General features: G+C 70.1%; 38 protein-coding genes, 1 pseudogene and 1 riboswitch (2 of these 40 cut by a window edge). Of the genes and pseudogenes, 19 read left to right on the top strand and 20 right to left on the bottom strand.

The features are described 5' to 3' along the window. The 3 genes from btuB to Q0863_RS08785 all read right to left on the bottom strand — a co-directional run. Positions 1-352, bottom strand: partial view of a TonB-dependent vitamin B12 receptor gene (gene btuB, locus Q0863_RS08795; RefSeq protein WP_298577319.1) — the beginning only. It extends 1,526 nt beyond the left edge of the window; 352 of the gene's 1,878 nt are visible here — the first part of the coding sequence; its start codon is at positions 350-352; the stop codon falls past the left edge of the window. A gap of 115 nt (positions 353-467) precedes the next feature. Then, a riboswitch (cobalamin riboswitch) is annotated at positions 468-699 on the bottom strand. A gap of 113 nt (positions 700-812) precedes the next feature. Further along, on the bottom strand, positions 813-1,190 hold the full coding sequence (locus Q0863_RS08790; RefSeq protein ID WP_298577317.1) for a TfoX/Sxy family protein: 378 nt from the start codon (positions 1,188-1,190) through the stop codon (positions 813-815). Next, positions 1,187-1,669, bottom strand: coding sequence for a GAF domain-containing protein (locus Q0863_RS08785; RefSeq protein WP_298577315.1), 483 nt, complete (start codon positions 1,667-1,669; stop codon positions 1,187-1,189). Before Q0863_RS08785 ends, Q0863_RS08790 begins: the two co-directional genes overlap by 4 nt. Before the next feature lie 131 nt (positions 1,670-1,800). Between Q0863_RS08785 and bioD the strand changes: the two genes are divergently transcribed. Further along, a complete protein-coding gene (gene bioD / locus Q0863_RS08780; protein ID WP_298577314.1) occupies positions 1,801-2,484 on the top strand; it encodes a dethiobiotin synthase in 684 nt (227 codons plus the stop codon). A gap of 125 nt (positions 2,485-2,609) precedes the next feature. Here bioD and Q0863_RS08775 read toward each other — a convergent pair whose 3' ends face one another. The 3 genes from Q0863_RS08775 to Q0863_RS08765 all read right to left on the bottom strand — a co-directional run bounded on the left by Q0863_RS08775 (position 2,610) and on the right by Q0863_RS08765 (position 7,900). Next, positions 2,610-5,786, bottom strand: a complete 3,177-nt coding sequence (locus tag Q0863_RS08775) for an efflux RND transporter permease subunit (protein WP_298577312.1) — start codon at positions 5,784-5,786, stop codon at positions 2,610-2,612. 153 nt (positions 5,787-5,939) lie between these two features. Then, positions 5,940-7,130, bottom strand: coding sequence for an efflux RND transporter periplasmic adaptor subunit (locus Q0863_RS08770; protein ID WP_298577311.1), 1,191 nt, complete (start codon positions 7,128-7,130; stop codon positions 5,940-5,942). 35 nt (positions 7,131-7,165) lie between these two features. Beyond that, on the bottom strand, positions 7,166-7,900 hold the full coding sequence (locus Q0863_RS08765; protein WP_298577308.1) for a TetR/AcrR family transcriptional regulator: 735 nt from the start codon (positions 7,898-7,900) through the stop codon (positions 7,166-7,168). Between the two features lie 227 nt (positions 7,901-8,127). On the opposite strand from Q0863_RS08765, the gene Q0863_RS08760 reads away from it, so the two are divergent. Both Q0863_RS08760 and Q0863_RS08755 read left to right on the top strand, forming a co-directional pair. Next, a complete protein-coding gene (locus Q0863_RS08760) occupies positions 8,128-9,369 on the top strand; it encodes an efflux RND transporter periplasmic adaptor subunit (RefSeq protein WP_298577306.1) in 1,242 nt (413 codons plus the stop codon). A 6-nt stretch (positions 9,370-9,375) separates the two neighbouring features. Next, the gene (locus tag Q0863_RS08755) at positions 9,376-12,531 is read left to right on the top strand and encodes a multidrug efflux RND transporter permease subunit (RefSeq protein WP_298577304.1); all 3,156 of its coding nucleotides are present in this window, start codon (positions 9,376-9,378) and stop codon (positions 12,529-12,531) included. 286 nt (positions 12,532-12,817) lie between these two features. Here Q0863_RS08755 and Q0863_RS08750 read toward each other — a convergent pair whose 3' ends face one another. Then, positions 12,818-13,222, bottom strand: coding sequence for a phasin family protein (locus Q0863_RS08750; protein WP_298577302.1), 405 nt, complete (start codon positions 13,220-13,222; stop codon positions 12,818-12,820). Positions 13,223-13,413: 191 nt separating this feature from the next. Continuing rightward, on the bottom strand, positions 13,414-13,767 hold the full coding sequence (queD, locus tag Q0863_RS08745) for a 6-carboxytetrahydropterin synthase QueD (protein ID WP_298577300.1): 354 nt from the start codon (positions 13,765-13,767) through the stop codon (positions 13,414-13,416). A 170-nt stretch (positions 13,768-13,937) separates the two neighbouring features. Between queD and Q0863_RS08740 the strand changes: the two genes are divergently transcribed. Beyond that, on the top strand, positions 13,938-15,620 hold the full coding sequence (locus tag Q0863_RS08740) for an electron transfer flavoprotein-ubiquinone oxidoreductase (RefSeq protein WP_298577298.1): 1,683 nt from the start codon (positions 13,938-13,940) through the stop codon (positions 15,618-15,620). 115 nt (positions 15,621-15,735) lie between these two features. Here Q0863_RS08740 and Q0863_RS08735 read toward each other — a convergent pair whose 3' ends face one another. From Q0863_RS08735 to Q0863_RS08710, 6 genes are all read right to left on the bottom strand, one after another. Then, positions 15,736-16,191 carry a DUF305 domain-containing protein gene (locus Q0863_RS08735; RefSeq protein ID WP_298577296.1) on the bottom strand — a complete coding sequence of 152 codons (456 nt, stop codon included), beginning with the start codon at positions 16,189-16,191 and terminating at the stop codon, positions 15,736-15,738. A 366-nt stretch (positions 16,192-16,557) separates the two neighbouring features. After that, complete coding sequence (locus tag Q0863_RS08730) at positions 16,558-18,249, bottom strand: glycoside hydrolase family 43 protein (protein ID WP_298577294.1); 1,692 nt, start codon at positions 18,247-18,249, stop codon at positions 16,558-16,560. A gap of 20 nt (positions 18,250-18,269) precedes the next feature. Further along, positions 18,270-19,178: a 2-dehydro-3-deoxygalactonokinase gene (locus Q0863_RS08725; RefSeq protein WP_298577292.1), complete on the bottom strand. Its 909-nt coding sequence runs from the start codon at positions 19,176-19,178 to the stop codon at positions 18,270-18,272. Beyond that, a complete protein-coding gene (locus Q0863_RS08720) occupies positions 19,175-20,089 on the bottom strand; it encodes an SMP-30/gluconolactonase/LRE family protein (RefSeq protein WP_298577290.1) in 915 nt (304 codons plus the stop codon). The genes Q0863_RS08725 and Q0863_RS08720 overlap by 4 nt, the downstream gene beginning before the upstream one ends. Positions 20,090-20,093: 4 nt before the next feature. Continuing rightward, positions 20,094-21,245, bottom strand: a complete 1,152-nt coding sequence (gene dgoD, locus Q0863_RS08715; RefSeq protein WP_298577289.1) for a galactonate dehydratase — start codon at positions 21,243-21,245, stop codon at positions 20,094-20,096. Next, entirely contained in the window at positions 21,242-21,865 is a 624-nt protein-coding gene (locus tag Q0863_RS08710) for a 2-dehydro-3-deoxy-6-phosphogalactonate aldolase (RefSeq protein WP_298577287.1), read from the bottom strand. Before Q0863_RS08710 ends, dgoD begins: the two co-directional genes overlap by 4 nt. 138 nt (positions 21,866-22,003) lie before the next feature. Here Q0863_RS08710 and Q0863_RS08705 point away from each other — a divergent pair, with 138 nt between their 5' ends. The 13 genes and pseudogenes from Q0863_RS08705 to Q0863_RS08645 all read left to right on the top strand — a co-directional run bounded on the left by Q0863_RS08705 (position 22,004) and on the right by Q0863_RS08645 (position 47,788). Continuing rightward, positions 22,004-22,975, top strand: coding sequence for a LysR substrate-binding domain-containing protein (locus tag Q0863_RS08705; protein ID WP_298577286.1), 972 nt, complete (start codon positions 22,004-22,006; stop codon positions 22,973-22,975). Positions 22,976-23,254: 279 nt separating this feature from the next. Next, a complete protein-coding gene (locus Q0863_RS08700) occupies positions 23,255-26,203 on the top strand; it encodes a TonB-dependent receptor (RefSeq protein ID WP_298577284.1) in 2,949 nt (982 codons plus the stop codon). Between the two features lie 453 nt (positions 26,204-26,656). Continuing rightward, on the top strand, positions 26,657-29,782 hold the full coding sequence (locus Q0863_RS08695; RefSeq protein WP_298577796.1) for a TonB-dependent receptor: 3,126 nt from the start codon (positions 26,657-26,659) through the stop codon (positions 29,780-29,782). Between the two features lie 156 nt (positions 29,783-29,938). After that, complete coding sequence (locus Q0863_RS08690) at positions 29,939-30,475, top strand: hypothetical protein (protein WP_298577283.1); 537 nt, start codon at positions 29,939-29,941, stop codon at positions 30,473-30,475. A gap of 741 nt (positions 30,476-31,216) precedes the next feature. Next, positions 31,217-33,046, top strand: a complete 1,830-nt coding sequence (locus tag Q0863_RS08685; RefSeq protein ID WP_298577795.1) for a sialate O-acetylesterase — start codon at positions 31,217-31,219, stop codon at positions 33,044-33,046. 74 nt (positions 33,047-33,120) lie between these two features. Continuing rightward, positions 33,121-34,797: a DUF5597 domain-containing protein gene (locus tag Q0863_RS08680; protein WP_298577281.1), complete on the top strand. Its 1,677-nt coding sequence runs from the start codon at positions 33,121-33,123 to the stop codon at positions 34,795-34,797. A 4-nt stretch (positions 34,798-34,801) separates the two neighbouring features. Continuing rightward, positions 34,802-37,660 (top strand): TIM-barrel domain-containing protein, encoded by a 2,859-nt coding sequence (locus Q0863_RS08675; protein ID WP_298577279.1) that lies wholly within the window; start codon positions 34,802-34,804, stop codon positions 37,658-37,660. A gap of 214 nt (positions 37,661-37,874) precedes the next feature. After that, positions 37,875-40,307, top strand: a complete 2,433-nt coding sequence (locus tag Q0863_RS08670; RefSeq protein WP_298577278.1) for a glycoside hydrolase family 95 protein — start codon at positions 37,875-37,877, stop codon at positions 40,305-40,307. Between the two features lie 354 nt (positions 40,308-40,661). Further along, positions 40,662-42,074: a sugar porter family MFS transporter gene (locus Q0863_RS08665; protein WP_298577276.1), complete on the top strand. Its 1,413-nt coding sequence runs from the start codon at positions 40,662-40,664 to the stop codon at positions 42,072-42,074. 206 nt (positions 42,075-42,280) lie between these two features. Further along, the gene (locus Q0863_RS08660) at positions 42,281-43,840 is read left to right on the top strand and encodes a sodium/solute symporter (RefSeq protein WP_298577275.1); all 1,560 of its coding nucleotides are present in this window, start codon (positions 42,281-42,283) and stop codon (positions 43,838-43,840) included. A 504-nt stretch (positions 43,841-44,344) separates the two neighbouring features. After that, positions 44,345-45,802: pseudogene (locus tag Q0863_RS08655) on the top strand (UbiD family decarboxylase); the annotation flags it as partial. 86 nt (positions 45,803-45,888) lie between these two features. Continuing rightward, positions 45,889-46,887, top strand: coding sequence for a peptidase U32 family protein (locus Q0863_RS08650; RefSeq protein ID WP_298577273.1), 999 nt, complete (start codon positions 45,889-45,891; stop codon positions 46,885-46,887). Between the two features lie 22 nt (positions 46,888-46,909). Continuing rightward, the gene (locus Q0863_RS08645; protein ID WP_298577271.1) at positions 46,910-47,788 is read left to right on the top strand and encodes a U32 family peptidase; all 879 of its coding nucleotides are present in this window, start codon (positions 46,910-46,912) and stop codon (positions 47,786-47,788) included. A 23-nt stretch (positions 47,789-47,811) separates the two neighbouring features. Here the strand turns inward: Q0863_RS08645 and Q0863_RS08640 are convergent, their stop codons facing one another. From Q0863_RS08640 to Q0863_RS08620, 5 genes are all read right to left on the bottom strand, one after another. Next, positions 47,812-49,281: an FAD-binding protein gene (locus Q0863_RS08640; RefSeq protein WP_298577270.1), complete on the bottom strand. Its 1,470-nt coding sequence runs from the start codon at positions 49,279-49,281 to the stop codon at positions 47,812-47,814. Beyond that, entirely contained in the window at positions 49,278-50,303 is a 1,026-nt protein-coding gene (gene nadA, locus Q0863_RS08635; protein ID WP_298577268.1) for a quinolinate synthase NadA, read from the bottom strand. Before nadA ends, Q0863_RS08640 begins: the two co-directional genes overlap by 4 nt. Next, on the bottom strand, positions 50,296-51,162 hold the full coding sequence (locus tag Q0863_RS08630; RefSeq protein WP_298577267.1) for an SCP2 sterol-binding domain-containing protein: 867 nt from the start codon (positions 51,160-51,162) through the stop codon (positions 50,296-50,298). The genes nadA and Q0863_RS08630 overlap by 8 nt, the downstream gene beginning before the upstream one ends. 102 nt (positions 51,163-51,264) lie before the next feature. Beyond that, positions 51,265-51,681, bottom strand: a complete 417-nt coding sequence (locus Q0863_RS08625) for a putative zinc-binding protein (RefSeq protein ID WP_298577266.1) — start codon at positions 51,679-51,681, stop codon at positions 51,265-51,267. A 103-nt stretch (positions 51,682-51,784) separates the two neighbouring features. Beyond that, positions 51,785-53,746, bottom strand: coding sequence for a pyridoxal-dependent decarboxylase (locus tag Q0863_RS08620; RefSeq protein WP_298577265.1), 1,962 nt, complete (start codon positions 53,744-53,746; stop codon positions 51,785-51,787). 340 nt (positions 53,747-54,086) lie between these two features. Between Q0863_RS08620 and Q0863_RS08615 the strand changes: the two genes are divergently transcribed. After that, positions 54,087-55,364, top strand: coding sequence for a beta-ketoacyl-[acyl-carrier-protein] synthase family protein (locus Q0863_RS08615; RefSeq protein WP_298577263.1), 1,278 nt, complete (start codon positions 54,087-54,089; stop codon positions 55,362-55,364). Then, the gene (locus Q0863_RS08610; protein ID WP_298577261.1) at positions 55,349-56,257 is read left to right on the top strand and encodes a crotonase/enoyl-CoA hydratase family protein; all 909 of its coding nucleotides are present in this window, start codon (positions 55,349-55,351) and stop codon (positions 56,255-56,257) included. The genes Q0863_RS08615 and Q0863_RS08610 overlap by 16 nt, the downstream gene beginning before the upstream one ends. Positions 56,258-56,419: 162 nt before the next feature. Here Q0863_RS08610 and Q0863_RS08605 read toward each other — a convergent pair whose 3' ends face one another. Further along, positions 56,420-57,671, bottom strand: the 3' portion of a protein-coding gene (locus tag Q0863_RS08605; RefSeq protein WP_298577260.1) for an ATP-binding protein. The gene runs 854 nt beyond the window's last position; 1,252 of the gene's 2,106 nt are visible here — the last part of the coding sequence; the start codon falls outside the window, past its right edge; it ends in the stop codon at positions 56,420-56,422.

Genomic DNA, 57,671 nt, shown 5'->3' with positions numbered 1-57,671 from the left:
TGGCCGAGTTCATCTTGATGCCGTCGACCAGCACCAGCACGTGGTCGGATTCGGCGCCGCGCAGGAACAGGCTGCTGAGCTTGCCGCGGCCGCCGGTGTTGCCGACGTCGATGCCGGCGCGGCCGCGCAGCAGGCCGATCAGGTCGCGCGCCTGGCTGCGCTCGATCTGCTCGCGGTCGAGCACCTGCGCCGGTACCAGGCTCTCGGCCAGCAACACCTCGGTGCGGGTGCCGGTGACCACGACCTCGTCGAGGTCGACGGGGCCCGATTCGGCGGTCGCCACGAGGGGCAGGGCCGCGGCGACCGCGGCGGCGAGCAGGGAAACGGAAAAGGTCAGGGAATTGCGGTTCAACTTCACATCGGCTCCATCGCGCGCCCCGCGCGCCTTGCATGGCGTTGGAGTTGCGCGGGAGGAGACGGCGGACGGCACGCGACGGCGCACGGCACGCCGCGACGCCCTCCGCATCGCAACCAGTGGACTCCATGGCCGGTCTCCGGACTCGCGAGTGGGGCATGGCGCCCCGGCCGACGCGCCTTCCCATGCATGTGCACAGTGGCGGATGCGGCGGCCGTACTCGCTTACCGTTGCGGGGGCAGTGCCGGAATGGCTGCGTCGCGCGCTGCGACGCCGGCGTCACCGGCTTCCCGTTTCAGCCCTTGGACGACAGTCCGCGGGCCACCCTGGAGCTGGCGGCATTGTACGGGATGGGGAAACCGGGGTCAGAGTCGACTTTCCCGCACATCCCACTCTGGCCTGTATCACGCCGGAAAGTCGACTCTGACCCCGGTTTCACCGTGGCGACCGCTGGCGCTCAGTCGCGCTCGTCGCCCGCCGGTTCGTCGAGGAACCCGAACGAAGTGCCGGCGCCTTCCTCCTGGTGATGCGTCGTGGTCACCGGCGCGGCGGCCGGGCGCCCGCGCGGCGGCGGCAGTTCGGCGGTCGCCGCTTCCACCGCGGCCACCAGCTCGGCGCGGCGGGCTTCCGGCACTTCCTGCCAGTGGCAGTCCTGCATCGCGCCTTCCAGCGCGTAGAGCATGTTCAGGCTCGGCTTGAATCCGGCGCGCCGGACGCGCATGAACGCGTCCACCGGGCCGGCGGCGACCAGGTCCTCGTTCGTGCGCAGGCCCACCTGGCGCAGCCAGGCGGCGGATTTCGGACCGATGTTGCGCATCTTCAGCGGTGCATTCATGACAGGGATTCGACCCAGATGCGGGCGATGGCTTCCAGCCCCTCCTGGTCTTCAACGTCGAAACGGCCGGGTTCAGGACTGTCGAGGTCGAACACGCCGACCAGTTCGCCGCGATGGACCAGCGGCACCACCAGTTCCGAGCGCGAAGCCGCGTCGCAGGCGATGTGGCCGGGGAAGGCGTGCACGTCCTCGATGCGCTGGGTCTGCCGGCTGCTGGCCGCCTTGCCGCAGACGCCGCGGTCGAGCGGGATGCGCACGCAGGCCGGCAGGCCCTGGAACGGCCCGACCACCAGCTCGGTGCCGTCGAAGAAGTAGAAGCCGACCCAGTTCAGCTGCGGCAGCGCGTGGTAGACCAGCGCCGAGAGGTTGGCGGCGTTGGCGATTCGGTCGCGCTCGCCGTGCAGCAGCGCGCGTGCCTGGTCCGCGAGCTGGGCGTATTGCTGCGGCTTGTCGCCGCTTAGACTGGCAGCAGTGAACATGCCGGCAGTGTAGCAGCGCGTGGCTGGCGTCCCGGAGGATGGATGAAGCAGGTTCCAGATCGTGTCGCCGCCTTGGCGTGCAGGCGCGAGACGCGGAGGTCGATGTCCATGCAGCGGGACGGAGGCACGGCATGAGCCGTGCCTGGTTCGTCACCGGCACCGACACCGGCGTGGGCAAGACCTTCGCCTCGGTGGCGTTGCTGCACGCGCTGCGCGCGCGCGGCCTGCGCGTGGCGGGCATGAAGCCGGTGGCCAGCGGCTGCGAACGCGGCGACGACGGCTGGCGCAACGACGATGCGCTGGCGCTGCAGTCGGCGAGCGATCCACTGCCCGCCTACGCGGACGTCAATCCGTTCGCGCTGCCGGCCGCGACCGCGCCGCAACTGGCCGCACGCGATGCCGGCATCACGGTGGCGTTGACGCCGCTGCAGGCCGCGTTCGCACGGCTGTCGGCGCGCGCCGATGCTGTCGTGGTGGAGGGTGCCGGCGGCTGGCTCGCGCCGATGGGCGATGGCCTGGAACAGTCGGCGATGGCGCGCGCGGTGGGCGGCGAGGTGCTGCTGGTCGTGGGACTGCGCCTGGGCTGCCTGAGCCACGCGCGGCTGACCGCAGGCGCGATCGCGGCCGATGGCTGTCGACTGGCCGGCTGGATCGGCAACCGGGTCGATCCGGGGTTCGACCGCGTCGACGATTACCTGGCCCTGCTGCGCGAAGCGCTGCCGGCGCCGTGCCTGGGCGTGCTGGCGCATGGCGCCGATCCGGCCGGCGCATTGCCGGGCCTGCCCGAGGCAATGTTCGCGCCACGACCGCGGTAGCGGCGCGCACGTGGTGCGACGCCGCCTGTCGCGCCCTCATTCCGCGGCAGGAAGCCATCGCGCGTCCGGTCGCATCGCAAGGCGCCCCACGCAGCAGCTGCCGTGGGGCGCCAGGTCCGTGTTCCTCAGCCGTGCTGCGGCCGCGGTGCCGCGTCCGGCGCATCGTCGACGCCGGTCCGGGCATGGGCCGGCTCGTGCGCATGGTCGCGCGCCAGGTACAGGTAGAACGCCGGCAGCACGAACAGGGTGAACATCGTGCCGATGGTCATGCCCGAGGCGATCACCGTGCCCATCGAGAACCGCGAGGCCGCGCCCGGGCCCTTGGCGATCAGCAGCGGGATCATCGCGAACACCAGCGCGGCGGTGGTCATCAGCACCGGGCGCAGGCGGATCGCGGTGGCTTCCTCGATCGCCTCGCGCTTGGACAGGCCCTGCTCGATCTGCAGCTTGTTGGCGAACTCCACGATCAGGATGCCGTGCTTGGAGATCACCCCCACCAGGGTCACCAGGCCCACCTGGGTGTAGATGTTGATGCTCATCCCCGGGAAGGCCTCGATCCCGGAGAAGCCGAGGATGCCGCTCACGATCGCCAGCACGTTGAGCGTGAGCAGCGCGCCGCAGATCGCCATCGGCACGGTGAGCAGCATGATCGTGGCATCGCGGAAGCTCTCGAACTGCGCCGACAGCACCAGGAAGATCACGATCAGCGCCAGCGCGAGGGTCATCAGCATCGCAGAACCCTCCTGCTTGAACTGGCGCGACTCGCCGGCGTAGTCGACGCTGTAGCCCTGCGGCAGCACCTCGCGCGCGGCCTCGTCCAGGATCGCCAGCGCCTCGCCCTTGCTCACGCCGGGGCGCGGGGCGAAGGTGATCGACACCGCGTTGAGCTGCTGGAAGCGCTTGAGCGACTGCGGCTGCGCGCTCTCCTTGAGCGTCACCAGGGTCGACAGCGGGATCAGCTCGCCGTCGCGGGTGCGGGTGTAGTAGTTCTGCAGGTCCGAGGCGTTGAGCCGGTCGCTGCGCTGCACCTGCGGGATCACCAGGTAGGAGCGGTTCTGCATCGCGAAGCGGTTGGTGTAACCGCCCGAGAGCATCGCCGCCATGTCGGCCGCGAGCGTGCGCATGTCGATGCCGAGCGTCGCGGCCTTGTCGCGGTCGATCTGCACCTCGATGCGCGGCTTGTCGATCTTCAGGTCCTTGTCCAGGAAGATGAAGCGCTTGCTCGCCATCGCCCGGCCGAGGATCTCGTCGGCGAGCTCGCTGAGCTGGGCCAGGTCGCCCACGCCGCCGATGATGAACTCGCCGCCGCCATCGCCGCCGGCGCTGGGCAGCGAGGGCGGCACCAGGGCGAAGGTGTTCAGGCCGGTGACCGCGCTGATCTTCGGCTGGAGTTCCTGCTCGAGCACGGCCTTGGTCGAACGGTCGCGCTCGCTCCAGGGCTTGAGCACGAAGCCGGCCATCGCCATCGGGCTGGCGCCACCGCCGCTGCCGCCGAAGCCGCCGTTGAACAGGAAGTAGTCCTGCACCTCGGGGATGCCCTGCGCGATCGCGGACATTTCCTCGGTGTAGCTCTCGACGTAGTCGAGCGTCGCGGTCGGATCGGCCTGCGAGATCGCGAACACGAAGCCCTCGTCCTCCAGCGGCGCGGGTTCCTTCGGCGCGGTCATGTAGAGGAACACGCACGAGACGAGCACGATGACGCCGAACAGGGCGATGACCGACTTCGTCTCCAGCGCACCGTGCAGGCGGCGCTGGTAGCCGCGCTGGATCCTGTCGAAGCGCGCGTCCAGCCAGGCTTCCAGCCGGCCCTTGCTGCCCTCGCCGTGGGCCTTGAGGATCTTCGAGCTCATCATCGGCGTGAGCGTCAGCGCGATCACGCCCGACAGCAGCACGCTGCCGGCCAGGGTGAAGGCGAACTCGGTGAACAGGATGCCGGTCAGCCCGCCCTGGAAGCCGATCGGCAGGTACACCGCCACCAGGGTGGTGGTCATCGCCACCACCGGCCAGGCCAGTTCGCGCGCGCCCTTGATGGCGGCGGCGTGCGGCGACATGCCTTCCTCGATGTGGCGGTGGATGTTCTCCAGCACGATGATCGCGTCGTCCACCACGATGCCGATCGCCAGCACCATCGCCAGCAAGGTCAGCAGGTTGATGGTGAAGCCCATCAGCAGCATCAGGAACAGCGCGCCGACCAGCGACAGCGGCACGGTGACCGCCGGGATCAGCACGCTGCGCAGGGAGCCCAGGAACAGGTAGATCACCACGATCACGATGATCACCGCTTCGACGATGGTGCTGACCACCTCGTTGATCGCGTCCTGGATCGCCTCGGTGCTGTCGTAGGGGATCGTGGCGACGATGCCCTCGGGCAGCTGCGGCACGATCTCGCCGTCCCACAGCTCGCGTACCTCGCCGATCACGTCCAGCGAGTTGGCGTCCGGCGAGACGAAGATGCCCATGAACGTCGCCGCCTCGCCGTTGATGCGCACCGAGGTGCCGTAGTTCTCCGAGCCCAGGGCCACGTCGGCCACGTCGCCCAGGCGCACGATCGCGCCGCCTTCCTCGCGGATGATCAGCTGGCGGAACTCGTCGGCGTTGCGCAGGTCGGTGCGCGCGGTCATGTCGATCGCGACCATCTGGCCCTTGGTCGAGCCCACCGCCGAGAGCACGTTGTTGGACTGCAGCGCGTTGGACACGTCGCTGGCGGTGACCTTGAGCGCGGCCATGCGGTCGGGCTTGAGCCATACGCGCATGGCGAAGGTGCCCGCGCCAAGGATGTCGGCGCGCTGCACGCCGTCCACCGTCACCAGCTTGGGCTGCACCACGCGGGTGAGGTAGTCGGTGATCTGGTTGTTGTCGAGCGTCTGGCTGGCGAAGGACACGTACATCGCCGCGATCTGCTGGCCCTGCTGCAGGTCGATCACCGGGTCCTCGGACTCGGGCGGCAGCTGGCCGCGCATCTTGTTGACCTTGGCCGCGATCTGGGTGAGCGCTTCGTTCGGATCGTGGTCCAGGCGGATGTAGGCCTGGATCGTGCTCACGCCGGCCGAGCTGGTCGAGGACAGGTAGTCGATGCCCTCGGCGCTGGCGATCTCGCGCTCCAGCGGGGTGGTGATGAAGCCCTGGATCAGGTCGGCGTCGGCGCCGTAGTACACGGTGCTGACGTTGACAACCGCGTTGCGCAGCTCCGGGTACTGGCGCACGTTGAGCTCGGTGAACGCGCGCAGCCCGAAGATCAGGATGAACAGGCTGACGACCATCGCCAGCACCGGCTTGTTGATGAAGATGTCGGTGAATTTCATGGCTGGACTCCCCCTTCCCCGCGTGCGGGAAAGGGCCGGTGTGGGGGCATCGGGGCCGCGTCCCGCGTTGCCGTCGCGGGACACGCTCCCCATCCTTGCCTTCCCCGTGGCGGGGAAGAAGCCGGCAGGCCCCGTCGCGCGGGGCCGCCGTTCCTATCGGTTCTGCGCCTCCGGCGCCGCCTCGGCGGTCGGCTGGATCGCGTTGTTGATGGTCACCTCGGCCGCGTTGCGCAGCTTGAGCAGGCCGCTGGTGGCGACCCGTTCGCCCGGCTCGAGGCCGTCGGTGACCGTCACCAGGTCGCCGCGGGTCGCGCCGGTCTTGATGAAGCGCTGGGTGACGACGAGCTTGTTGCCGGTGAGCGCGTTGCCCTGCATGTCGGTCTCGCCTTCCTGGCGCGGCACTTCGCTGATCACGAACACCGCGTTGCCGTAGGGATTGAAGCTCACCGCGGTCTGCGGGATCACCACCACGTCGCGCTCGCCGCCGAGCGAGAACGACACGCGCGCGAAGGCACCGGGGCGCAGCGCGCCGTCGGGATTGGCGATCGTGGCCTGGGCGGTGAAGTTGCGGGTGTCCGGATCGACCCGCGGCTCGATCGCGGTGACTTCGCCCTCGAACACCTTGCCCGGCAGCGCGTCGACCGCGGCGCGGATCCGCGTGCCCGGCTCGAGGGCGACCATGCGCTGTTCGGGCAGGCTGAAGTCCAGGTAGATCGGATCGAGCTGCTGCAGGCTGACGATCGGGTCGCCCGGCGAGACGAACTGGCCGAGGTTGACCCGGCGGATGCCCAGTTCGCCGCTGAACGGCGCGCGGATGGTCTTCTGCGCGATCAGCGCGCGCTGCGCTTCGACCTGCGCGCGTGCGCTCGCCGCCGCCGCGGTGCGCTGCTGCACCTCGTCCAGCGACACCAGCCGGTCGCGGCCCAGCTGCTGCCAGCGCTCGGCCTGCACGTCGGCCAGTCGCGCCGAGGTCTCCAGCGCCTTGAGCGTGGCCAGCTCGTTGTCGGTATTCAGCCGCACCAGCACCTCGCCCGCCCTGACCGGTTGCCCGGCCTCGAACTCGATCGCGCGCACCACGCCGCCGGCCTCCGTGGTGACGTCGGTGCCGTTGACCGCGACCAGGGTGCCGACCGCCTCGCCATCGTCGCTCCAGCGTTCGGTGGTGGCCGTGGCCGCGCTCACCGCCGCCGCCGGCTGCGGCATGTTGTCGAAGAACTTGTTGGTCTGCGCGCCGATCATGGCCTTGACGGCGAATACGCCGCCGAATACCAGCAGCGTCAGCAACAGCATCAGGATCAGGCGCATCGCGAACCGCGGCTTGCGCTTCGTGGGGGCGGTGGACATGGCGGAGTCTTCCGTGGGGAACGTTGGGGGCGGGCTTAGCGGGGTGGATAGGGGCAGGGCGCGTCGAACACGTCGCGGCACAGGCGCTCGACCGAGCGATCGAGCGCGTCGTCGTCGCCGGGGTCGAACAGGGGTTGCCAGCCGTAGCCGTTGAGCAGGTAGTGCAGGTGCTTGAACAGCAGCCGGTAGGGGTCGCCGATGGCCGGATCGAGCAGGCCCTGCTGCTGGGCCAGAGTATGCATGCCGAGGGACAGGATCCATGGGCCGATGGTCAGCCCCTCGTCCGTCATGGACAGGGCCGAAGGAAGGTCGCCCCGGGCGCGCGCTTCGGCGCTGATCGCCTCGACCAGGGTCGCCAGCGGCTCGCACGCGGCAAGCGCGCGCTGGCGGCTCGGCTCCGATGCCGCACCCCACACCACCTCGGTCCAGACGAACTGGGCGAGGCGGAAATGCTCGGGCTGTTCGCGCAGCACGATCAGGTCGGCCAGGGCCAGGGCGACGATGCGGTCGCGGGTCGGCCCCGACCAGCGCGCGGCGCGCTCGAACAGTTCCACCCGGTCCAGGCTGTTGCGCGTGGCCAGGGCCACCAGCAGGTCTTCCTTGCTGGCGAAATGCCGGTACAGGGTGCCGATCGCGTACTCGCATTCCTCGGCGATCCGCGCCATCTGCAGGTTGAGCAGCCCCTCGCGCTGGATCAGGGCCTGCGCGGTATCCAGGAACAGCGCCTCGCGCTGCGCGAACTCGCGCTGGCGGCGGTCGTGGGTGGCCATGGCGGCGGCAGCCAGAGGATCGGGGGAGGCGTAGTGTGAACCGGATTCAGTTCCTGATCCAGCGGTCATTCTTCCCGCGAATGGCGTGACCGGGTCGTGCCGAACACCGCGGGCAAACCTGACCTATGGCAGGGTTCCGTTCATCCGCAGCGCAAGTATACTGCCCAGTTCAGAAATTAAGACGCCGCTGCCTGCCGCCCGCGCAGGCCCAGAACAGGTCCCCTCCGATGCTCCGTTCCGCCGCCGCCCTGCCGCTCGCCCTTTCCCTGTGCCTGCTCGCCGCCTGTGGCGGCGGCGAGGCGCCGGCCCAGCCGCCGCCGCCCGAGGTGGGCGTGGTGGAGGCCAAGGCCGCCGACCTGCCGTTGACCCGCGAGATCGGTGGCCGCCTGGCCGGTTTCCGCAGCGCCGACGTGCGCGCCCGCGTCCCGGGCGTGGTGCAGAAGCGCGTGTACGAGGAAGGCAGCGACGTGCGCGAAGGCGACGTGCTGTTCCTGATCGACCCTGCTCCGCTGCAGGCCGCGCTGGGCACCGCGCAGGCATCGCTGGCGCAGGCGCGGGCGAACTACGCCAACGCCAAGGCCAACGCCGATCGCGCGCGCCAGCTGGCCCCGACCAGCTTCATCTCCCGCGCCGACGTCGACAATGCGCTCGCCGCAGAGCGCAGCGCGGCGGCCGCCGTGCAGGCCGGCGAGGCGGCGGTCCAGTCCGCGCGCATCAACCTGGGCTACGCCACCGTGCGCGCGCCGATCAGCGGTCGCGCCGGCAAGCAGCAGGTCACCGAAGGCGCGCTGGTCGGGCAGGGCACGGCGACGCTGCTGACCACGGTCGACCAGGTCGATCCGCTGTACGCCAACTTCTCCATCGGCGTGGGCGAGCTGGAGCAGATCCGGCGCGCACGCGCGGCCGCGCAGGGCGCCGACGCCACGGTCGAGGTGGTGCTGGCCGACGGCAGCGTGTACGAGCATGCGGGCACGCTCGATTTCTCCGGCGACATCGTCGACCCGGCCACCGGCGCGATCTCGATGCGCGCGCTGATCCCCAATCCCGACGGCCGCCTGCTGCCGGGCACCTACGTCACCCTGCGCGCGCGCCTGGGCCAGATGCAGGGCGTGTACTCGATCCCGCAGGCCGCGGTGCAGCGCGACGCCAGGAGCGCCTACGTCATGGCGGTGGGCGCGGATGGCACGGTGGTGCGTCGCAACGTCACCCTCGATCGCGCCGAAGGCGGCAACTGGATCGTCACCGGCGGGCTGGAGGATGGCGTGCAGGTCATCGCCTCGGGCCTGCAGAAGGTGAGCGAAGGCGCGCCCGCCAAGGCGGTGCCGTGGGCACCGGAGGGCCCGGCCGGGCAGGCGCCCGCGGACGCTGCGCCGGCAACGCAGGCGCCCGCCGCGGATGGGCCGGCGCCGGCCGCGGACGACGCTCCCGCCCAGGATGCAGCGGCCGCCAACGACTCCGCCGAAGGCTGATCCGCCATGTCCAGGTTCTTCATCCACCACCCGATCTTCGCGTGGGTCATCGCGATCCTGATCTCGCTGTCGGGCGTGATCGCCGTGCTCAACATGGGCGTGGAGTCGTATCCCAACGTCGCCCCGCCGCAGGTGACCATCGGCGCCACCTATCCGGGCGCCGATGCGCAAACCGCCGAGCAGGCGGTCACCCAGGTCATCGAACAGCAGCTCACCGGCATCGACAACCTGCTGTACTTCAGCTCGACCTCGAGTTCGTCGGGGCGGGCCTCGATCACCCTCACCTTCGAGACCGGTACCGACCCGGACATCGCCCAGGTGCAGGTGCAGAACAAGGTTTCGCTGGCGACGCCGCGACTGCCCACCGAGGTGGTGCAGCAGGGCGTGGTGGTGGCCAAGGCCAACAGCGGCTTCCTGATGGTGGTGGGCCTGCGCTCCAGCGATCCGGACATGGACCGCAACGCGCTCAACGACCTGATCGCCTCGCGCATCCTCGAGCCGCTGGCGCGCGTGCCAGGCGTCGGCAACACCCAGCACTTCGGCTCCGAGTACGCCATGAACATCTGGCTGGACCCGACCAGGCTGCAGGGCTATGGCATGTCGGCCACCCAGGTGCTGTCGGCGGTGCGCGCGCAGAACGCGCAGTTCGCGGCCGGCTCGATCGGTGCCGATCCGGCGCCCGAGGGCCAGGGCTTCACCGCCACGGTCTCGGCCGAGGGTCGTTTCAGCTCGCCCGAGGAATTCCGCAACATCATCCTGCGCTCGGACGCGGACGGCGCGATCGTGCGCCTGCGCGACGTGGCCCGGGTCGAAGTCGGCGCCCAGGGCTACGGCTTCGACGCCCAGTTTAACGGCCAGCCCACCGGTGCGGTGGCGATCATGCTGCAGCCGGGCGCCAACGCCCTGGGCGTGGCCGAAGCGGTGACCGCGCGCATGGACGAGCTGCAGGCCTCGTTCCCGCCCGGCGTGGAGTGGTACACGCCGTTCGACAGCACCACCTTCGTACGGCTGTCGATCAACGAGGTGGTCAAGACCCTGATCGAGGCGATGATCCTCGTGTTCCTGGTGATGCTGCTGTTCCTGCAGAACCTGCGCGCCACGATCATCCCGACCCTGGTCATCCCGGTCGCCCTGCTGGGCACGTTCCTGGTCCTGAGCATGATCGGCTTCACGGTCAACCAGCTGACCATGTTCGCGATGGTGCTGGCGATCGGCATCGTGGTCGACGACGCGATCGTGGTGATCGAGAACGTCGAGCGGATCATGGCCGAGGAGCACCTGCCGCCGCTGGAGGCCACCGAAAAGGCGATGGACCAGATCACCGGCGCGGTGGTGGCGATCACCGTGGTGCTGGCGGCGGTGTTCATCCCCAGCGCGCTGCAGGGCGGCGCCTCGGGGGAGATCTACAAGCAGTTCGCCATCACCATCGCCGTTGCGATGGGCTTCTCCGCGTTCCTCGCGCTGGGCTTCACCCCGGCGCTGTGCGCGACCTTCCTCAAGCAGCATGCGGCGCCCGGCGAGAAGACGGAGAACCGCTTCGTGCGCGGCTTCAACCGTCTCTATGACCGGGTCAGCCACACCTACGTCGGCCACATCGGCAGCGCGGTGCGGCATGCGCCGCGCTGGATGGTGGTGTTCGTGGTGCTGGCGGTGGCCTGCGGCGTGCTGCTCACGCGGCTGCCGGGCAGCTTCGTGCCGGAGGAGGACCAGGGCTACGCGATGGCCATCGTGCAGCTGCCGCCGGGCGCGACCCTGCAGCGCACGCAGAAGGTGTTCGAGCAGGTGCGCGGCACGCTGGAGGGGCTGGAGGGCTACGAAGGCATGATGCAGATCGCCGGCTTCAGCTTCGTCGGCCAGGGCGAGAACGTCGGCATGGCCTTCATCAGGCTCAAGGACTGGGCCGACCGCGACGTCACCGTGCCCGAGTTCATCCAGCAGGCCAACGGCGCCCTGTACGGCATCCGCGACGCGTCGATCTTCGTGGTCAACCTGCCCACGATCCAGGGCCTCGGCCAGTTCGGCGGCTTCGACATGTACCTGCAGGATCGCGCGGGCCTCGGCCGTGAGGCGCTGGGGCAGGCGCGCAATACCCTGCTGGGCGCCGCGGCGCAGCAGCCCGACCTGCTCGCCGGCGTGCGTCCGAACACCCTGGCAGATGCGCCGCAGCTGCAACTCGAGGTCGACCGCGCGCAGGCCGAGGCGATGGGCCTGTCGACCGGCGACGTGTACAACGCGATCCAGCTGATGCTGGCGCCGGTCTACGTCAACGACTACTTCGCCGACGGCCGCATCAAGCGCGTGGTCATGCGCGCCGACGCGCCGTTCCGTACCGGGCAGGATTCGTTGTCGCGCTTCTATTCGCCTTCGAGCCAGCAGAATCCGGACGGGACGCCGGCGATGATCCCGCTCAGCAACGTGGTGCGTTCGGAGTGGGGCATGAACACGCCGTCGCTGACGCGCTACAACGGCTATTCGGCAGTCAACATCAACGGCTCGCCGGCGCCGGGGCGCAGTTCGGGCGAAGCCATGGCCGCGATGGAGCGCATCGTCGCCGAGCAGCTGCCGGCCGGCATCGGCTCGGACTGGACCGGCATGTCCTACCAGGAAATCATCGCCGGCAACACCGCGACGCTGCTGCTGGTGCTCTCGGTGCTGGTGGTGTTCCTGTGCCTGGCGGCGCTGTACGAGAGCTGGTCGATCCCGGTCTCGGTGCTGCTGGTGGTGCCCCTGGGCATCCTCGGCGCAGTGGTGTTCACCATGCTGCGCGGACTGTCGAACGACATCTTCTTCATGATCGGCCTGGTGACGGTGATCGGCCTGGCGGCGAAGAACGCGATCCTGATCGTCGAGTTCGCGGTGCTCGAGCGCGCGGCGGGCAAGACCCTGCGCGAAGCGACCATCGAGGCCGCGCGCCTGCGCTTCCGCCCGATCCTGATGACCTCGCTGGCCTTCATCATGGGCGTGGTGCCGATGGCGATCTCCACCGGCGCCGGCGCCAACGCCCGCCACGCGATCGGTACCGGCGTGATCGGCGGCATGCTGTTCGCCACCTTCCTGGGCCTGCTGCTGATCCCGGTGTTCTTCATCGCGGTGCGCAGGATGCTCGGCGACAAGATGGACGAGGCGCTGCCGCAGCGGCAGCCGGCGCAGTCGCAGGGCTGAGGGACGCACCACGCGGAAGGCCGGGGTCCGCTCTGTTGTCAGGGGCGGGCTTTTTGTCGCCCGGCGCGTTGGGCGACCCGCTCCACCTGATCGCGGATGCGTGACCGGTACAGAGCCGCTTCGCCGTCGTGGTGCCGGATTGTTCGCGGCACCCGCCCCCTGGCGGACGCGGCGCGCCCGCGATCGTTCCGGGGAAACAGGCAATAAAAAACCCGGCAGCCGGAGCTGCCGGGTTGCGTCGGCGCGAGAGGGGAGGGATCGCGCCGGCTAGGGGAACCGCGTCGGATCAGCGGCGCTTGGCCGGCTTGGTGGCCTGCTCGGTCGCGGATTCGGCGGCGGCCTGGGCCTTGGCCGTGGCGGTTTCGAGCTGGGCCTTGGCGAGCTGGGCAATGGCTTCGTTGGTCTTCACGGTGGCGCCGAAGACTTCCTGGCCGGTGCTGATGGTGCGCTCGACGTTCTCGCGGGCGATCTGCACGCCCTTGGGCAGCAGGGTCTTGAAGCCGTCGAAATCGCGGACCTCGGCGGCCTCGCCGAAGAACGAGAAGGCGGCGCCCGCGTTCTCTTCCAGCGTGGCCAGCTGCAGGCCGAGGATCTTCTGCGCGTTGTCGAGGGTGAGCTGGTTGATGCGCGCGGCGGTGTCGGCGAACTGACGCGTCGCGGCGGCGAACTGCTCGTTGTACTGGTAGTTCATGGGAATCTCCTTGGCGTACAGTGCCGGCGCGGATGTGCCGGTTTGTGCGATGCAGCATATGCCCGCTTATGTTGCAATGCAACATCGACCCGACGAGCGGCAGGTTGCTGTTCAGTTTCCAATGAAATCAGCAGCTTGTGCGCGGGCCTCGACGGCCTGCCGTCGAGGACTGTGTCGGTCGCGCGCGAGGCTCAGCCGGTGTAGCGGCAGCCGGAGGTGCAGGTTTCGCGGACCACCACCGCGCTCAGCAGCGGCAAGGCCGGCTTGAGCCGGTCCCAGATCCAGGCCGCGAGCCGCTCGCTGGTCGGATTCTCCAGGCCGGGGACGTCGTTGAGATAGTGGTGGTCCAGCTGCTCGTACAGCGGCTTGAAGGCCGCCTTGATGTCGGCGAAGTCCATGACCCAGCCGGTGTCCGCGCCCGGCTCGCCGGCCACGTGCAGTTCCACCCCGAACGAATGCCCGTGCAGGCGTGCGCACTTGTGCCCGGCCGGCACGTTGGGCAGACGGTGCGCCGCTTCGAGGGTGAAGCTCTTGAAGATTTCCATGCCGCCATTGTCCGCCCGCGTCGCCTGCCCGGCAATCGCGGAACTTGGGCTTTGGCTCGGCGATGCGGTAGCGTACGGCCCCTTGGCGGGAGTACGCCGCCGCCGGATCCGGCGACGGTGCCGCGCCGCGATTCTCCCGCCCCGCCATGCCCCGCGAGGAGCAAAGCCCGATGACGCCAGAACAACTCCTGTCCACGTACGGCCCACGCGAGGCCATGGAATACGACGTGGTGGTCGTGGGTGCCGGCCCGGCCGGGCTGGCGACCGCAATCCGCCTGCGCCAGCTGGCCGCGGAGAGCGGGCGCGAGCTGTCGGTGTGCGTGCTCGAAAAAGGTTCGGAGCCCGGTGCGCACATCCTCTCGGGCGCGATCATGGATCCGCGCGCGCTGGCCGAGCTGTTTCCCGACTGGGCCGAGCGCGGCGCGCCGCTGAAGCAGGCCGTCGCCCGCGACGAGTTCCTGTTCCTGGACGAATCCGGCGCCAGGTCCACGCCGGCCTTCCTGCTGCCCGACTGCTTCGACAACCACGGCAACTACATCGTTTCGCTGGGCGCGGTCACGCGCTGGCTCGGCGCGCAGGCCGAAGCGCTGGGCGTGGAGATCTTCCCCGGCTTCGCCGCAGACGAGGTGCTGTACGACGAGGCAGGCGCGGTGCGCGGCGTGGCCACCGGCAACCTCGGCCTGGGCAGGGACGGCGAGCCGACCTCCGAGTTCCAGCTGGGCATGGAACTGCATGCGAAGTACACGATCTTCGCCGAAGGCTCGCGCGGCCACCTCGGCCGCCGCCTGATCGAGAAGTTCGCACTCGACGAGGGACGCGACCCGCAGAGCTACGGCATCGGCATCAAGGAACTGTGGCAGGCCGATCCGGCCACGCACCAGCCGGGCCTGGTGGTGCATACCGCCGGCTGGCCGCTGGATGGCAATACCTACGGCGGCTCGTTCCTGTACCACGCCGAGGACGGGAAGATCGCGGTCGGCTTCGTGGTCGGGCTGGATTACGCCAACCCGTACCTGAGCCCGTTCGAGGAGTTCCAGCGCTGGAAGACGCATCCGGCGATCCGCAAGCACCTGGAAGGCGGCAAGCGCATCGGCTACGGCGCGCGCGCGATCACCGCCGGTGGCCTGCTGTCGCTGCCGAAGCTGGTGTTCCCGGGCGGGGCGATGGTCGGCTGCGAGGCCGGCTTCCTCAACGCCAGCCGGATCAAGGGCAGCCATGCCGCGATCAAGACCGGCATGCTCGCCGCGGAGGCCGCGTTCGCGGCGATCGGCGAAGGCCGTGCGCGCGATGAACTCGCCGCCTATCCGGACGCGTTCGGGAAGAGCTGGCTGCATGCCGAGCTGCTGCAGTCCAAGAACTTCAAGCAGTGGTTCAAGAAGGGTCGCAGCCTGGCCACGCTGATGACCGGCATCGAGCAGTGGCTGCTGCCGAAGCTGGGCATCCGCAATCCGCCCTGGACGATCCATCGCGATCGCCCCGACCACGCCTGTCTGGAGTCGGCCGCCCGGCACAGGAAGATCGACTATCCCAGGCCGGATGGCGTGCTGACCTTCGACCGCCTGAGCTCGGTGTTCCTGTCGAGCACCGCGCACGACGAGGACCAGCCTTCGCACCTGACGCTCAAGGACGCCTCGGTGCCGGTCGAGGTGAACCTGGCGACGTACGCCGGGCCTGAGGCGCGCTACTGCCCCGCGGCGGTGTACGAGTTCGTCGGCGAAGGCGCGGACACGCGCCTGCAGATCAACTTCGCCAACTGCGTGCACTGCAAGACCTGCGACATCAAGGACCCGACCCAGAACATCGTGTGGGTAGCGCCGCAGGGCGGCGGCGGGCCGAACTACGCGGGGATGTAGCGGTACTCACGTGCCTGCTCTCCCGCCGTGCGGGAGAAGCGGGTCCTGAAGCGCCGCCCGAAAAGGCGGGCCGGCGACATGGGCACGCGGCGGATGCGCGGGCCGGCTGCCGGCTTCACCGTCGTGAACCTTCCAGCTCGTCGATCAGCCGCTTCATCTCGTCGATCTCGCGCCGCTGCGCCTCGATGATCCCGTCGGCCAGCGCGCGGACGCGCGGATCCCGGATCTGCGCGCGTTCGCTGGTCAGGATGGCGATCGAGTGGTGCGGAATCATCGCGCGCATGTAGGACACGTCGTCCACCGTGCGCTGGCTGCGCACCAGCCACAGCGCGCCGCCGAACACGAGCGCGGCGCCGACGATGATCAACAGGTTCTTCCGGCGGTCCTCGTACATGTGCAGCATGAACAGCAGCATCACCACCGCCATCGACGCGCCCATGATCAGCGCCATGTATGCACGGGTCTCGGAGAAGAACACGTGTCCCGGTGTGTAGGTGTGCAGGTACATCAGCGCGAACATCACCAGGGTCGAGGTGGCGATCATCGCGCCGAAGCGGGCGTACTTGTGCATGGGTTTCTCCTGTCGACAGAAGGATTTGCGACGGCGGGCAGGCCCGCCGTGGCCTCCGTATCGCGTCCTGCGCGCAACCACGGCCGGACGCCACTCCATCGATCCGCACGGGGCCAGCGTCCGGATCCGGCGGCTTGCGGATCGAATCTAGCGGCGATCGGAGGGCCCGGCGTACAGGAAATGTGAAGCCAGCGCGCCTGGTTTGCGCGGCCAGCATGCGGCGTCGGCAAGCACGCGCCTGGAACAACGCTGCCCTGTCTGCGGGTGCACCGTTGCGAGCGCCGCGCGATGGGCCACGCTCCTGGCGCCCTGCGCCGGTGAGGCGTCAGCCTGGTGCCCGCCGGGGCGTTGCCCACGGCGGTGCGATCAACGCTTCACCGCATACGGCCCGAATGTGTTGCCGATGAAGCCGCCGGCGATGTCGACGGTGAGCAGGCTGGCATCCAGATCCACGGCCAGCGGCCGCCAGTCGCCCGGCGTCAGTGCGTAGTCGACGTCCAGGCGGGGGGCGTCCAGGCGCAGGCGCAGCGACAGCCGGCCCGGCAACTCGGCCAGCGCGATGCGCGCGAGTTCGCGCCCATGCAGTGGATCGTCCTGGCCGGCCCGTCGCAGCAGGACCAGCGAGGCGCCATCCTCCTCGCGCTCGATGGCTGCGACGTAGTGATGGCGTTCGTCCTGCAGCAGCGCCAGCCCGGCCAGCTCGCCCGCGTCGAGCGCGCCGGTGTCGAGCGTGGCGGCGATGGTCGCGCGGTGGTGCTGCAGCCGGCGTCCGATGTACGTGGGTTGTCCGCTTCCGGTGCCGTGGGCGCCGAGCGGCGTCGACGACGGAGTGATGCGCAGGCCGTCCTCGCCGGTCGCGAACCAGGCCTGCTTCGGCGGATCGAGCATCAGCCAGGCATGCGGCAGCGTGTCGGCGCGGAAGGTTTCGGTCCACGCCATCGGCCCGCTGGTGGGCAGCGGCTGCGCGCTGCGCGGCAACGACGGGCGCCCGGCCACCAGCGGCACGCGCGCGCCGCGCGGCAGGATCACGGGCCAGTCGTCGCGCCACTGCACCGGCAGCAAGAAGGTCTCTCGCCCGAGGTTGTACTGGTTGCCACGATAGGGGCGGGTAGCCAGGAACACCGCCCACCACGTGCCATCGGCGAGCTGCACGAACTGCGCATGGCCGGCGGAGGTGACCGGCGCGTCGCGCGCCGGATCGAGGTCGCGCTGGGTCAGGATCGGATTGCCCGCCCACGCCGCGTATGGACCGGTGACGCTGCGGCTGCGCCAGATCATCTGCGCATGCTGCTCGCCGGTGCCGCCCTCGGCCGCGGTGAGGTAGTACCAGTCGCCGCGCCGGAACACGTGCGGGCCTTCGACGTGTTCGGGATGGCTGGCCGGGTCCACGCCGGCATCCACCAGCTGGATGCGCGGCCCGGTCAGCGACAGCGTGTCGGCGTCGAACTGCTGGATCCAGATCGCGCGGTGTCCTTCGTAGCGCATCGGGCCGTCGGGCATGCCGTTGCTGACCATCCAGGCGCGGCCGTCGCGATCGAAGAACAGCGACGGATCGATGCCCTCGTTGCCCAGCCAGGCCGGGTCCGACCAGGGACCGGCCGGATCGTCGGCGGTGATGACGAAGTTGCCGATGCCGCGGTCCGGGCAGTAGAAGCAGGTGTTGGTGATGTAGAAACGGCGCCCGTCGTGGCTGAGCGTGGCTGCGAACAGGCCGCGGGTCAGTTCTTCGCCATCGCCGTAGGACATCTGGTCGGCCCGGTCGATCGCATTGCCGATCTGCCGCCACGACACCAGGTCGGTGCTGTGGAACAGCGGCAGGCCGGGGTAGTAGCCGAAGCTCGAGGTGACCAGGTAGAAGTCGTCGCCGACGCGGATCGTGGACGGGTCGGGATGGAAGCCGGCGGCGACCGGATTGCGGTATTGCGCGTCGGTGGGGACGGCGCCGCCGTCGTCGCCGCGATAGTCCACCGCGATGAAACGCACCTCGCCCGCGCAGGCCAGTGTGGCCAGCAAGCTGGACAGCAGGGCGACCGCGATCCGTGCGATGCGAGCGCGCATGGCCCGTTCCTTCGCGTGCTTCAGACGCTGGCCGCGAGCGGCAGGCGCCGCTCCCAGAGCGCGTGCAGGCCGTGCGCGGCCAGGTCTTCGGAATGGCGCTGCACCGCCACGCCGGAGGCGGCAAGGCCGCGCGCATAGAGATCGACCAGGCGTTCGCTGCCGACCAGGTGCACCAGTCCCGGGCGCACGGCGCCGTCCGCCAGGCCGCCGTGCAGCTCATGCCCCACCAGCAGGCCCGACAGGTAGGAAGACAGGGCCTGGCTGCCGAACCGGCCCGACAGGCCGGTGGTGCGCACGCCGAACAGCTGGTGCGCCAGGCCGCCGGCGTCGCCGCTGCGGCGCAGGCCCGCATCGAAGGCGTCGGCGTCGAAGCGGCTGTCGTCGTCGTCCATCAGCGCCCCGAGGATGCTGTGGCCGCGCAGCAGCGCGTAGAGCTCGCCGGTCATGAAGCTGCGGATGCGCTGCACGCGGCGCTCACCGATGGTCACCCACTTGCTGTGCGTGCCGGGCAGGCAGACCTGGTGCGTGCCGCGCGGCAGCGTGTCGAGCAGGGCCGCCAGCTGGGTCTCCTCGCCGCGCATCACGTCGGGCACCGCGGACACGCCGGCGTCGCGCAGGCCCGGCACGAACCAAAGCTCGCGGTCCGCGAAGTCCGGCGGCTGCACGCGGCGCATGCCGTGGGCGAGATCGTCGATGCCCGCCGGGCAGTCGAGGTAGGGCATCTCGTGCCAGCCGCCGCGCGCGCCGACCATGCCGCACAGCAGGACCGGGCCGTCGTCCCAGCCGGCGAGTTCGTGCCGCAGCACCTCGCCGAAGCGGCCGCGGCTGGCCAGCGTGCCCTGGCCGCTGCGCACGCGCTTGTGCATCGTGCCGTCGGCATCGAGCCGATAGATGCGCAGGTGGGTGGTGCCCCAGTCGACCGCGATCATGCGCCGCGCAGCCGCGCTTCGGGCAGGCCGGCCAGCCCGTCCAGCGACAGTGCGAAAATCCCGCCGGCGGTGGGCGCGGCCGCCAGCGCGGCGGCGTCCATCTCCTCGCGTGCGGTGGTCACGTACAGCGTGTCCAGATTTTTTCCGCCGATGGCGCAGCACGAGGGCATGCCCGCTGGGATGGCGACGACCCGGTCGACGCGCCCGTCCGGCGCGTAGCGGACCACGCGGCCCGCGCCCCACTGCGCGTTCCACAGGTGCCCATCGGCATCGACGGTGGAGCCGTCCGGCGCGCCACCGCCTTCGACCCGTGTGAACACGACCGGCGCGGAAACGCTGGCGGCCACCGGGTCGTAGTCGCAACGCAGGATCCGCGGCTGCACAGAATCGCAGAAGTACAGCGTGCCGCCGTCGGGCGAGAAGCAGATCGAGTTGGGAATCGCGGCCGGCGGCAGCGGCAACGGCCGCAAGCCGTGCGCGATCGAGAACTGGTAGAAGCGGCCCAGCGGCGGATCCGCGCCCGTCTCGTCCTTGGTGCCGAACACGAAGTTGCCGTGCCGGTCGCAGCGGCCGTCGTTGCTGCGCGTGGACGCACCCTGTCCGGGCTCCAGCGCGCACAGGGTGTGCAGCGCGAGCGGCACCTCAGGCTGCGGCGCGTTGGCCAGCCGGATCGACTTGGCCAGCGCCAGCAGCAAGCGGCCGTCCTCGCCCAGGGCCAGGCAGCCCAGCGGTTCGGGCAGCGCCCAGTGGTGCGTGGCGCCGCTGGCCGGTTCATGCATCCACAGCCGCGACGACAGGATGTCGGTCCAGTACAGCCGCTGCATGCGCCCGTCCCAGACGATGCCTTCGCCGAGCTGGCAGCGGCTGTCGATCGCCAGCGCCGCGGTGGCGGTACCCTGCAACTGGTTCATGTGATCACCATTCGGCCACGCTGCCGTCGGCGTGACGCCACAGCGGATTGCGCCAGCGCGGCGGTTCGCGGGACACGCGTGCCAGCAGTTCCTCGTCGATCTCCACGCCCAGTCCCGGACCCGGCAGCGCGGCGATGCAGCCGTCCGCGTCGCAGCGGAAATCGTCCTTGTTGCGCACGTAGTCGAGCAGGTCCGCGCCCTGGTTGTAGTGGATGCCGATGCTCTGTTCCTGCAGCATCGCATTCCAGCAGGTGAAGTCCACCTGCAGGCACGCCGCCAGCGCCACCGGCCCCAGCGGGCAGTGCGGCGCCACGCCGACGTCGTGCGCCTCGGCCATGGCGGCGATCTTCATGCATTCGGTGATGCCGCCGGCGTGGGAGAGGTCGGGCTGCAGCAGCGCCAGTCCGCCCGCGGCCAACACCGGCTTGAACTCGGCGCGCGAGTACATGCGCTCGCCCGCGGCCAGCGGGATCGACGTGGCGTCCGACAGCGGCCGATAGTACTCCCACTGCTCGGGCAGCACCGGCTCCTCGACGAACAGCGGCTTGAGCGGCGCCAGTTCGCGCAGCAGGATGCGCGCCATCGGCGCGCTGACCCGGCCGTGGAAGTCGATGCCGAAGTCGACCGCCTCGCCGACCGCCTCGCGCACCGCGGCCACCCTGGCCACCGCCGCGTCGATCGCGCGCGGACTGTCGATCAGCTTCAGTTCCTCGGTGCCGTTGAACTTGAACGTGTCGAAGCCCAGGGCGCGGTGGGCCTGGATCTGCGCGACGATGTCGGCGGGCCGGTCGCCGCCGACCCAGCGGTAGGTCTTCATGCGATCGCGCACGCGCCCGCCCAGCAGCTGGTAGACCGGCACCCCGAGCGCCTTGCCCTTGATGTCCCACAGCGCCTGGTCGATGCCGGCGATCGCGCTCATCAGGATCGCACCGCCGCGGTAGAAGCCGCCGCGATACATCACCTGCCACAGGTCGTTGATGTGCGCGGGGTCGCGGCCGACCAGCAGCTCGCCCAGTTCATGCACCGCGGCCTCGACCGTGGCGGCGCGGCCCTCGATCACGGGCTCGCCCCAGCCGCTGATTCCCTCGTCGGTCTCGATCTTGAGGAACAGCCAGCGCGGCGGCGCGTGCCACGTGGTCAGACGGGTGATCTTCATCGCGAATGCGCCTGCCATGCCGCGACGAACCGCTGCGCGTTCGCCAGCGTCCGCGCCGGTGCCTGACCCGGGCGATACAGCTCGCCGCCGACGGCCGCGCCGCTGCACCCGGCCGCCAGGTAGTCGCCGAGATTGTCGACGGTGATCCCGCCCACCGCCAGCAGCGGTACCGGCGGCAGCACGCTGCGCAGCGCACGCGGCAGCGCCGGGCCATACACCGCGGCCGGGAACAGCTTGAGCATCTGCGCCCCGGCCTCCAGTGCATCGAAGGCTTCGCTGGCGGTGGCGACACCGGCCGCGATCGTGAATCCGCGCGCGCATGCTTCGCGGATCAGCGTGGGGCGCACGTTGGGGGTGACCACCAGACGGCCGCCCGCGGCCTGCAGCGCGTCCAGGTGCGCGGTCTCGAGCACGGTGCCGGCGCCGGCCAGTGCGCGTTCGCCACAGGCCGCCACCGCAAGCGCGACGCTGCGCGCCCAGTCCGGCGAACCGGTCGGGATCTCGATGGCGTTGACGCCGGCCTCCAGCAGCGCCTCGACGTGGGCGACCACCGCGTCGGGCGTCACGCCGCGCAGGATCGCGACCAGGGGCGGGTGGAAGGGCAGGTGGGGGTCGTCCATGGCGTCGACGATCTGGGGCTCCGGTGCGATGGGCGGACGTGGCCGCCGGGCATAGGCTCGCGTGGCGGGGTATGTACGACAAATGAAATATTCGGCGTACGCTATTCCCTTGCCGAATAGCATCCAGGAGACGACGGCATGGTGCAGGTCGCAATGGGCCGGTCGGGGGTCGCCCGCCTGAAGACGCGCCATCTGGCGCTGCTGCTGCAACTGCACGACCACGGCTCGGTGCTGCGCGCGGCCGAGGCCGCCAACATGACCCAGCCGGCCGCCTCCAAGCTGCTGGCCGAGATGGAAGCGCTGCTCGGCGTGCCGCTGTTCGAACGGCACGCGCGCGGCGTGGCGCCGACCGCCTTCGGCCTGGCCATGGTGCGGCGGGCGCGCTCGGCCCTGGCGGAGATCGAGCGTGGCGGCGAGGAGATTGCCGCGCTGCGCGAAGGCCGGCTGGGCAAGGTGGCGATCGGCACCGTGGTCAATCCCGGCACCACCCTGGTGCCGCAGGCCGTGGCCGCGATGAAACGCGACTACCCCGGCATCCTGGTCGAGGTGGAGATGGACTACAGCCGGCCGCTGGTGGCGCGCCTGCTGGACGGACAGCTGGACATCGTGATCGGCCGCATCATGGACCCGGAAGGCGCGGCCGAGCTCGAATTCGAGCCGCTGGCCGACGAGCCGCATGCGGTGATCGTGCGCGCCGGGCACCCGCTCGCGTCGCGCCGCGAGGTGCGCATCGTGGACCTGCATGATCAGGGCTGGATCATGCCGCCGGCCGCCAGCGTGCTGCGCGCGCGGCTGGACGCGGTGTTCCACCAGCACGGGCTGCATCCGCCGCGGGACCTGGTCGAGACCGCATCGCTGCCGGTGATCATCCACCTGCTGCGGCACAGCGACCTGCTGGCCGCATTGCCGCCCGAATGCGTCGCGCCCTACCTGCAGACCGCGCAGATGCAGGTCCTGCCGATCGAGCTGGACGTGCGCATGGAGTACTTCGGCATCATCCGCCGACGCGACAAGGCGCCGGCGCCGGGCGTGACCCACATGCTCGAGACGCTGCGCGACACCGCGCGGCGGATCTATCCGCCGCTGCCGGAGCTGCGGCCGGGCGCCTGACCCGGCGCGCGAAAGCGCCCCGCGGCCCGCGCTGGATCCTGGCCTCCTCCACGTCGCGAATCCGGTGTCTCCTGGCTTCGCGCAGCGGCGGCAGGTATTCCTGATCCGCCTAGCTCGGACCCAAAAATTCATTGGTAGCGCATGGATGGGCGTTCCATGCTCCGCCACAGCGCCGCTGTCCCCCGCTGTCAGTACGGGGCGCCGTCGCACCAAGAGCCGCCAAGGCCGCCAGTAGCAACACCGGATCCGCTTGTCATGTGCCCGTGGGAGGGGAACATCATGCCAACGCTCGACCAACGTCGCCCGGGCCGCCGGCCCGCGACACACCCCGCCAACCGTTCGTTCCGCCGCAGCGCCATCGCGCTGGCGGTGGCCGCCCTGTGCTCGGCGCCGCTGCACGCGCAGCAGGCCGAGCCGGCCGAGCCCGCGCAGGACGAGGCCACCACCCTGGACGCGGTGGTCGTGTCCGGCATCCGCGGCTCGGTCTATCGCGCCCAGGACATCAAGCGCGAGGCCGACACCTTCGTCGATTCGGTCACCGCGCTCGACATCGGCGCGTTGCCCGACCGCAGCGTCACCGAGACGCTTTCGCGCATCCCCGGCGTCACCATCGACCGTTTCCTCTCCGTCGGCGATCCGGAGCACTTCTCCGCGGAAGGCGGCGGCGTGCAGGTGCGCGGCCTCACCCAGGTCCGCTCGGAACTCAACGGCCGCGACAGCTTCTCCGCCTCCGGCGGCCGCGCGCTGAGTTTCCAGGACGTGCCGTCCGAGCTGATGGCCGGCGTGGACGTGTACAAGAACCAGACCGCCGAGATGATCGAGGGCGGGCTCGGCGGCACGGTCGACCTGCGCACCTTCATGCCGCTCGACTTCGAGGAAAGCCGGCTGGGCGTGTCGTTCAGCGCCAACCGCGGCGACTTCGCCGACAAGCTCAAGCCATCCGGATCGATCCTCTACAGCAACCGCTGGGACACCGACGCCGGCGAGTTCGGCATCCTGGTCGACGTCGCGCATTCCGAGCTCGCCACCCGGACCGACGGCATGTTCGTGCGTCCGTTCTTCAACAACGCCAATACCGACCTGGACGGCGACGGCACCAGCGAGAACCTCTGGCTGCCGCGCGGCGCGGACTGGCGCACGCTCGAGTACGAGCGCGAGCGCCAGGGCGCCTACGTCGCCATGCAGTGGCGCCCGAACGAGAACCTGGAGCTGTTCGCCACCGCTTTCCAGAGCAGGTACGACGAACTCTGGTACGAGGACGCGATCTTCCTCGACAACGATCCGCTGCAGGTGCGCCTCGATGCCAGCGAACCCTACGACCTCGACGGCAACGTCTTCGTCTCCGGGCGGCTGCGCTCGGCGGGCAACATCCCGATGGGCGCCGACATCCGCGCCTCGCACCGCGAATCCAGGACCCGGGACTTCTCCGCGGGCCTGAAGTGGCTGATCGGCGAGCGCACCGAATTCTCGACCGACATCCAGTACATCCAGGCCGACACCCGGGCCCTGGACTCCACCGTCACCCTGGGCCTCAACGTCCCCTACATCGACGTCAACGTGGGCGCAGGCCGCCCGGTCATCGGCATCGACGAGACGTTCTCCGCGGACCTCGGCAACTACTACTGGGCGTTCACGATGGACCACCAGGACGACAACGAGGCCGAAGAGATCGCCTGGCGCGCGGACATCAGGCACGGATTCGACAGCACCTTCTTCGATTCGGTCCGGTTCGGCGTACGCGTGACCGATCGCGACGCGCACAGCATCGACACCGGCTACAACTGGCAGGCCGTGATCCAGCCGTGGATGCAGGGGTGGAAATTGCCGGCCGGCCCGTTGCCGGGCGTGAACCTCAACGACCAGGTGAACTCGAACCTGGTCAACCTGACCACGTTCGAGAACTTCTACCGCGGCGACGCCAACACCCCGGGCGCGTTCTACGCCCCGGTCCTGGCCACCGCACTCGGTTTCCCGGGCAGCTACCAGGCCATCCACGACGCCGCCGTGCCGTACTACCTGTGCTGCTCCGACTACACGCCACGCGACCTGGCCGACCCGCAATGGGGCAACGAGCAGCGCGAGAAGACCTATGGCGGGTATGCGATGCTCAACTTCGCGATGGACGAGCTGATGCTCGACGGGAACGTCGGCGTGCGCGTGGTCCGCACCGAAAACAGCGCCAGCGGCTATCTGGTCTATCCCAACGTCGCATACGCCCCGTATCTGGGAGCCGGCGGGATCGAGCCGATCACGGCCGAGAACTCCTATACCGACGTGCTGCCGAGCATGAACGTGAAGTGGGAGCCACGCGAGAACCTGATCCTGCGCTTCGCGGCGTCCAAGGCCATCGCGCGCCCGAATTTCAGCGACATGCAGGCCTACCAGCAACTCAACGCCGCGACCCGGCCGGGCGTCGACCCGCCCGATGACGGCAGCACGCTGCCGCCCGGCCAGCTCGACCTCACCGGCAGCTCCTTCGACAATCCGTACCTGGAGCCGATGAAGGCCAACCAGTTCGACATGTCGGTGGAGTGGTACTTCTCGCCCGAACACGGGGGCATGGCCTGGGTCAACTTCTTCTACAAGGACGTCAAGGACTACTTCCGCCGCCAGACCGAGCTGGTGGCGTATCCGGGTGTGGACGGCAACGAGTACGAGTACCTGATCACCCGGCCGGTGAACGTGGGGACAGCGAAGATCCAGGGCGCCGAGCTCGGCTGGAACCAGTTCTTCGACTTCCTGCCGGCGCCCTTCGACGGCCTGGGCATGTCGGCCAACTACACCTACATCGACAGCAGCACCGACGTGCCCAACAACCTCGACACCCAGCCGCTCGACACCGACGGCTCGACGTTCGACGCGTTGCCGGCGGACGGCCTGTCGAAAAACGCCTACAACGCCGCCGTGTTCTACGAGAAGGGGCCGTGGCAGGTGCGCCTGGCCTACAACTGGCGCAGCGAGTACCTGCTGTCGATCGGGCCCAACGGCTACAACGGCACCCACAACGACATCGCCTGGAAGCTGCCGGTCTACAGCGACGCCTTCGGCCAGCTGGATGGTTCGATCTTCTATCGCTTCTCCGACAACGTGCAGGTCGGCCTGGAAATGAACAACCTCAACAACGCCGAGCAGCGCACGATCATGGACCAGAACGGCGCCGGCCGCCGGGTGACCTCCTGGTACGTCAACGACCGGCGCTACGCCGCGACCCTGCGCCTGACGTTCTAGCTGCCGGACATCGCGCGGCCGGCCCTCCCGAGGCCGGCCGCGTGCGAGCCGGAGCGGCGGGCCATCGCCCCGCCTTCGCGACGGATTGTGTCGTCGCCGCGGCACGGCCCCCCGCACAACCGTTTCGCCTGCACCGATCAGGTCGCCCCGCCAGCGTCCCGCAAACGTTGACGCTGTCGAAAAGTTAACGCTAACATCGGGCCGCGACTCCAGATCGCGAACGTAGAAGAACAGGGGGCCGGGACAGCCCGGATTTTCAGATTGCTGCAGCGGCGCCCGCACGGTGCCCGCATTGGCAGCCGGGGAAGTTGTCATCGCAGGTGGACGCATCGGCCCGAAACGGCCGGCGCACCGCCGCGGCACCGTGCACCCAGAAAAACCAGTCGATCGACGCACAATTCCTCGGGAGGGAAGTCCATGCGTACGTCCAGCCAGCACCGTCCGGCCAACCGGATGGCAGGCCCAGCAGTCCTGCGTCAGTTCCGCCGCAGCGCCCTCGCCCTCGGCGTGGCCACCCTGCTTTCCGCGCCCCTGTATGCACAGGACGCCCCCGATGCCACCAGCGACGCCCTCGACCTCGACACCGTGGTCGTGAAGGGCGTCCGCGGCGCGGTCATGCGCGCCCAGGACATCAAGCAGGAGGCCACCCAGATCGTCGATTCGGTGACCGCCGAGGATATCGGCGCGCTGCCCGACCGCAGTGTCACCGAAACCCTCAAGCGCATCAGCGGCCTGACCGTCACCGGCTTTGCCGCGCGCGACGATACCGACCACTTCTCCGCCGAAGGCAGCGGCGTGATGATCCGCGGCCTGACCTTCGTGCGCGGCGAACTCAACGGCCGCGACGTGTTCACCGCCAACGGCGGCCGCGGCATCAGCTTCGAGGAAGTGTCCGCCGAGCTGATGGCCGGCGTGGACGTGTACAAGAACCCGTCGGCCGAGATCATCGAGGGCGGCCTGGGCGGCACCATCAACCTGCGCACCCGCATGCCGTTCGACGAGCCCGGCCGCAAGATCGCCGGCAGCATCGACTACAACTACGGCGACAAGGCCAAGGACGGTCGTCCGTCCGGCTCGTTCCTGTTCAGCGACCGCTGGGACACCGGCGTGGGCGAGATGGGCTTCATGGCCAACGTCTCGTACTCGGAACTGGCCACGCAATCCGACGGCATCCAGATCCAGCCGTACTCGCGTCGCGGGCGCACGCCAGCAGAGCAGCCCGAGGGCCTGCCCAATGGCGAAGGCTGGGTCTACGACTGGGAGCAGGAGGCCTGGGTGTCGTCCGACAGCCAGCGCGACCTGCTGCTGGAAGGCACCGACCGCGACCACGTGTTCGTGCCTGGCGGCGTGAACTGGCGCCGCACCGACTTCGACCGCAAGCGCCAGGGCGGCGCCTTCGCGTTCCAGTGGCGTCCCAACGACGACACCGAGATCTATACCCAGTTCATCACGTCGAAGTACGACATGAGCTGGCGCGAACACTTCATGGAATACACCGGCGCGGGCGAGGCCAACAATACCGACAACTGGACCGGCGACCCGAACTATTACGGCAACGCCTACGACGGCGGCGATGGCCTGGCGGACCGCACCAATCGGCTGATCCCGATGCCGGGCACGCAGTTCGAGTACGACGAGAACGGCCGCTTCCTGCGCGGCAGCATCCGCCTGGGCGGTTGGCGTGGACAGCCGGGCGACGACTCCAACGGCATGTACCAGGGCCCGGGCATCCAGTTCGCGGTCGGCAACCGTTTCAACGTGCAGTCCTCGAAGACCACCGACTGGTCCGCCGGGTTCAGGCACTTCTTCAGCGACAGCTTCCTCATGCGCGGCGACTTCCAGTACGTGAAGGCGACCAGCGACCAGGTGGACTTCTCGGTCCATACCTCGACCCTGCTGGAGGGCATCCATCTCGACCTGACCGGCAAGTACCCCTCGGTAACGCTGGACAATCCCGAGCGCGCGTTGCAGCAGGACACCTACTTCTGGCGTTCGGCGATGGATCACCTGGCCGACAACGAAGGCCACGAGCGCGCGGGGCGGCTGGACTTCGAATACAACTTCATGGATCACAACTGGCTGCGCACGGCGCGTTTCGGCGCCCGCGTCGCGGACCGCGAATACACCAGCTTCTACACCACCTACAACTGGCAGCCGATCAGCGACGACTGGAACCGGATCGAGAACCCCGACCCGACCCGTCCACCGGTCGCCTGGCTCGACCAGTACTATCCGGGAGAGTCGGCGCTGTACACGATGCGCGACTTCTTCGGCGGGGATGCCAACGTCCCGACCCAGTTCTGGGCGGCCCAGGACAGCTTCGTGGACATCGGCCGCGTCCGCGACACCCTTGCCACCATCCCGGGCGCGCAGTGGAACCCGATCAGCTACTCGCCCGATGCCATCAACCAGCAGCGCGAGCGCACCCAGGCCGCCTACGGCATCCTGTACTTCGGCAATGACGAGCTGCGCAATCCCGTCGACGGCAATGTCGGCGTACGCGTGGTCAAGACCAGCGTGAAGGCGGTGGGCGGCGGCCTGCTGCCGGACATGACCGGCGCGTACGTGGAAGATGTGGCGCAGGAGGTGCGGGACGCCTTCTACGGCCAGGCGTTCAACAGCCAGGTCAACACCTCCTACACCGACGTGCTGCCCAGCCTGAACGTGCGGGTGCGCTTCGACCACGGCCTGCAGTGGCGTTTCGCCGCGTCCAAGGCGATCGCCCGGCCGGAGTTCCGTCTGATGCAGAACTGGATCACCCTCTCGGCGAATGCCGCCGGGTGCGCCCAGGCCCGCGAGGATGGACTGCGCACCGAACTGTGCAGCTTCGACGACCTGGCCTACAGCGGCAGCGGCGGCAATCCCGAGCTCAAGCCGATGCGCGCCAACCAGTTCGACACCGCGCTCGAGTGGTACTTCGGTCCCGCCAACAGCCTGTACCTGACGCTGTTCAAGAAGGACGTGAAGGACTACTTCGCCACGTCGCTGGGCACCGAGATCATCGATGGCCGCTCCTACCAGATGAACCGGACGCGCAACCTCGACGAAGGCAAGATCAAGGGTTTCGAGCTCGGCTATTCGCAGTTCTTCGACTTCCTGCCCGGCCTGGGCGTCCAGGCGAACTACACCTTCGTGGACAGCTCCGGCGGCACCAACGTCGACGTGGGCATTCCCACCGACACGCCCGTGGTCCCCGAGGTCGCCGTCGAACTCCCGCTGGAAGGCCTGTCGCGTCGCAGCTACAACGTGATCGGCATCTTCGAACGCGGTCCGGTGTCCTTCCGCCTGGCCTACAACTGGCGTTCGCGCTACCTGCTCACCAGCAGCGACGTGATGCCGGCGATGCGCCAGCCGGTGTGGAACGACGACTACGGCCAGCTCGACGGCTCGTTCTTCTACAACCTCACGGACAACATCCAGCTGGGCCTGCAGGTCAACAACATCACCAACAGCACGACCAAGCTGTTGATGGGCCCGCGTGGCTACCGTCGCGACGGCTTCGTGGACGACACGCTCTACAACCGCGCCTGGTTCGAGAACGACCGTCGCTACTCGGCGGTGCTGCGCGCGAGCTGGTAAGGCGCTTGCAGGGGTCCACCGCGCGGCGATGCCGCGCGGTGGACTCACCGCGGCCTGTGGGCGGCCAATCCGGTCGTCGTCGTGCCGCAAGGCTATGGTGTAGGGTGGGCCTGTCGCCCGGTGGCCGGATGGGCTGACGGGACTGTCGCATCATGCATGGCGCCTGCATCCGGATTCCCGCGCGACGCCGGGCCTGGCGCCCTCGTGCAGGCATGGATCGATCAGGCAATGGAACGGACTCCCTACGAGAATCCCACCGCTGAAACCTTCCACGCATCGCGTGTTTCCGGTGCGGTGGTCTGGATCGCGGCCATGCTCGGGCTGGCGGTCGCGCTGTCGGGCGTCCCGGGGCTGCTGAAGACCCTGCTGTTGATGTCCTGGCTCGCCGTCGAACCGGCCATGCACCTGGAGTCGCCGTGGGAGGCGGTGCTCGAACTCGTCTTCTCGGTCACCGCCATCGCGGCAGGCGCCGCGCTGGCGGGCCGGTATCGCGTGGCGCTGTACCTGCTGGGGCTGCTCGCGGGGATGATCGCCTGGCTGCTGCTGCGCAAGGACACGGGAGCGGCGGAGGATTGGCCGTGGCTCGCGCTGTACGCAGCGGCGTGCATCGCCTGCGGTTGGATGCGGTGGCGCGGCCATCTCCGGCCGATCCGTGCGCCGTCTCCGATGGGCGATCCGACGGCGGCGGACTGAATCCGACGCAGCGGCGATCACCCGCCGGTGCTGTCGCCGTTGGATGCGCCCCGCCGCGCAGACCGTCATGCGGAACGCGGCGACCGGATGCAAGGCGTCGACGTTGAAGCCATCGGCCCCGCCTCGCCGCGCCGCAGCATTCCGCCATGCTATAGCCGAGCGCGATTTCTTCATTGGTCCGGAATTGCTCGCGCACCTATCCTGCGGAATGAACAGGCAGGGGCGAGGTGCCGGCGCAATGGGCTTGAGGTCGGAACGGATCGTGTCGCGCAATGGCCGCGATGTCGCGATGCGCATCGCCGTGGAAACGCGGCAGCCAGGGAAAGCGCCGGCGCCGTCGAGCGCAAGCGCCTGCGTCCCCGGACCGCGGCGCCGCGCCGGTGACAAGGCAGTGCGCCGGGACGGCATCATGCGTCGGGTCGCGGCCGCCTGGCGTCGACGCGACGCTGCGTCCTCCGCGATCGGAGGATCCGACATCCGCCATGGAGATCCGCGATGAGCTTGCCGACCCTTCCGTCCACCATTCCCCCTGTCATTGGCGACGGGCACGTCGTGGCGGCCTCGCAGTCCGTGCGGTCCATCGTCTCCCGCGTGGCTGGCGACATGCCGGCGGCGCGCTGCACCCACGCCGCATCCCGTGGCGATGCCGCCCTGGCCCCAACCGCAAGGACGCTCGCGCTGTTCGCTAGCGCATGCGCGTTGCTGCTGGCATCGGCGAGCCAGGCGGTGGAGCTGCCGCGCATGTTCGACGACGGCATGGTGCTGCAGCGTGGGCAGGCCATTCCGGTATGGGGCCATGCGCCGCCGGGCGCGAAGGTGGAGGTGCGGCTGGATGGCGACGCCGCCAGCGCCACCGCGGACGGCAACGGTGCGTGGCGCCTGCAGCTGCCCGCGCGCGAGGCGGGTGGTCCGTTCGTGATGCGCATCGATGACGGCAAGGCGCCGCTCGAACTGCGCGACGTGCTGGTGGGCGATGTATGGCTGGCGTCTGGCCAGTCGAACATGGAATGGCCGATCTCGCAGTCCGCCGACGCGGAAGCCGAGATCGCGCGCGCGACCGACCCGCTGATCCGCCACTTCAAGATCCCGAAGTCATGGGCGGCCCTGCCCGAGCGGCAGCTGGCAGGCGGCGACTGGATCGCCTCGTCGCCCGACGTCGCCGGAAACTTCTCCGCCGTGGCGCACTTCTTCGCGCGCGAACTGCGCGCCTCGCAGGGCGTGCCGATCGGCATCATCGACAGCACCTGGGGCGGCAGCAGCATCGAGGCCTGGATGGATGCGGCCACCCAGGGCATCGACCGCGACGCCATGGTGGAGCTGGCGCACCAGCTGCAGGACGAGGACGAACGCGCGCTGGTGCAGGCGCGCGCGAAGCTGGCGCGCTGGAAGCTGCCGGCCGACGACCGCGGCTGGCACCTCGCGGGCGTCGACACGTCGGACTGGGACGCGATGTCCGTGCCCGGCGTGTGGGAAGGCGCCGGCTGGAACGGCATGGACGGGGTGGCCTGGTACCGCACCACGTTCACGCTCGGCGCGGACGAGGCGCGGTCCGGCGTGACCCTTGGCCTCGGGCGCATCGACGATACCGATACCACCTGGGTCAATGGCGTCGAAGTCGGACAGACCGCGCTGCAGTACAACCTGGCGCGCGAATACCAGGTCCCGGCCTCCGTCCTGCGTGCGGGCGTCAACGAGATCGCGGTGCGCGTTAGCGACGTTGGCGGCGGTGGCGGCATTCATGGCACCGCCGAAGAACTGTTCGTGCAGCCGGCGGGCGGGCAGCGGCGCAGCCTGGCGGGAACCTGGAAGTTCCGCCCCGCCGAGGTCACGGCGCTCGCGCTCGACGATGACAAGAACCAGCGGCCGACGCTGCTGTACAACGCCATGATCGCGCCGCTGCAGCCGTTCCCGGTGCGTGGCGTGATCTGGTACCAGGGCGAATCCAACGCCGGCAGCGTCGAGCAGGCGCTGCGTTACCGCGAGCAGTTCCCGGCCATGATCCGGCAGTGGCGCGCGCAGTGGAACGGGCCGGAACTGCCGTTCCTGTGGGTGCAGCTGGCGAGCTGGCATTCCGGCGGCGACCAGGGCGACACCAGCCCCTGGGCGGTGCTGCGCGAGTCGCAGACGGCCACGCTGTCGCTGCCGGCGACCGCGCAGGCGGTGGCGATCGACATCGGCGACGTCGCCGACATCCATCCGACGAACAAGCAGGACGTCGGAAAGCGCCTGGCGCTGGCGGCGCGGCGCGTGGCCTACGGGGAGGCTGTCGTGCACTCGGGGCCGGTGTTTACGGGCGCGGAATTCGTCGCCGGCGCTGCCAGCCTGTCGTTCGACGGCGACGGGCTCGCGGTGCGTGGTGGCGGCACGCTGCAGGGTTTCCGGTTGGCAGGCGCGGACCGCGTCTTCCATCCGGCCAGCGCGGTGATCGACGGCAATCGCATCGTGGTGCGCAGCGGAGCGGTGCCGAGTCCGGTCGCGGTGCGCTACGCCTGGGGCGACGCGCCGGTGGACGCAAATCTGGTCGGCGCCAGCGGACTACCGGCCTCGCCATTCCGGAGCGACGACTGGTGAGCGTGGATTGCCCGCCACGCGCGCGCCCTGCGCCCGTCCTGCGCCACCGCGCCCGCGGGCGTACTGCGCTGCGGATGCTCGCGCTGGCCGGCCTGCTTGCACTCGCCGGTTGCCGGCCCGGTGCCGATGCCGCTGTCAACGCGGCCGGTGCGCCTGACGCCGTCCGCTCCGGCGGCGAAGCTGCCGAACGCCACATCCCACGCTTCGAGAGCAAGGGCGGCAGGCACGCCCTCATCGTCGACGGCGCACCGTTCCTCGTCCTCGGGGGCCAGGCGCACAACTCCAGCAACTACCCCGAACCGCTGAAGCAGGTCTGGCCCGCGCTCGACGATCTCGGCGCCAATACGCTTTCGATCTCGATCGCCTGGGAGCAGGTCGAGCCGGAGGAGGGCAGGTTCGATTTCTCCTTTGTCGACCACCTGCTGGCGCAGGCGCGCGCGCACGACAAGCGCCTGGTCCTGCTGTGGTTCGCGACCTGGAAGAACAACGGACCGAACTACGCACCGCGCTGGGTGAAGCTCGACAACGACCGCTTCCCGCGCGTGGTGCGCGAGGACGGCACGGTGCTCAACTCCCTCTCGCCGCACGCGCAGGCCACGCTCGATGCCGATCGCCGCGCCTTCGCCCGGCTGATGGCCCACCTGCGCGAACACGACGCGCAGCGCACGGTGATCCTGGTGCAGCCGCAGAACGAGCCGGGCACCTACGGCAGCGTGCGCGATTTTTCGCCGTTGGCGCAGCAGGCCTTCGATGGCCAGGTGCCGCAGCCGCTGCTCGACCGCCTGGGCAAGCCCCCAGGCAGCTGGCGCGAGGTGTTCGGAGCCGACGCCGACGAGACCTTCCACGCCTGGCACATCGCGCGCTACATCAACGAGGTGGCGAAGGCCGGGAAGGCCGAGTACCCGCTGCCGATGTACATCAACGCCGCGCTGCGCGGGCCGTTCAACCCGGGCCAGCCCGGCCAGTACGCCAGCGGCGGGCCCACCGACAACATGCTCGACGTGTACAAGGCCGCGGCGCCCGACATCGACATCCTCGCGCCCGACATCTACATGCCCGAGTACGTGAACTACACCACCGTGCTCGAACGCTATGCGCGGCCGGACAACGCGCTGTTCGTGGCCGAGACCGGCAACGCGCCGGAATACGCGCGCTACCTGTTCGCCGCGCTCGGCCACGACGGCATCGGCTGGGTGCCCTTCGGCATGGACTACACGCCCTACGGCAACTATCCGCTGGGCGTGAAGCGCACCACGCCGGAGACGATCGCGCCATTCGCGCTGGGCTTCGCGCTGGTCAACCAAGGCATGCGCGAATTCGCGAAGGCCGCATCTCAGGGGCGGCTGCACGGCGTGGCCGAGCAGCCTGGCGTGCCCGAGCAGACCATCGCCCTCAACGAACGCTGGAACGCGACCATCGCCTATGGCCTGCCGCACTTCTGGTTCCAGGGCGCGGTGCCGGGCAATCCCGAGCCCATCGGCGGCGCGCTGATCGCCGAACTGGGGCCCGACGAATTCCTGGTCACCGGCATGCATGCGCGCGTGACCATCCACCCGGCCGCCGCTAACGAGGCGCTGATCTACGACCGCGTGGAGGAAGGCCGCTATGTCGATGGCGCCTGGGAGTTCCACCGCAACTGGAACGGCGACCAGACCGACTACGGCCTGAACTTCTCCGACGCGGTGCAGCTGCTGCGCGTCACCCTCGCGACCTACCGCACCACATCCGACGTCGACCACCAGGAGCACTGACGCCATGACCCGACTCTCCCGCCTCCCGCGCCTGCTGGCGCTGCCCGTGGCCATTGCCCTGGCCGGCTGCGGCGCGCAGGCCGCCGAGCGCTGGGAGCGCGACGGCCGCGACGTCATCGTGCGTCCGTCGGCAGACGGTGCCGCGCCCGTGCGGCTGCAGGTGGTGGACGGCAACATCATCCGGGTGACCGCGGATCCGGCGGGCGCATTCCAAAGGTCGAAGAGCCTGATGCGGGCCGAACGCGAGGACGCGCCGCCCGCCTTCGAGGTGGAGGAAACCGGCGGCAGATTGCGCGTGGCCGCCCCCGCGATCTCGGCCGAAGTCTCGCTGCAGGACGGCCGCGTGGCCTTCTTCGACGCCGCCGGAAAACCGCTGCTGTCGGAGGTGGCGGGCGGACGCAGCTTCGACCAGAAGCAGTTCGATGGCCGCCCGTTCCACAGCATCCGCCAGCGCTTCGAATCCAACGAAGATGAGGGTCTGTACGGCACCGGCCTGCACCAGCAGGGCTGGATGAACCTCAAGGGCCGCGACGTCGAACTGCTCCAGCACAACATCGACAACGCGATCCCGTACCTGAGCTCGAGCCGCGGCTACGGCATCCTCTGGGACAACAACTCGATCACCCGCTACGGCGATCCGCGCGGCCTGCGGCAGATCGGCGAGGTGGTGACGCTGTACGACAAGGACGGCAGGGAAGGCGCGCTCACCGCGACCTACTCGATCGATGGCGACGTGAAGATCGTGCGCCGCGAGGAGAAGATCGACTACCAGTTCATCTCCGGGCTCAAGGACTTCCCCGAAGAAGGCAAGAACATGGCGCCTGGCGGCCGCAGCGAGGTGGTCTGGGAAGGCCAGATCGCCGCGCGCAGCGATGGGCGCCACACCTTCTCGCTCTACAACAGCGAGTACGCCAAGCTCTATGTCGACGGCGAGCTGGTGATCGATCGCTGGCGCCAGAACTGGAATCCCTGGCACCACGAGTTCGCGCTCGACCTCAAGGCCGGCCAGAAGCACGAGCTGCGCATCGAATGGGACCGGATCGAGCCGGCCTACCTCGCGCTGCAGGGCCGCGACCCGTTGCCGGCGGCCGAGGCGCAGGATCTTTCGATCTGGTCGGAAGCCGCGCAGGTCATCGACTACTACGTGGTCGCCGCGCCGGATGCCGACGGCGTGATCGCGGGCTATCGCAGGCTCACCGGCAAGGCGGCGCTGCTGCCCAAATGGTCCTACGGCTTCTGGCAGAGCCGCGAGCGCTACAAGACGCAGGCCGAACTGACCGGCGTGCTGGACGAGTACCGCCGCCGCAAGCTGCCGATCGACGCCATCGTGCTCGACTGGTCGTACTGGCCGGAAGACGCCTGGGGCTCGCACGACTTCGACCCGAAAAATTTCCCCGATCCCGACGGCATGGTCGACCACGTGCACGAGAAGAACGCGCAGATCATGATCTCGGTCTGGCCCAAGTTCTATCCGACCACCGAGCACTACAAGGAGCTCGACGCCGCCGGCTACATGTACAAGCGCAACGTCGAGGTCGGCGAGCTGGACTGGATCGGCAAGGGCTATCTCAACTCCTTCTACGACCCGTTCACCCGCGAGGCGCAGGACATCTTCTGGCGCCAGGTCAACACCAAGCTCAACAGCAAGGGCTTCGACGCCTGGTGGCTGGATGCCACGGAACCGGACCTGCACAGCAACATCGACATCGGCGAGCGCAAGGCGCGCACCATGCCCAACGCGCTGGGCTCGTCGACCGAGTACTTCAACGCCTATCCACTGCCGCACTCCGAAGGCGTGTACCGCGGCTCGCGCGAGGTCGAGCCCGACAAGCGCGTGTTCATCCTCTCGCGTGCGTTCTTCGCCGGACAGCAGCGCGCCGGGGCGGCGTTCTGGAGCGGCGACATCGTGCCGCGCTGGGAGGATTACCGCGAGCAGATCTCCGGCCTGGTCAACGCCTCGATGGCGGGCGCGCCGAACGTGAGCTTCGACATCGGCGGCTTCTCTCCCGAGCGCCGCTACGAGCAGAAGGATCCGGCGCACCTGCCCGAATGGCGCGAGCTGAGCCTGCGTTGGTTCCAGCACGGCGCCTTCGTGCCGATCTTCCGCCTGCACGGGCAGTTCCCGTACCGCGAGATCTGGGAAATCGCGCCCGAGGGCACGCCGCACTACGACAGCTTCGTGCACTACCTCAAGCTGCGCTACACCCTGCTGCCCTACATCTACACCCTGGCCGGCGACACCTGGCATCGAGACGGCACCATCCTGCGCGCGCTGGCCATGGATTTCCCGGCCGATGCCAGGGCACGCGACATCGCCGACCAGTACCTGTTCGGCCCGGCCTTCCTGGTCGCGCCGGTGACGCAGTTCAAGGCCACCAGCCGCGAGGTCTACCTGCCGGCGGGAGCGCAGTGGATCGACTTCGAGACCGGGCGGCGCTTCGACGGCGGGCAGACCATCACCGCCGCCGCGCCGCTGCAGCGGATGCCGCTGTTCGTGCGCGCGGGCTCGATCGTGCCGCGCACGGTGGTGCAGCAGTACGTCGACGAGCAGCCCGACGCGCCGTTGACCATCGAGGTCTATACCGGCGCCGACGGCAGCTTCTCCCTGTACGAGGACAGCGGCCGCAGCTACGGCTACGAGCGCGGCGAGTCGGCGCGCATCCCGCTGGCCTGGGACGAGGCGAAGGGCGAACTGTCGATCGGCGCGCGCGATGGTGCGTATCCGGGTATGGCGGCGCAGCGAGAGGTGCGCGTGCGCTTCATCGACGGCCCGCGCGGCGACAACGGCGCGCTGGAGCCTGCGGCCGATGTCACGGTGACCTACGACGGCAGTGCGTTGACCGTGGCGCGGCCGGAAGCATGAGTCGCGGCGTCCCGGCCCCCACCCCGCCCCTCCCCTGCGAGCGGGGGAGGGGGCGGTGCGCGGCAGCGGACGGTCGCGGCACCCCGGACCACCGTGTTCAAGCCTCCCTCGCCTGTCCTCTCCTCCCTCCCACGCCTGCGGGGGAGGGGCGGAGTGGGGGCGGCCGAAGCCATTGTCCTGAAGCGTCCATTGCCGCATTCCGAAACGCGGCTCCATGAGCTTCGATCCGCGCCGCCGCGACGCGCTCAAGGCCGCCGCCCTGGCCGCGATGGCGGGCGGCATCGGCCTTGCGCCCGACTCCGCCCGCGCGGAGGGCGCATCGGCGCTTTCACGAGGTGGAGCAGCTGGCGAAGCGCACGCCGGGGACGGCCCGGCGGCCGACGCATGGGACACCCTGCGCCTGTGGTACCCGCGCCCGGCCACCCAGTGGGTCGAAGCGCTGCCGCTGGGCAATGGCCGACTCGGCGCCATGGTCTGGGGCGGCGGCAAGCACGAACGCATCCAGCTCAACGAGGACACGCTGTACGCCGGCGGCCCCTATGATCCGACCCCGGCCACTGCGCTGTCCGCGCTGCCGGAGGTGCGACGGCTGCTGTTCGCCGGCCGCTACGCTGAAGCCGAGGCGCTGGCCAATGCGCAGATGATGGGGCAGCCGGTCAAGCAGATGCCCTACCAGCCGCTCGGCGACCTGGTGCTGGACTTCTTCGAGATCGCCGAAACCAACGGCTACCGGCGCGAACTCGACCTCGATACCGCGATCGCCACCTCCAGCTTCGAGGCCCGCGGCCTGCAGCATCGGCGCGAGGTACTGGTCTCGCCCGTCGACCAGTGCGTGGCCGTGCGCCTGTCGGGCGACAAGCCCGGCCGCATCTCGCTGCGTATCGGACTTGCCAGCGACCAGCCCTCGGCGCAGGTCCAATCCGACGGCGACGCCGGCCTGCTCATGCGCGGCCATAACGAGACCGCGTTCGGTATCGAAGGCCGCCTGCGCTTCGCCGCGCGGCTGCGGGTGCTGGCGCAGGGCGGGACGCTGCTCCGCCGCGGCGACCGCATCGAGCTGCGCGATGCCGACGAGGCGCTGCTGCTGCTCACCGCCGCCACCAGCTACCGGCGCTACGACGACGTCTCCGGCGATCCCGAGACCATCACCCGCGAGCAGCTCGACGCCGCCGCACGCAGGCGCTGGCATGCGCTGCGCGAAGCGCACGTCGCGGCCCACCGCACGCTGTTCCGGCGCGTCTCGATCGATCTGGGCAGCACGGCCGCGGATGTAGCGGCGCTGCCCACCGACGAGCGTGTGGCCCGATTCGCCGGCGGCAACGATCCGCAGCTGGCCGCGCTCTACCACCAGTTCGGCCGCTACCTGCTGATCGCAAGCTCGCGCGCCGGCAGCCAGCCGGCGAACCTGCAGGGCATCTGGAACGACCTGATGCACCCGCCCTGGGAGAGCAAGTACACGATCAACATCAATACCCAGATGAACTACTGGCCGGCGGAGGCCAACGCGCTGGCCGAATGCGTCGAGCCGCTGGAGCGCATGGTGTCCGAGCTGGCCGAGCGCGGCGCCCACACCGCGCGCGCGATGTACGGCGCGCCGGGCTGGGTGGCGCACCACAACACCGACCTGTGGCGCGCCACCGCGCCCATCGACGGCGCGCAGTGGGGTCTGTGGCCGCTCGGTGGCGCCTGGCTGCTGCAGCAGCTGTGGGATCGTTGGGACTACGGCCGCGACATTGACGACCTGCGCCGGATCTATCCGCTGTTCAAGGGCGCCGCGAAGTTCTTCGCCGCCACCCTGGTCGAGGATCCGCGTACGGGCGCGCTGGTGACCGCGCCCTCGATCTCGCCAGAAAACCAGCACCCGCATGGGGCCGCGCTGTGCGCCGGGCCGTCGATGGACGCGCAGATCCTGCGCGACCTGTTCGGCCAGTGCATCGACGCCTCGCGCCTGCTCGACACCGATCGCGACTTCGCAGCCAGGCTTGCGAGCCTGCGCGAGCGCCTGCCGCCGCACCGCATCGGCCGTGCTGGCCAGCTGCAGGAATGGCAGCACGACTGGGACATGGACGCGCCCGAGATCGACCACCGCCACGTCTCGCACCTGTACGCGCTGCATCCGTCCAGCCAGATCAACCCGCGCGATACGCCGGAACTTGCCGCGGCCGCGCGTCGCTCGCTGGAAATCCGCGGCGACGAGGCCACCGGCTGGGGCATCGGCTGGCGCCTGAACCTTTGGGCGCGCCTGCGCGACGGCCAGCGCGCGATGAAGATCCTGCGCATGCTGTTGAGCCCGTCGCGCACCTATCCGAACCTGTTCGATGCGCATCCGCCGTTCCAGATCGACGGCAACTTCGGCGGCACCGCCGGGATCACCGAGATGCTGGTGCAGAGCTGGGGCGGCGCCGTGTTCCTGCTGCCGGCGCTGCCGCCCGACTGGCCGGATGGCGAACTGCGCGGCGTGCGCGTGCGCAACGCCGGGCAGGTCGATCTTGCGTGGCGTGGCGGCAGGCTGCGGGAAGCGACCCTGCGCAGCGAGCGCGGCGGGGAGTACGCCGTCGATTGTCGTGGCAGCGTGCTGGCGCTGACGCTCGCGCCTGGCGAAGCCGTAAGGCTGCGGCCGGGTCCGCACGGGCTGGAGCCGGCCTGAGGATGATGCAGGCCATCGCTCCCCCGGCCGAGCCGCCGGAAGCTCGTCCGTCCGGGCAGCGCCTTCGGCAGGGCCGCAGCGGGCCAGCTCGATTCCACCCGGCGGCGCACACCTCGCAGGCCGCGCCGCGCAAGCAGGTTGCCGGCGCAACCATTGGCGATTTTGTTGCGGTGCAGAAGTCCTGGCGGCACCAATACGATTACCCTGTCGCGCCAGATGACAGCGCAGTCATCGGGATGCCATCCCATGTCCTGGCACCAGGCCGTGCGGGACGAGGGATGGAGCATCAAGGCGTCGAAATCCACAGCGCAGCAATGTCCCGAAGGTCGAATGAAATTCCCGGGGAGGGAGCGAATGAGCAGTCCCAACACATCAGGTGAGAACACCCGTTTCATCATCCTGATCAGCCTGGTCGCCACCATCGGTGGCTTCCTGTTCGGCTACGACAGCGGCGTGATCAACGGCACGGTCGACGGCATCACCGCTGCCTTCGATTCCGACGCCGCGGTCACCGGCTTCAACGTGGCCTCGATGCTGCTGGGCTGCGCGATCGGCGCCTGGTTCGCCGGCACCCTGGCCGACCGCTACGGCCGCCGGACGATGCTGCTGTGGGCCGCCGCGTTCTTCATCGTCTCGGCCTGGGGATCGGGTATCGCCACCTCCTCGGCGGAGTTCGTGGTCTATCGCGTGCTCGGCGGCCTGGCGGTCGGCGCGGCCAGCGTGATGTCGCCGGCCTACATCGCCGAGGTCGCGCCTGCGCGCTACCGCGGCCGGCTGGCGACGGTGCAGCAGATCGCGATCATCTCCGGCCTGTTCGCATCGTTCCTGAGCAACTACGTCCTCGCCCGCCTGGCCACTGCCTCCACGGCTGTGCTCTGGCTGGACTACGAGGCCTGGCGCTGGATGTTCTGGGCCGAACTGCTGCCAGCCTTCCTGTTCCTGTTCCTGCTGTTCTTCATCCCCGAAAGCCCGCGCTACCTGGTGGCGCGCGGCCTGCGCGAGCGTGCGCAGGGCGTGCTCGCACGGCTGTACGGCGCCATCCAGGGCGAACGCAAGCTGGGCGAGATCGACGCCTCGCTCGCGTCCGACCACCATCGTCCGCGCCTGTCGGACCTGGTGAGCAAGGCCACCGGCCGGATCCGCCCGATCGTCTGGATCGGCGTGGGCCTGGCGACCTTCCAGCAGCTGGTCGGCATCAACGTGGTGTTCTACTACGGCGCGGTGCTGTGGCAGGCGGTGGGTTTCTCGGAGAGCGACGCGCTGCTGATCAACGTGCTCTCCGGCGGGCTCAGCATCGGCGCCTGCATCGTGACCGTGCTGCTGATCGACAAGGTGGGGCGCAAGCCGCTGCTGTGGATCGGTTCGGTCGGCATGGCCATCACCCTGGGCCTGGTGACCTTTGCCTTCGCAACAGGCGGCGTGGATGCGGCCGGCAAGCTGCAGCTGTCCGACTCGATGGGCCTGCTTGCGCTGGTCGCGGCCAATGCCTACGTGGTGTTCTTCAACATGTCCTGGGGCCCGGTGATGTGGGTGATGCTGGGCGAGATGTTCCCCAACCAGATCCGCGGCTCGGGCCTGGCGGTCGCGGGACTGGCGCAGTGGACCGCGAACTTCCTGATCACCTGGACGTTCCCGATGCTGCTGGCCGGCATGGGGCTGGCCGCCGCCTACGGGATCTACACGGCGATGGCGGTGCTGTCGGTGTTCTTCGTGTTCAAGTTCGTGTACGAGACCAAGGGTCGCGAGCTGGAGCAGATGGAAGGCTGAGCGCCGTTCTGCCGCCGCCGGAGGGCGGCGGCAGATGTCCGCCAGCCGCGAGGCGCGTCATCGGCTGGGCCAACGCTGGAGCCGGCAGGCGGGATGCGGTGCACCGCGTTCGCGGTCAGGGGCGTCGGCATGGTCAGGGCGGAATGACGCGATCACGGTGACGACGATGGGCGCGACGGCGGGTCGCGGCCGCACTGGAGCTTGCAATGCAGCTGTCGGGTCTGGATATCGGCATCGTGCTGGCCTACCTGGCCGGGGTGTTCGTGCTGGCGCAGTGGGTTTCGCGCGAGAAGGCGGGGCATGCGAAAGACGCCGACGACTACTTCCTCGCCAGCAAGTCGCTGCCCTGGTGGGCGATCGGCGCCTCGCTCATCGCGGCCAACATCTCGGCCGAGCAGATCATCGGCATGTCCGGCTCGGGCTTCGCCATCGGCCTGGCGATCGCCTCCTACGAATGGATGGCGGCCGCGACCCTGCTGATCGTCGGCAAGTGGTTCCTGCCGGTGTTCCTGCGCAACCGCATCTACACCATGCCGCAGTTCCTGGAGCGGCGTTACGGCAGCCGCATCCGCACGGTGATGGCGGTGTTCTGGCTGGGTCTGTACGTGTTCGTGAACCTCACCTCGATCCTGTGGCTGGGTTCGCTGGCGATCGGGCACGTGGCGGGCATCGACCAGATGACGGCGCTGCTGGCGCTGGCCGGGTTCGCGCTCGCGTTCCAGCTGTACGGGGGGCTCAAGGCGGTGGCGCTGACCGACATCGTGCAGGTGGTGCTGCTGGTGGCGGGCGGGCTGCTGCTGGCGGGGATCACGCTCGACCGCATCGGCGAGGGCGCCGGGATCTGGGCCGGCTTCCAGCGCCTGCGCATGGAGGTGCCCGGGCACTTCCACATGATCCTCTCGCCCGACAATCCCTACTACAAGGACCTGCCCGGCATCAGCGTGCTGGTCGGCGGCATGTGGATCATGAATCTGAGCTACTGGGGCTTCAACCAGTACATCATCCAGCGCGCGCTGGCGGCCAGGGACCTGGCCGAGGCGCAGAAGGGCGTGCTGTTCGCCGCCTTCCTCAAGCTGCTGATGCCGGTGATCGTGGTGGTGCCCGGCCTGGCCGCGGTATTGCTGGCGCCGGACATCGGCCGTCCGGACGCCGCCTATCCGGCGATGATGTCGCTGCTGCCGGCGGGCATCCTCGGCATCGTGTTCGCGGCGCTGATCGCCGCGATCGTGTCCTCGCTGGCGTCGATGGCCAATTCGATCTCCACCATCTTCACCCTGGACCTGTACCGCCCGCGCGGGCAGGGCGACCAGCGGCGATTGGTGCGCACCGGACGCATCGTCACGGTGGTGGCGATGGCGCTGGCGGTGCTGGCCGCGCGCCCGCTGCTGGGCAGCTTCGACCAGGCCTTCCAGTACATCCAGGAATACACCGGCTTCTTCACCCCGGGCATCGTGGTGATCTTCGTGTTGGGCCTGTTCTGGAAGCGCGCCAACGAGGCCGGCGCGCTGGCCGCGGCCATTGGCTCGTTCGCGCTGTCGATCGTGCTCAAGCTGGCCTGGCCGGCGCTGCCCTTCATCGATCGCGTCGGCCTGGTGTTCCTGCTGGCGCTGGGGCTGGCGGTCGCGGTGTCGCTGCTGACCCGGGCCGCGCCGGAGCAGGACATCATCCAGACCCGCGACGTGGACTACCGCACCCGCGGCGCGTTCAATGCCGGCGCGCTGGCGGTGCTGGCGATCCTGGCCGCGCTGTACGCGCTGTTCTGGTAGCCGCGTCGGCGGTACGAGGCGCGACGCGTTTGCAGCAGCGACCTCGACTGCGACCCTGCGGGACAGCCCGCAACGACCATCGCCCGGTGCGGCCCCGCATCGTCATCTGCTGCGATGCCGCGTCCGGCGCTTGTCGCTGCTCAGACCCCCCCACAAGCGCGTGCGCCCGATGCCAATGCAGGCACGGGCGCGGAATGCCGATGCAGGGGCTGACGCGGAATTCCGATGTGGGAGCGGCTTCAGCCGCGATCAGGCAGGAGCGGGTCCACGGACGCAATGCAGGCGCGACGCGATTGCGCCGCACTTGATCCAGGTCAGACAGCCCGCAAGCGGCGGGCCGCATCATCCCGCGTTGCAGGACGCGGGACGGATGCGAATGAAGCCGAACAGAGCGGGCGCGACTGGTCCCACGACGGGTGCGTGGCGCAGGCTCCATGCTGGGTGCGCGTCGGACGTGGCGGTCGCTGTACGCACAGGAGGCGCGACCGGCGACGACGACGGCGCATGAGCTTCCACGACCTGCGCAGCTACCTCGATCGCCTGTCCGCACGCGATGACCTGCTGGAGATCGATGCCCCCGTCGATCCGGTGCTCGAGAGCACCGCCCTGTGCCTGCGTGCGCTGCGTGAGCAGGGTCCGGCGCTGCTGATGCGCCAAGCCACCGGCTCGCGCCATCCCCTACTGGGCAACCTGTTCGGCCATCGCCGCCGCATCGAGCTGGCGCTGGGCAACCGGCCGCTGTCGTCGCTGCGCGAGCTCGGCCAGCTGCTGGCGCGGCTCAAGGAGCCGGACTGGCCCGGTTCGATGCGCGAGGCGCTGCACGCCTGGCCGGGCCTGGCGCAGCTGGCGCACGCCGCGCCCCGGCGCGTGCAGGCGGCCGCGTTCTGCGAGCAGGTGTTGGAGCACGACGAGGTCGACCTGCCGCGATTGCCGCTGCAACACTGCTGGCCCGAAGACGTCGGCCGGCTGCTGACCTTCGGCCTGGTCGTCACCCGCGGGCCGCAGCGCAAGCGCCAGAACGTGGCGATCTACCGCCAGCAGCCGATCGCGCGCAACCGGCTGATCATGCGCTCGCTGCCGCATCGCGGTGGCGCGCTCGATTACGCGGCCTGGTGCCGGCAGTATCCCGATCGCCCGTTTCCGGTGCTCGTGGCGATCGGCGCCGATCCGGCGACGATGCTGGCGGCGGTCGCGCCGATTCCCGACACCCTGTCGGAGTACGAATTCGCCGGGCTGCTGCGCGGCGAGCGCACGCGCGTGTGGCACAGCGCGACCACCGGGCTCGACGCGCCGGCCGGCGCCGAGATCCTGCTCGAAGGCTGCATCCATCCCGGCGACACCGCGCTGGAAGGCCCGTTCGGCGACCACACCGGCTACTACAACGCGCAGGGCACCTTCCCGGTGCTGACGGTGGAACGCATGCGCATGCGCCACGGCGCGATCTACCACGGCAGCTACATGGGGCGGGCGCCGTTCGACGAGCCTTCGGTGCTGTCGGCGGCGCTCAACGACGTGTTCGTGCCGATCCTGCAGCGCGTGTTCCCGGAGATCGTCGACTTCCACCTGCCGCCGGAAGCGTGCTCGTACCGCATCGCGGTGGTCTCGATCCGCAAGCAGTACGCCGGCCACGCGCGGCGCGTGATGATGGCGGTCTGGTCGTACCTGCGCCAGTTCACCTACACCAAGTTCGTGATCGTCACCGACGAGGACATCGACGTGCGCGACTGGGGGCAGGTGCTGTGGGCGCTGTCCACGCGCGTGGACCCGGCGCGCGACATGCTGCTGGTCGAGAACACGCCGATCGACTATCTCGACTTCGCCTCGCCCGTGGCCGGCCTCGGCTCCAAGCTCGGGCTCGACGCGACCCGCAAGTGGCCCGGCGAATCGGATCGCGAATGGGGCCGGCCGATCGTGCCCGACGCCCAGGTCGAGCGCCGCGTCGATGCGCTGTGGTCGCAGCTGTCCGCCAGCCGCGCGCAGCCCACCGTTCCGGCCATGCGACGCGGCGCTGGGCCGCTGTCCGACGCCATCGACACAGGGAGTCGCTGATGCAACTGGTATGTCCCGCGGGCAACCTGCCCGCGCTGCAGGCCGCGATCGACGCGGGCGCCGATGCGGTCTACGCGGGATTCCGCGACCAGACCAACGCGCGTGCGTTCCCGGGCCTGAACTTCGACGAGCAGGAGCTGCGGCGTGGCATCGCCTATGCGCATGCGCGCGGGCGGCAGGTGTACCTGGCGCTCAACACCTATCCCGACAGCGTGCGCCTGCCGTACTGGCAGGCCGCGGTGGACCATGCCGCGGAACTGGGCGTGGACGCGATCATCGCTGCGGAGATGGGCGTGCTCGACTACGCCTGCCGCGCCCATCCGGCGCTCGCGCGGCACCTGTCGGTGCAGGGATCGGCCACGACGGCGCCGGCGCTGAAGTACGCGTACGAGCGCTTCGGCATCGCCCGGGCGGTGCTGCCGCGGGTGCTGGCGCTGCAGCAGGTGCAGCGCCTGTGCGCGGCCTCGCCGGTGCCGCTGGAGGTGTTCGCCTTCGGCAGCCTGTGCATCATGGTCGAGGGCCGCTGCCAGCTCTCGAGCTACGTCACCGGCGTCTCGCCCAACCGCCACGGCGTGTGCTCGCCGGCCAGCTTCGTGCGCTGGGACGAACATCCGGACAACAGCCGCAGCGTGCGCCTGAACGGCATGCTGATCGACCGTTTCGGCGAGGCCGAGCCGGCCGGCTACCCCACCGTGTGCAAGGGCCGCTACGCCGTGGGCGGCGAGGTGTTCCATGCGCTCGAGGAACCGACCAGCCTCAACACCCTGGAACTGCTGCCGCCGCTGGCCGAAGCCGGGGTGGTGGCGCTGAAGATCGAGGGCCGGCAGCGTGGCGTGGCCTATGTGCGCGCGGTCGCCTCGACCTGGCGCCAGGCGATCGACCGCTACCGTGCCGATCCGCAGCGCTGGACCACCGAGGCGTCCTGGCAGCAGGCGCTGGCCGCGCATGCCGAGGGCCAGCAGACCACCCTCGGGCCCTACCACCGGGCCTGGCATTGAGCGCATGCAGGGGAACACCGCAATGAAACTGAGCCTGGGGCCACTGCAGTACTTCTGGCCGCGCGAGCAGGCGCTCGCGTTCTATCGGGACGTCGCCGGCTGGCCGGTCGATATCGTCTACCTCGGCGAGACGATCTGCAGCAAGCGGCGCGAGCTGCGCCTGCAGGACTGGCTGTCGATCGCGCACGATCTCGCCGACGCCGGCAAGGAAGTGGTGCTTTCGACGCTGGCGCTGATCGAGGCCGAATCGGAGCTGGGCGCGCTGCGCCGCCAGGCCGGCAACGGCACGTTCCGGATCGAGGCCAACGACATGTCGGCGGTGCAGGTCTGCCGCGAACACGGGCTGCCCTTCGTCGGCGGGCCGACCCTCAACGTGTACAACCACCGCGCGCTGGCGATGCTGATGGACGACGGCCTGTACCGCTGGGTGCCCGGCGTCGAACAGGGCCGCAGCCTGCTGCAGGAACTGCGCCAGGCGCTGGAGGCCGAGGGCGGCACGATGCCCGAACTGGAGATGCTGGCCTGGGGCCGGCTGCCGCTGGCGTACTCGGCGCGCTGCTTCACCGCGCGCGCGCTGGACGTCGCCAAGGACCAGTGCGGCTTCCGCTGCATCGAGCATCCCGACGGCCTGCCGCTGGCCACGCGCGAAGGCGAGCCGTTCCTGACCATCAACGGCATCCAGATCCAGGGCACCGAGGTGACCGACCTGCTGCCCGAGCGCGACGCGCTCGCCGCCTGCGGCGTCGGGATCCTGCGCATCTCGCCGCAGGCCCACGGCATGGACGCGGTGCTGGCGCACTTCCGCGACGGCCTGTCCGCACCGCAGCCGCCGGCGCCGCTGGGCGCGCGCAATGGCTACTGGGACGGGCGGCCGGGCAAGGCGACGCTGGCGCAGGCCTGAGCAGGCGCGCGCGTGCGACACGACTACGGATCGGCGTCGCCGCGCCAATGCGCGCCCAGGCTGCCGCTGCGACGCAGGGCCGCCTCCAGCAGCTGCGCGGCCAGGCGGCCCTGCCAGCCGTAGTCGGCCGCGTCGTTGCGCAACAGGCGCAGCGCCGAGGTCAGCCCGACACCGTCGCGGACCGGTCCGAACGCGTTCCACAGCAGGCTGCGCAGGCGCGCCATCGCCTCGGCGCCCGCGGGCGCTCCGGCCGCGGCCCAGCCGTGCGCGCTGCCTGCGGCCGCGGATCCCGGCACTGCGCCTGCCGTGGCCAGCCGCCGCCCCAGCCGCCGTCCGAACACCAGTCCCTCGAGCAGCGAGTTGCTGGCCAGGCGGTTGGCGCCGTGCACGCGGTTGCAGGCGACCTCGCCGACTGCGTAGAGACCGGGCACCGTGGTGCGGCCATCGCGGTCGGTGGCCAGCCCGCCCATGTGGAAGTGCGCGGCCGGCGTGACCGGGATCGGCTGCCACGCAGGATCGATGCCGTGCGCGCGGCATGCCGCGTACACGGTCGGGAAGCGCACCGGCCAGGCCGCGCCGAGCGCGGTGGCGTCCAGCCACGCGCCGCCCTGTCGCTGGCGTTCGCGCCAGACGCGACGCGCGACCAGGTCGCGCGGCGCGAGGTCGGCCAGCGGGTGCAGGCCGGCCATGAGCGGATCGCCGCGGTGGTTGCACAGGCGCGCCCCGGCGCCGCGCAGGGCCTCGGTGACCAGCGGCAGCGGCTGTCCGCCAAGGGCACTCCCGGGCACCGCCAGCGCGGTCGGGTGGAACTGCATGAACTCCAGGTCGCGTGCGGCCGCCCCGGCCGCCAGGCCCAGGGCCAGTCCGTTGCCGTCTGCGCCGGCCGGATTGGTGCTGGCGGCGAACAGTGCGCCGAGTCCGCCGGTGGCGAGGACCACGGCATCCGCTTCGAGCGTGGTGGTCACACCGCACGCGTCGCGCAGGCGCAGGCCGGCGACGGCGCCGCCGCGCAGCAGCAGGGCCTCCGCCTGCCGGCCTTCGTGCAGTTCGATGTGTGCGGCCGCGCGCGCGGCCTGCTGCAGGGTGCGCAGCAGCACCGCGCCGCTGGTGTCGCCTCCGGCATGGACGATGCGGTGGGCGTGGTGACCGCCCTCGCGGCCCAGGCGCAGGCGTCCGTCATCGTGGTCGAAGACCAGGCCCAGCGACTGCAGCCACGCGATCGTGGCCGGTGCCTGTCGCGCGAGGTAGCGCACGGCGGCGGCATCGTTGTGAGCGGCGCCCGCCACCAGGGTGTCGTGCACATGCGCAGCCGGCGAATCGCCCGGGCCGATCGCCGCCGCGATCCCGCCCTGGGCCAGGGCGCTCGCGCTGTCGGCGCCATCGCGTCGGCGCGCGAGCACCCGCACCGGACGCGGCGCGGCGGCCAGGGCCACCGACAGCCCGGCCACGCCGGCGCCCACCACCACCAGCGGCGCCACTGGGCCTGCGCTCACACCCGGTCGCGCCGGCCCACCGCCAGCATTCGCTCCAGCGCGGCGCGCGCGCGCGCGGCGATGTCGGGCGGCACCTGCACCTCGTGCCGCAGGTCGCGCAGGCAGGCGTGGATGCCCGGCAGGGTGATCCGCTTCATGTGCGGACACAGGTTGCAGGGTTTGATGAACTCGATCTTGGGAAAACGCGCGCGCAGGTTGTCGGCCATCGAGCATTCGGTGATCAGCGCCACCCGTGCCGGCTGCTCGCGCTCCAGCCACGCGCCCATTGCGGTCGTCGAACCGACGAAGTCGGCTTCGTCCTGCACTTCTGGCGGGCATTCGGGATGCGCGACGAGGCGCGCGTCGAAGCGCTCGCGCGCGTGCCGCGCCTGCTGGCCGGTGAACTGCTCGTGGACCTCGCAGCGCCCGTCCCACAGGACCAGCTCGATGCCGGTCTGCTGTGCGACATGGCGGCCGAGGAAGGCGTCGGGCAGGAAGATCACCCGGTCCGAACCCCATTCGGCCGCCATCGCCTCGACCACCTGCGCGGCATTGGCCGAGGTGCAGCAGGCGTCGGATTCGGCCTTCACCGCCGCGCTGGTGTTGACGTAGGTGACCACGGGCGCGGCCGGGTAGCGGTGACGCAGTTCGCGCACGTCGGCGGCGGTGATCGAGGCGGCGAGCGAACAGCCCGCCTCGAGGTCCGGGATCAGCACGGTCTTGCCGGGCGCCAGGATCTTCGCGCTCTCGGCCATGAAGTGCACGCCGGCCAGCACGATCAGGTCGGCGTCGCAGTCGGCCGCGGCCTGCGCCAGCGCCAGCGAGTCGCCGGTGACGTCGGCCACGCCGTGGAAGATTTCCGGCGACTGGTAGCTGTGGGCCATGATTACCGCGCCGCGCTCGCGCTTGAGGACGTTGATCGCGTCGATCCACGGCAGGTGCAGCGGCCACTCCAGGCAGGGCAGCAGCGGCTCCAGGCGCGCGCCGAGTTCGGCGTACCGCGTTTCCAGCTCCGGGCGCCAGCGCGGCGTGGACTCAGGCACGGTAGGCCTCCCGCGCCGCGCGGGCGAAGCGGGCGCCGCGATGCACGACGATCCGCAGCGCCAGTGGCACGGCCTCCCAGGGCATGCGGTCGAGCAGGTTGCGCACGGTCAGCCCGAGTTCGGTGTCGCCGGTGAGCACCAGCCGCCGCTGGAAGAACAGGGTGTCGGCGTCCTCCAGTCGCGCGGCGAGCAGCAGCAGGTCGGTCGCGTTGCCGCGCACGGTGGCTTCGGCCTGTGCGTCGACCACGTGCAGGCGGCCGTCACGCCATTCCAGGACGCAGCGCTGTCCCAGGTCAGTCACCTCGATGCCGAGGCGCCGGCCGACGATTTCGTCCAGCGCGCTGCCGATGTGCCCGGGCGAGAGCGCCTGCGTCAGCGCGCGCGCCACGACACGGTCGCGCAGTTGCGCTGGCGCAAGGTGCAGCAGCGGCCGCCAACGGGTGGGAGGCGGGATCAGGCGCAGCAGGGCGTGGGATCGGATCATCGGGGCGTCGCATGGCTGGCGGAAGACGGAGGGGGCGTGCCGCGCCGCGGCGCGGACGGCATGGGCGTCCTGCTGGCGCAGGGCATCGGTGAACAGCAGCGAGGCCAGGCCGTCGGCAGTGTCGGGCGACACCTTCAGGCGCCGCGCGAGCCGACGCGCGCGCTGGCGCACCTGCACCTCGCGCGCCTCGTCGCGCAGCGGCCGGCCGAGTGCGCGCTTCTGGCGTCCGGCGGCCGCCGACATCACCCGGCGCAGCGCCAGCAGCCCGAGCATGCCCTCGTCGATGCGATCGATGCCGTGGCGTGCGCAGGCAAGCAGCAGCGGCGCCAGCGGCGGGACGATAGGCAGTGGCGTGGCGGGAAGCGGCGGCTGCATGGGATCCCGGTGGTGAGGCCTGTTCGCAGGCCGGCCAGGCGCGCGCCGCCCGGCCAGGAGAGGCAGGCTAGGGGGCCGCCGATCGCCGCGCGCTGACCCAGGTCAAGCGTCGCCGGGGGAGTCGGGCGGTCGATCGCGCCCGGCGTCGGGATGCAGGGCGCGTGCGGCCGGGCGGACCTCGGCTTCGAACACCGCGCGCGCCTGTGCCTGGTCGAAGTCGGCATGCCTGCGCTTGGGCACACCGTAATCGGACAGGGTCAGGTGCGCGTCGGCCTGTACCCCGGCCTGCGCCAGGCAGGCGCTCACGCAGTGCAGCACGCAGCCGTCCAGCGCCAGGATCGGCCGGCCGGCCTGCGCGGTGCGCACCAGCCCGGTGACGCCGCCGCCGACGCCGGCGATGCACGACATCTCGGCCTCGCCCTCGCGGTCGAGCCACAGCGCCAGCTGGTTGGTCATCTGCGCGGCGCTGGAGCAGCCCGAGCACGAGTACACCAGCGGCGGCTTGGCTTTCCTGGACATCGGCAACCCCCTCAGCAGTCGGGCGCGGCTTGCGCGCGCAGGCGTCGTTGCCGGCGCGCCATCGCGCCGGATGCGCCAGGCCCGATCGTGCGTCCGCGCATCGCTACGCCGCCGGCAGCAGCACCCGCAGCCGCGCCTGCAGGTGTTCGAAATAGCGGTCGATGTAGCTGATGCCGTTCTCGCGGTCGATCAGGTAGGGATTCATCAGGGTGTGACGCAGGATCACCAGGCGGCCGGCGTCGTCGCCCTCGTCGCGGCTGTCCGGATCGATGCCGAGCGCGTCGAGGATCTGGCGCATGTCGTGCTCGCCGACCACGTCGCGGCGCAGGGTGGTGATGGAGGCGAAGAACTGCTTGACCTGCAGCGGCTGGCCGGGATCGCAGCGCAGCTCGTCGTGGAGCCGGCGCAAGAAGGCGTTGGCCCGGGCCAGTTCGCGATTGCCGTGCGGATTGAGCGCCAGGCAGACCAGGTTGCTGTCGGGCGGGAACGGCACGAGCGCCGCCACCGTGCCCGCCATCTCCGCGGCGAACCGTTGCGCGCGCGCCTGGAAGGCCTCGGCGGCGAGGACGGTCTGGCGCGGCAGCAGGCCGAAATTGGCATGGTCGAGCGGCAGCACGCGATGGCTGACGTACACCGCGGCGGCCATCGCGCCGGACTTGGAGCCTTCCGGGACGAGCTGGCCGAGCTGCCGGTAGCGGGCGGCATAGTCGCCGGCCGCGCCGGACTGGAACACGTAGTCGGCCGCCTCGGCGAGCAGCGGCAGCGCGCGCTGGTCGCGGCAGACGAAGGCGCCGGCGCCGTAGGGCAGGTAGCCGAGCTTGTGCGGATCCACGGTCACCGAATCGACCTCGGCCAGCGCGGCGAACGCGGCATGCACCGCCGGCTGCGGGAACGCGGCGAAGCCCTGCCGCACCTCGTGCAGCGGCCGCAGGCTGCCGTCGGGATTGCGGAACAGCGTGGTCAGGTAGCCGCCCCAGGCCGCGTCCACGTGCACGCTGAACCCCAGGCCCGGCGCGCGGGACCGGGCTGCGACGACCGCGTCGACCGGATCGACCGTGCCGTATTCGGTGGTGCCGAGCACGGCGACGGCCATCAGCACCGGCTGGCGTTCGCGCGCGCACTGCGCGAGCGTGGCTTCCAGCGCATCGGCGTCCAGGCGCATGCCGCGCGTCGGCAGCAGGCGCAGCTGGTCGCGGCCGAGGCCGAGCATCTTCAGGCCCTTGCTCCACGAGTAGTGCGCGGTGATCGGCGCCAGCACCAGCGGCACGCGCAGGTCGTGGTGGCGCGCGAAGAATGCCACCAGGCCCAGCTGTTCGACGCGCTGCGCCTGCACCTGCGCGCTCCAGTGCGCACGTTCCGCGGCGGGTTGCGCTGCGAGCCACTGCTGCCACTGCGCGAACAGCGCGATGCCCGCTTCGGGCGCGAGGTTGAAGGCCTGCCAGTCGTCGTCGGGCAGGGCCAGGTCCGGCACGGCGGCGGCGCGCAACGCCACCGGGAAGGCCTTGAGCGCCAGCGCCAGCCGCAGCGCCTGGTAGTTGGCCAGGGTGCCGCCGGAGGTGAGATGGCCGAACGCGCAGTCGGGCCGGGCCGGATCGTCGGGCCAGCCGAGCATGCGCGCCAGCTGCAGGCCGACCTGCATTTCCAGCTGCAGGGTCACCGGCGCGGCGTCGCCGCTGACGTTGTTGGGGTTGTAGGGCAGGGTCAGGATCTGCGCGGCCAGCCCCGGCAGCAGCAGGTCCGAGACCATGTGGCCGATGTAGCGCGGGCTGTGGAAGGGCACCGAGCGCTTGAGCGCTGCCGAGAGCTGGTGCAGTTCGCGCCGCATGCGCGCCTCGAAGGCCTGGTACTGCGGATGCTGGGCGGCGCGCGTGGGGATCGCCGGCGGGTCCTCGGGATGGAAGTTGCGGCGCCAGTGCACGTGGTCGCGCAGGAACTCGACGATCAGCCGTTCCAGCAGCGAGTCGTTCTCGGCATAGGGGCCGAGGAAGCAGGCGTCGAGCGTGCGCTGCCCGTCCTCCGGCATGGGATCGGAATCGAAGGGCGCGGCGAAGGAGGCGGGCTGCATGGGGCGAGCGTAGCGGCGCGCCGCGGGCCACCCCATGACCCAGATCAACCGGCAGGCAGGTGCCCGGCGGCGCCGCGCACGCCCGAGGGCGGTCGCGCCGGGCGGCGGTCTTCTTCGCGCAGGGCAGGGTCGCGCCGGCCGCTGCCGCTTCGCCGTCGGCGCTGCGGCCGGCGCGAACGCCGTCGTCCGCGGCTGTCACGCGTACGCAACCTGCGTTCTATCCGCGCCGCGGTTTTCGGTGATACCGTCAGCGCGCGCATTGTGCTTTTGGATCCGGGCGCGCTGGGAACAGGGAAGACAATCTGGTGCGTCCCGAGGTCACTGATCGGGATGGACACGCATGGCGATGGAAGATGTCGCGATCACCGGCATGGGCGTTGTTTCGCCCATCGGGTTGAACGTGCCCGAGGCGGAAGCCTCGTTGCGGACGGGGGCGTCCGGGATTCGCCTGTACGAGGCGCCGCCGATCCGCAAGCTGTTCGCGGCGGGCGCGATCCCGGTGCAGTTCGAGGAAGCGTTCCCCAAGCTCGAGCGTCCGTTCCTGGATCGCGTCCAGCAGATGGCGATCCTCGCCGCGCGCCAGGCGATCGCGCAGGCCGGGCTTGAGGAATTCTCCGCCTACGGCGAGCGTGCGGGCCTTTATTACGGCAACGTCAACGGCGGCACCGCGACCGGGCTGGAGTGGTTCCAGCAGCTGCTGCTCGAAGGCCGGCAGCGTTCGCGGCCGTGGACCTCGATGGCGATCATGGGCAATGGCGGCGGCGCGCAGATCGCGATCCGCCACCGCATCACCGGCCCGGTCATTACCAGCGCCAGCGCCTGCGCCTCCTCGGGCGTGTCGATCGGCGAGGCGGGCCGCGCGATCGCGCGCGGCGACCTCGACATCGCCGTGGCCGGTGGCGCGGAAGGGTCGCTGACCTCGCTGGTGCTGGGCACCTTCGACGGCACCCGCGCGATGGCCGAACCCGATCCTGACGATCCGTCCACGACCTGCCGTCCATTCTCGAAGCAGCGTACCGGCCTGGTGCTGGGCGAAGGAGCGGCTTTCGTGATCCTGGAAAACGCCAGGCTCGCGCGCGAACGCGGGGCGCAGGTGCTGGGCTACCTCAGCGGCTACGCCTGCACCAACGACGCCCACCACATCGGCATGCCCGACTCGCGCGGCCAGGTGGCGGCGCTGCGCTCGGCCGTGGCTTCGGCAGGGCTGCGCCCGGCCGACATCGCCTACGTCAACGCCCACGCCACCGCCACCCGCGGCGGCGACGAGATCGAGGCCAGTTCGATCCGCGAAGTCTTCGGCGCGGGACCCGGCGATGCCGCGGTCTCGTCCACCAAATCCGTCCACGGCCACCTGCTGGGAGGCGCCAGCGCGCTCGAGTTCGTGCTGACCCTGCTGGCGATGCGGATCGGCGTGGCCCCCGCGAGCGCCCACCTGGGTGAGCCGGACGAGGCCTGCGCCGTCAACCACGTCGGGCCCGCCCCGCGCGCCATGCCGATCCCGCATGCGCTGTCGTTCTCCTGCGGTTTCGGCGGCACCAATGCCGCGCTCGTGATTTCCAGTACCCCCCGGCAATCGCCACCCCGCCCACAAGGAGAGCTTCCATGCACCACACCCTGACCGCCCACCGTGCCGCCCCCAGACGCGTCAGCACCCAGATCCGCCAGCTGGCCGAACGGACGCTATGGGTCAACGTCTCGCCCGACGCCTCGGGCGTCCACAACTTCACGCCCGCGCTGGTGGACGAGTTCCACGAACTGATCGACGAGCTGCGGATCCCGGCCGCCGTCGCCGGCGCCATCGGCCACCCGCCGCCGTACGCGGTGATCCAGTCCAGCCACCCGGACTACTTCAGCCAGGGCGGCGACCTGCGCTTCTTCCTGCAGTGCATCCGGCGCGGCGACGTGCAGCGCCTGCGCGAGTACTCGATGCGCTGCCTCGACGCGATCGTCGCCTGGTCGACCGAGTTCAAGGGCCGGATGGCCACCATCTCGCTGGTACAGGGACGGGCGCTGGGCGGCGGCTTCGAGCTGGCGCTCGCGGCCGACCACATCATCGCCGAGGAGCAGAGCAGCTTCGGCTTTCCCGAGATCATGTTCGGCCTGTTCCCGTGCAGCGGCGCGATGGGCCTGCTGTGCGAGCGCATCGCGCCGAAGGCAGCCGAGAAGCTGATGACCAACAAGAAGATCTACAGCGCCGCGCAGCTGCTGGAGATGGGGCTGGTCGACGAGGTCGTTCCGAAGGGTTCTGGCGAGCTGGCGGTGGAGCGCTACATCCGCGAGCACGCCTCGCGTCGCAAGGCGCGGATGATGGTGCGCCAGGCGGTGCGCCGCAGCGCCGGCATCGACTACGCCGAAGGCAGGCGCGTGGTCGAGGACTGGGTGGAAGCGGCGATGCAGCTCACGACCGAGGAAGTGCGCGCGATGGAAATGCTGATCCTGATGCAGGCCGGCGAGCAGCAGGGCGCGGCGGCGGTCGCGGAACCTCCGGCGGCCGTGGCCCGGGTGGCCTGAGCCCGGCGACCCGGGGCCCGTTCGTTCCGCAGGCGGCCCGGCCGGCTGCGCGCAAGCGCCAGGCGCGGTCCAACGCCGATGCCTGGCCCGTCTTCCGCCTGCGGGAGAGGGTGGATGGGTATCGAGTGCGCGCGTCCGCGCCCGCGCTGCCGGCGGCGCGGATCAGTCGTTGACCGCGGCCTGCGTCGCGAAGGCCAGCCGCAGGTCGTCCAGCGACTGGCAGCTCTTGGCCACGCACACGTCCAGGTCCTCGTGCCAGCGCTCCGCGCTGCCGGTGAGCGTGTCGTGGGTCATGGTCATCAGCCGGTCCGCCAGGTGCGCCAGGCGCACCGCGCCCAGGCTCAGCGCCACGCCCTTGAGCGCGTGTGCATGCTTGTGCATGCCGGGCAGGTCGCCACCGTCGATGGCCTCGGCCATGGCCTGGTGCAGGGCATGGATGTCGCCGATGCCGTCGGCGACCACCGCGTGCAGGAATTCGGGGCTGTCCTTGATCTCGCGCAGCTCCTCGATGGCGGTCGGGTCCAGGTATTCGACCGGCACGCCGCTGAGCGCGATCGGCCCGGCCTGGCGCTGCCGCAGCGGCTCGGACACCGGCCGCGCCTCGTCCGGGAACACGCTGGCGATGGCCTCCCGGATCTTCTCGAAAGTCAGCGGCTTGTAGATCACGCCGTTGGCGCCGAGGTCCTCGAGCAGGCGCGTGGTCATCGCCGTGGTGTCGGCGGTGATGAAGAAGGTTGGCGCCAGCTGCACGCGGCTGTAGGCGTAGGTCTGGTAGACCACGGCGCCGTTGACGTCGTCCATGTTGTAGTCGAGGAAGATGACGTCGTAGGTGTTGGCGCTGAGCATCACGATCGCTTCGTGGCCGCTCTCCACCGCCGTCACCTGGTGCCCGTCCTTGAGCAGCATCTCCCGCAGCAGGGACAGGTTGGTGGCGTTGTCGTCGGCCACCAGCACGCGCTTGCCGGCCACGCAGGACGGCGCCGCATTGGCCACCGCCGTCTCCGCCGACGGGCTGGCGTCGACCGGCAGCCGCAGTTCGAAGAAGAACGTGCTGCCGCGGCCGCGCGCGCTGTCGACCTGCAGTTGCCCGCCCATGCGCCGCACCAGTTCGCTGGCGATCGAGGTGCCCAGGCCGGTGCCGCCGTAGCGCCGCGCCGGGCCGCTCTCGACCTGGAAGAACGGCTGGAAGATCTTCTCGTGGTACGCCGGATCGATGCCGATGCCGGTGTCCGACACCGCGAAGCGGATCCGGTACGCCGTGTCGGTGGCCTCGAGCAGCCGCACCTCCAGCGCGACCGAGCCCTGCTCGGTGAACTTCACCGCGTTGCCGGCCAGGTTGGTCAGGATCGACACCAGTTCCTGGTGGCGCCCGACCACCGGCAGCTTGATCCGCTCGTCGAAGTCGAGCTCCACC

The sequence above is a fragment of the uncultured Luteimonas sp. genome, assembly GCF_947492465.1.
In the GTDB taxonomy this organism is placed as follows: domain Bacteria; phylum Pseudomonadota; class Gammaproteobacteria; order Xanthomonadales; family Xanthomonadaceae; genus Luteimonas.
Note: the sequence above shows the minus strand (reverse complement) of the source record. Positions and strands in the feature narration are given on the sequence as shown.

Coding starts and splice junctions, on each gene's coding strand:
- Q0863_RS08620 (WP_298577265.1), bottom strand. CDS start 53,746: ATGCAGCCCGCCTCCTTCGCCGCGCCCTTCGATTCCGATCCCATGCCG.
- Q0863_RS08650 (WP_298577273.1), top strand. CDS start 45,889: ATGCAACTGGTATGTCCCGCGGGCAACCTGCCCGCGCTGCAGGCCGCG.
- dgoD (WP_298577289.1), bottom strand. CDS start 21,245: ATGAAGATCACCCGTCTGACCACGTGGCACGCGCCGCCGCGCTGGCTG.
- Q0863_RS08765 (WP_298577308.1), bottom strand. CDS start 7,900: ATGGCCACCCACGACCGCCGCCAGCGCGAGTTCGCGCAGCGCGAGGCG.
- Q0863_RS08725 (WP_298577292.1), bottom strand. CDS start 19,178: ATGATCGCGGTCGACTGGGGCACCACCCACCTGCGCATCTATCGGCTC.
- Q0863_RS08740 (WP_298577298.1), top strand. CDS start 13,938: ATGACGCCAGAACAACTCCTGTCCACGTACGGCCCACGCGAGGCCATG.
- Q0863_RS08705 (WP_298577286.1), top strand. CDS start 22,004: ATGGTGCAGGTCGCAATGGGCCGGTCGGGGGTCGCCCGCCTGAAGACG.
- Q0863_RS08610 (WP_298577261.1), top strand. CDS start 55,349: ATGCACCACACCCTGACCGCCCACCGTGCCGCCCCCAGACGCGTCAGC.
- Q0863_RS08660 (WP_298577275.1), top strand. CDS start 42,281: ATGCAGCTGTCGGGTCTGGATATCGGCATCGTGCTGGCCTACCTGGCC.
- Q0863_RS08675 (WP_298577279.1), top strand. CDS start 34,802: ATGACCCGACTCTCCCGCCTCCCGCGCCTGCTGGCGCTGCCCGTGGCC.
- Q0863_RS08700 (WP_298577284.1), top strand. CDS start 23,255: ATGCCAACGCTCGACCAACGTCGCCCGGGCCGCCGGCCCGCGACACAC.
- Q0863_RS08615 (WP_298577263.1), top strand. CDS start 54,087: ATGGCGATGGAAGATGTCGCGATCACCGGCATGGGCGTTGTTTCGCCC.
- Q0863_RS08775 (WP_298577312.1), bottom strand. CDS start 5,786: ATGAAATTCACCGACATCTTCATCAACAAGCCGGTGCTGGCGATGGTC.
- Q0863_RS08720 (WP_298577290.1), bottom strand. CDS start 20,089: ATGAACCAGTTGCAGGGTACCGCCACCGCGGCGCTGGCGATCGACAGC.
- Q0863_RS08755 (WP_298577304.1), top strand. CDS start 9,376: ATGTCCAGGTTCTTCATCCACCACCCGATCTTCGCGTGGGTCATCGCG.
- Q0863_RS08630 (WP_298577267.1), bottom strand. CDS start 51,162: ATGCAGCCGCCGCTTCCCGCCACGCCACTGCCTATCGTCCCGCCGCTG.
- Q0863_RS08735 (WP_298577296.1), bottom strand. CDS start 16,191: ATGCACAAGTACGCCCGCTTCGGCGCGATGATCGCCACCTCGACCCTG.
- Q0863_RS08690 (WP_298577283.1), top strand. CDS start 29,939: ATGGCGCCTGCATCCGGATTCCCGCGCGACGCCGGGCCTGGCGCCCTC.
- Q0863_RS08750 (WP_298577302.1), bottom strand. CDS start 13,222: ATGAACTACCAGTACAACGAGCAGTTCGCCGCCGCGACGCGTCAGTTC.
- Q0863_RS08770 (WP_298577311.1), bottom strand. CDS start 7,130: ATGTCCACCGCCCCCACGAAGCGCAAGCCGCGGTTCGCGATGCGCCTG.
- Q0863_RS08785 (WP_298577315.1), bottom strand. CDS start 1,669: ATGTTCACTGCTGCCAGTCTAAGCGGCGACAAGCCGCAGCAATACGCC.
- Q0863_RS08760 (WP_298577306.1), top strand. CDS start 8,128: ATGCTCCGTTCCGCCGCCGCCCTGCCGCTCGCCCTTTCCCTGTGCCTG.
- Q0863_RS08730 (WP_298577294.1), bottom strand. CDS start 18,249: ATGCGCGCTCGCATCGCACGGATCGCGGTCGCCCTGCTGTCCAGCTTG.
- bioD (WP_298577314.1), top strand. CDS start 1,801: ATGAGCCGTGCCTGGTTCGTCACCGGCACCGACACCGGCGTGGGCAAG.
- Q0863_RS08665 (WP_298577276.1), top strand. CDS start 40,662: ATGAGCAGTCCCAACACATCAGGTGAGAACACCCGTTTCATCATCCTG.
- Q0863_RS08710 (WP_298577287.1), bottom strand. CDS start 21,865: ATGGACGACCCCCACCTGCCCTTCCACCCGCCCCTGGTCGCGATCCTG.
- queD (WP_298577300.1), bottom strand. CDS start 13,767: ATGGAAATCTTCAAGAGCTTCACCCTCGAAGCGGCGCACCGTCTGCCC.
- Q0863_RS08645 (WP_298577271.1), top strand. CDS start 46,910: ATGAAACTGAGCCTGGGGCCACTGCAGTACTTCTGGCCGCGCGAGCAG.
- Q0863_RS08685 (WP_298577795.1), top strand. CDS start 31,217: ATGTTCGACGACGGCATGGTGCTGCAGCGTGGGCAGGCCATTCCGGTA.
- Q0863_RS08790 (WP_298577317.1), bottom strand. CDS start 1,190: ATGAATGCACCGCTGAAGATGCGCAACATCGGTCCGAAATCCGCCGCC.
- Q0863_RS08670 (WP_298577278.1), top strand. CDS start 37,875: ATGAGCTTCGATCCGCGCCGCCGCGACGCGCTCAAGGCCGCCGCCCTG.
- Q0863_RS08680 (WP_298577281.1), top strand. CDS start 33,121: ATGCTCGCGCTGGCCGGCCTGCTTGCACTCGCCGGTTGCCGGCCCGGT.
- Q0863_RS08625 (WP_298577266.1), bottom strand. CDS start 51,681: ATGTCCAGGAAAGCCAAGCCGCCGCTGGTGTACTCGTGCTCGGGCTGC.
- Q0863_RS08695 (WP_298577796.1), top strand. CDS start 26,657: ATGGCAGGCCCAGCAGTCCTGCGTCAGTTCCGCCGCAGCGCCCTCGCC.